Source organism: Streptomyces sp. NPDC048290, from assembly GCF_040652095.1.
Lineage (GTDB): Bacteria > Actinomycetota > Actinomycetes > Streptomycetales > Streptomycetaceae > Streptomyces.
Window position 1 is genome coordinate 1 of sequence record NZ_JBEZLM010000002.1, and the last position, 55,022, is coordinate 55,022.

The 55,022-nt window shown below is 69.4% G+C and carries 57 protein-coding genes, 4 tRNA genes and 1 pseudogene (1 of these 62 running past the window's edge); 41 read left to right on the forward strand and 21 right to left on the reverse strand.

The features are described from left to right. Positions 1 to 113: 113 nt before the first annotated feature. Positions 114 to 1,373 carry an APC family permease gene (locus AB0D49_RS02235; RefSeq protein ID WP_362749346.1) on the reverse strand — a complete coding sequence of 420 codons (1,260 nt, stop codon included), beginning with the start codon at positions 1,371 to 1,373 and terminating at the stop codon, positions 114 to 116. A gap of 232 nt (positions 1,374 to 1,605) precedes the next feature. Here AB0D49_RS02235 and AB0D49_RS02240 point away from each other — a divergent pair, with 232 nt between their 5' ends. Beyond that, positions 1,606 to 1,872: a GlsB/YeaQ/YmgE family stress response membrane protein gene (locus AB0D49_RS02240; RefSeq protein WP_362749349.1), complete on the forward strand. Its 267-nt coding sequence runs from the start codon at positions 1,606 to 1,608 to the stop codon at positions 1,870 to 1,872. 251 nt (positions 1,873 to 2,123) lie between these two features. Here AB0D49_RS02240 and AB0D49_RS02245 read toward each other — a convergent pair whose 3' ends face one another. Then, positions 2,124 to 2,612, reverse strand: a complete 489-nt coding sequence (locus tag AB0D49_RS02245) for a YajQ family cyclic di-GMP-binding protein (RefSeq protein ID WP_362749352.1) — start codon at positions 2,610 to 2,612, stop codon at positions 2,124 to 2,126. 228 nt (positions 2,613 to 2,840) lie between these two features. Between AB0D49_RS02245 and AB0D49_RS02250 the strand changes: the two genes are divergently transcribed. Both AB0D49_RS02250 and AB0D49_RS02255 read left to right on the forward strand, forming a co-directional pair. Beyond that, positions 2,841 to 2,922 (forward strand) — tRNA-Tyr (locus AB0D49_RS02250). A 137-nt stretch (positions 2,923 to 3,059) separates the two neighbouring features. Further along, on the forward strand, positions 3,060 to 3,272 hold the full coding sequence (locus tag AB0D49_RS02255) for a hypothetical protein (protein ID WP_362749355.1): 213 nt from the start codon (positions 3,060 to 3,062) through the stop codon (positions 3,270 to 3,272). An 18-nt stretch (positions 3,273 to 3,290) separates the two neighbouring features. Here the strand turns inward: AB0D49_RS02255 and AB0D49_RS02260 are convergent, their stop codons facing one another. Both AB0D49_RS02260 and AB0D49_RS02265 read right to left on the reverse strand, forming a co-directional pair. Continuing rightward, positions 3,291 to 3,947, reverse strand: a complete 657-nt coding sequence (locus AB0D49_RS02260; RefSeq protein ID WP_362749358.1) for an SDR family oxidoreductase — start codon at positions 3,945 to 3,947, stop codon at positions 3,291 to 3,293. Between the two features lie 134 nt (positions 3,948 to 4,081). After that, positions 4,082 to 5,278, reverse strand: a pseudogene (locus AB0D49_RS02265) (amidohydrolase family protein); the annotation flags it as partial. Between the two features lie 612 nt (positions 5,279 to 5,890). Here AB0D49_RS02265 and AB0D49_RS02270 point away from each other — a divergent pair. From AB0D49_RS02270 to AB0D49_RS02310, 9 genes are all read left to right on the forward strand, one after another. Further along, positions 5,891 to 5,963, forward strand: a tRNA-Thr gene (locus AB0D49_RS02270). A gap of 46 nt (positions 5,964 to 6,009) precedes the next feature. Further along, positions 6,010 to 6,082, forward strand: a tRNA-Met gene (locus AB0D49_RS02275). An 89-nt stretch (positions 6,083 to 6,171) separates the two neighbouring features. Further along, positions 6,172 to 6,336 (forward strand): 50S ribosomal protein L33, encoded by a 165-nt coding sequence (rpmG, locus tag AB0D49_RS02280; protein WP_003948671.1) that lies wholly within the window; start codon positions 6,172 to 6,174, stop codon positions 6,334 to 6,336. 85 nt (positions 6,337 to 6,421) lie between these two features. Beyond that, on the forward strand, positions 6,422 to 6,874 hold the full coding sequence (locus AB0D49_RS02285) for a MaoC family dehydratase N-terminal domain-containing protein (protein ID WP_362749361.1): 453 nt from the start codon (positions 6,422 to 6,424) through the stop codon (positions 6,872 to 6,874). Between the two features lie 5 nt (positions 6,875 to 6,879). After that, positions 6,880 to 7,308, forward strand: a complete 429-nt coding sequence (locus AB0D49_RS02290) for a MaoC family dehydratase (protein WP_362749364.1) — start codon at positions 6,880 to 6,882, stop codon at positions 7,306 to 7,308. Between the two features lie 258 nt (positions 7,309 to 7,566). Continuing rightward, positions 7,567 to 8,139 (forward strand): TetR/AcrR family transcriptional regulator, encoded by a 573-nt coding sequence (locus AB0D49_RS02295; RefSeq protein WP_362749367.1) that lies wholly within the window; start codon positions 7,567 to 7,569, stop codon positions 8,137 to 8,139. Positions 8,140 to 8,362: 223 nt separating this feature from the next. Beyond that, positions 8,363 to 9,814 (forward strand): MFS transporter, encoded by a 1,452-nt coding sequence (locus tag AB0D49_RS02300; RefSeq protein ID WP_362750705.1) that lies wholly within the window; start codon positions 8,363 to 8,365, stop codon positions 9,812 to 9,814. Positions 9,815 to 9,863: 49 nt separating this feature from the next. Beyond that, complete coding sequence (locus tag AB0D49_RS02305) at positions 9,864 to 10,256, forward strand: DUF3291 domain-containing protein (RefSeq protein WP_362749370.1); 393 nt, start codon at positions 9,864 to 9,866, stop codon at positions 10,254 to 10,256. Between the two features lie 50 nt (positions 10,257 to 10,306). Continuing rightward, positions 10,307 to 11,362 carry a UDP-N-acetylmuramate dehydrogenase gene (locus AB0D49_RS02310; protein WP_362749373.1) on the forward strand — a complete coding sequence of 352 codons (1,056 nt, stop codon included), beginning with the start codon at positions 10,307 to 10,309 and terminating at the stop codon, positions 11,360 to 11,362. 151 nt (positions 11,363 to 11,513) lie between these two features. Here AB0D49_RS02310 and AB0D49_RS02315 read toward each other — a convergent pair whose 3' ends face one another. The 3 genes from AB0D49_RS02315 to AB0D49_RS02325 all read right to left on the reverse strand — a co-directional run bounded on the left by AB0D49_RS02315 (position 11,514) and on the right by AB0D49_RS02325 (position 14,771). After that, positions 11,514 to 12,146 (reverse strand): NAD(P)H-binding protein, encoded by a 633-nt coding sequence (locus AB0D49_RS02315; protein WP_362749376.1) that lies wholly within the window; start codon positions 12,144 to 12,146, stop codon positions 11,514 to 11,516. A 173-nt stretch (positions 12,147 to 12,319) separates the two neighbouring features. Beyond that, positions 12,320 to 13,357 carry an adenosine deaminase gene (locus AB0D49_RS02320; protein ID WP_362749379.1) on the reverse strand — a complete coding sequence of 346 codons (1,038 nt, stop codon included), beginning with the start codon at positions 13,355 to 13,357 and terminating at the stop codon, positions 12,320 to 12,322. A gap of 187 nt (positions 13,358 to 13,544) precedes the next feature. Further along, complete coding sequence (locus AB0D49_RS02325) at positions 13,545 to 14,771, reverse strand: pyridoxal phosphate-dependent aminotransferase (RefSeq protein WP_362749382.1); 1,227 nt, start codon at positions 14,769 to 14,771, stop codon at positions 13,545 to 13,547. A gap of 283 nt (positions 14,772 to 15,054) precedes the next feature. Between AB0D49_RS02325 and AB0D49_RS02330 the strand changes: the two genes are divergently transcribed. The 11 genes from AB0D49_RS02330 to AB0D49_RS02380 all read left to right on the forward strand — a co-directional run bounded on the left by AB0D49_RS02330 (position 15,055) and on the right by AB0D49_RS02380 (position 29,455). Continuing rightward, positions 15,055 to 15,127: transfer RNA gene (locus AB0D49_RS02330), tRNA-Trp, on the forward strand. Positions 15,128 to 15,230: 103 nt separating this feature from the next. Continuing rightward, entirely contained in the window at positions 15,231 to 15,518 is a 288-nt protein-coding gene (secE, locus tag AB0D49_RS02335) for a preprotein translocase subunit SecE (RefSeq protein WP_362749385.1), read from the forward strand. A 77-nt stretch (positions 15,519 to 15,595) separates the two neighbouring features. Then, the gene (gene nusG, locus AB0D49_RS02340) at positions 15,596 to 16,489 is read left to right on the forward strand and encodes a transcription termination/antitermination protein NusG (RefSeq protein ID WP_362749388.1); all 894 of its coding nucleotides are present in this window, start codon (positions 15,596 to 15,598) and stop codon (positions 16,487 to 16,489) included. 216 nt (positions 16,490 to 16,705) lie between these two features. Beyond that, on the forward strand, positions 16,706 to 17,140 hold the full coding sequence (gene rplK, locus AB0D49_RS02345) for a 50S ribosomal protein L11 (protein WP_355741559.1): 435 nt from the start codon (positions 16,706 to 16,708) through the stop codon (positions 17,138 to 17,140). 73 nt (positions 17,141 to 17,213) lie between these two features. Continuing rightward, a complete protein-coding gene (rplA, locus tag AB0D49_RS02350) occupies positions 17,214 to 17,939 on the forward strand; it encodes a 50S ribosomal protein L1 (protein WP_362749392.1) in 726 nt (241 codons plus the stop codon). Positions 17,940 to 18,112: 173 nt separating this feature from the next. Beyond that, positions 18,113 to 18,985 (forward strand): hypothetical protein, encoded by an 873-nt coding sequence (locus AB0D49_RS02355; protein WP_362749395.1) that lies wholly within the window; start codon positions 18,113 to 18,115, stop codon positions 18,983 to 18,985. A gap of 190 nt (positions 18,986 to 19,175) precedes the next feature. Continuing rightward, positions 19,176 to 20,030 carry a DUF1396 domain-containing protein gene (locus AB0D49_RS02360; protein WP_362749398.1) on the forward strand — a complete coding sequence of 285 codons (855 nt, stop codon included), beginning with the start codon at positions 19,176 to 19,178 and terminating at the stop codon, positions 20,028 to 20,030. Positions 20,031 to 20,354: 324 nt separating this feature from the next. Next, complete coding sequence (gene rplJ, locus AB0D49_RS02365; RefSeq protein WP_362749401.1) at positions 20,355 to 20,885, forward strand: 50S ribosomal protein L10; 531 nt, start codon at positions 20,355 to 20,357, stop codon at positions 20,883 to 20,885. 120 nt (positions 20,886 to 21,005) lie between these two features. Further along, positions 21,006 to 21,392, forward strand: coding sequence for a 50S ribosomal protein L7/L12 (gene rplL, locus AB0D49_RS02370; RefSeq protein WP_362750708.1), 387 nt, complete (start codon positions 21,006 to 21,008; stop codon positions 21,390 to 21,392). A 580-nt stretch (positions 21,393 to 21,972) separates the two neighbouring features. After that, positions 21,973 to 25,458 (forward strand): DNA-directed RNA polymerase subunit beta, encoded by a 3,486-nt coding sequence (gene rpoB / locus AB0D49_RS02375; RefSeq protein ID WP_362749404.1) that lies wholly within the window; start codon positions 21,973 to 21,975, stop codon positions 25,456 to 25,458. Between the two features lie 97 nt (positions 25,459 to 25,555). Then, positions 25,556 to 29,455: a DNA-directed RNA polymerase subunit beta' gene (locus AB0D49_RS02380; protein ID WP_362749407.1), complete on the forward strand. Its 3,900-nt coding sequence runs from the start codon at positions 25,556 to 25,558 to the stop codon at positions 29,453 to 29,455. A 163-nt stretch (positions 29,456 to 29,618) separates the two neighbouring features. On the opposite strand, the gene AB0D49_RS02385 is transcribed toward AB0D49_RS02380, so the two are convergent. From AB0D49_RS02385 to AB0D49_RS02415, 7 genes are all read right to left on the reverse strand, one after another. After that, positions 29,619 to 29,882, reverse strand: coding sequence for a hypothetical protein (locus tag AB0D49_RS02385; protein ID WP_362749410.1), 264 nt, complete (start codon positions 29,880 to 29,882; stop codon positions 29,619 to 29,621). Between the two features lie 35 nt (positions 29,883 to 29,917). Further along, positions 29,918 to 30,799, reverse strand: coding sequence for a peptidoglycan-binding protein (locus tag AB0D49_RS02390; RefSeq protein ID WP_362749413.1), 882 nt, complete (start codon positions 30,797 to 30,799; stop codon positions 29,918 to 29,920). Positions 30,800 to 30,911: 112 nt separating this feature from the next. Further along, a complete protein-coding gene (locus AB0D49_RS02395; RefSeq protein WP_362749416.1) occupies positions 30,912 to 31,268 on the reverse strand; it encodes a hypothetical protein in 357 nt (118 codons plus the stop codon). Next, complete coding sequence (locus tag AB0D49_RS02400) at positions 31,261 to 33,606, reverse strand: hypothetical protein (RefSeq protein WP_362749419.1); 2,346 nt, start codon at positions 33,604 to 33,606, stop codon at positions 31,261 to 31,263. Before AB0D49_RS02400 ends, AB0D49_RS02395 begins: the two co-directional genes overlap by 8 nt. 38 nt (positions 33,607 to 33,644) lie before the next feature. Then, positions 33,645 to 34,481 (reverse strand): hypothetical protein, encoded by an 837-nt coding sequence (locus AB0D49_RS02405; protein ID WP_362749422.1) that lies wholly within the window; start codon positions 34,479 to 34,481, stop codon positions 33,645 to 33,647. A gap of 171 nt (positions 34,482 to 34,652) precedes the next feature. After that, positions 34,653 to 35,711, reverse strand: a complete 1,059-nt coding sequence (locus AB0D49_RS02410) for a hypothetical protein (protein WP_362749425.1) — start codon at positions 35,709 to 35,711, stop codon at positions 34,653 to 34,655. 43 nt (positions 35,712 to 35,754) lie between these two features. Beyond that, a complete protein-coding gene (locus AB0D49_RS02415) occupies positions 35,755 to 36,354 on the reverse strand; it encodes a hypothetical protein (protein WP_362749428.1) in 600 nt (199 codons plus the stop codon). A gap of 72 nt (positions 36,355 to 36,426) precedes the next feature. Here AB0D49_RS02415 and AB0D49_RS02420 point away from each other — a divergent pair, with 72 nt between their 5' ends. Continuing rightward, complete coding sequence (locus AB0D49_RS02420; RefSeq protein ID WP_362749431.1) at positions 36,427 to 36,831, forward strand: DUF3592 domain-containing protein; 405 nt, start codon at positions 36,427 to 36,429, stop codon at positions 36,829 to 36,831. A 432-nt stretch (positions 36,832 to 37,263) separates the two neighbouring features. Here AB0D49_RS02420 and AB0D49_RS02425 read toward each other — a convergent pair whose 3' ends face one another. The 7 genes from AB0D49_RS02425 to AB0D49_RS02455 form a co-directional block, all read right to left on the reverse strand. Next, on the reverse strand, positions 37,264 to 37,578 hold the full coding sequence (locus AB0D49_RS02425) for a hypothetical protein (RefSeq protein WP_362749434.1): 315 nt from the start codon (positions 37,576 to 37,578) through the stop codon (positions 37,264 to 37,266). 134 nt (positions 37,579 to 37,712) lie between these two features. Further along, on the reverse strand, positions 37,713 to 38,363 hold the full coding sequence (locus AB0D49_RS02430; protein ID WP_362749437.1) for a hypothetical protein: 651 nt from the start codon (positions 38,361 to 38,363) through the stop codon (positions 37,713 to 37,715). A gap of 79 nt (positions 38,364 to 38,442) precedes the next feature. Then, positions 38,443 to 38,796, reverse strand: coding sequence for a hypothetical protein (locus AB0D49_RS02435; RefSeq protein ID WP_362749440.1), 354 nt, complete (start codon positions 38,794 to 38,796; stop codon positions 38,443 to 38,445). Between the two features lie 65 nt (positions 38,797 to 38,861). After that, positions 38,862 to 39,152 carry a hypothetical protein gene (locus AB0D49_RS02440; protein WP_362749443.1) on the reverse strand — a complete coding sequence of 97 codons (291 nt, stop codon included), beginning with the start codon at positions 39,150 to 39,152 and terminating at the stop codon, positions 38,862 to 38,864. Positions 39,153 to 39,253: 101 nt separating this feature from the next. After that, a complete protein-coding gene (locus AB0D49_RS02445; RefSeq protein WP_362749446.1) occupies positions 39,254 to 39,835 on the reverse strand; it encodes a phage tail protein in 582 nt (193 codons plus the stop codon). Between the two features lie 101 nt (positions 39,836 to 39,936). After that, entirely contained in the window at positions 39,937 to 40,344 is a 408-nt protein-coding gene (locus AB0D49_RS02450) for a hypothetical protein (protein ID WP_362749449.1), read from the reverse strand. Positions 40,345 to 40,670: 326 nt separating this feature from the next. Beyond that, positions 40,671 to 41,117 (reverse strand): helix-turn-helix transcriptional regulator, encoded by a 447-nt coding sequence (locus tag AB0D49_RS02455; RefSeq protein WP_362749452.1) that lies wholly within the window; start codon positions 41,115 to 41,117, stop codon positions 40,671 to 40,673. A 261-nt stretch (positions 41,118 to 41,378) separates the two neighbouring features. On the opposite strand from AB0D49_RS02455, the gene AB0D49_RS02460 reads away from it, so the two are divergent. From AB0D49_RS02460 to rplP, 17 genes are all read left to right on the forward strand, one after another. Beyond that, positions 41,379 to 42,017, forward strand: a complete 639-nt coding sequence (locus AB0D49_RS02460) for a hypothetical protein (RefSeq protein WP_362749455.1) — start codon at positions 41,379 to 41,381, stop codon at positions 42,015 to 42,017. Between the two features lie 59 nt (positions 42,018 to 42,076). Continuing rightward, entirely contained in the window at positions 42,077 to 42,292 is a 216-nt protein-coding gene (locus tag AB0D49_RS02465; RefSeq protein WP_362750710.1) for a hypothetical protein, read from the forward strand. A gap of 180 nt (positions 42,293 to 42,472) precedes the next feature. Beyond that, the gene (locus AB0D49_RS02470; protein WP_362749458.1) at positions 42,473 to 42,970 is read left to right on the forward strand and encodes a DUF1707 and DUF4190 domain-containing protein; all 498 of its coding nucleotides are present in this window, start codon (positions 42,473 to 42,475) and stop codon (positions 42,968 to 42,970) included. Positions 42,971 to 43,309: 339 nt separating this feature from the next. Next, positions 43,310 to 43,681: a 30S ribosomal protein S12 gene (gene rpsL / locus AB0D49_RS02475; protein WP_007823146.1), complete on the forward strand. Its 372-nt coding sequence runs from the start codon at positions 43,310 to 43,312 to the stop codon at positions 43,679 to 43,681. A gap of 2 nt (positions 43,682 to 43,683) precedes the next feature. Then, positions 43,684 to 44,154 (forward strand): 30S ribosomal protein S7, encoded by a 471-nt coding sequence (gene rpsG, locus AB0D49_RS02480; RefSeq protein WP_362749462.1) that lies wholly within the window; start codon positions 43,684 to 43,686, stop codon positions 44,152 to 44,154. A gap of 39 nt (positions 44,155 to 44,193) precedes the next feature. Next, a complete protein-coding gene (gene fusA, locus AB0D49_RS02485) occupies positions 44,194 to 46,320 on the forward strand; it encodes an elongation factor G (RefSeq protein ID WP_362749465.1) in 2,127 nt (708 codons plus the stop codon). 159 nt (positions 46,321 to 46,479) lie between these two features. Next, positions 46,480 to 47,673 (forward strand): elongation factor Tu, encoded by a 1,194-nt coding sequence (gene tuf, locus AB0D49_RS02490; protein WP_362749468.1) that lies wholly within the window; start codon positions 46,480 to 46,482, stop codon positions 47,671 to 47,673. Between the two features lie 382 nt (positions 47,674 to 48,055). After that, a complete protein-coding gene (locus AB0D49_RS02495) occupies positions 48,056 to 49,177 on the forward strand; it encodes an acyltransferase (protein ID WP_362749471.1) in 1,122 nt (373 codons plus the stop codon). 1,134 nt (positions 49,178 to 50,311) lie between these two features. After that, positions 50,312 to 50,620, forward strand: coding sequence for a 30S ribosomal protein S10 (gene rpsJ, locus AB0D49_RS02500; protein ID WP_003948644.1), 309 nt, complete (start codon positions 50,312 to 50,314; stop codon positions 50,618 to 50,620). 17 nt (positions 50,621 to 50,637) lie between these two features. Next, entirely contained in the window at positions 50,638 to 51,282 is a 645-nt protein-coding gene (rplC, locus tag AB0D49_RS02505) for a 50S ribosomal protein L3 (protein WP_046732368.1), read from the forward strand. Positions 51,283 to 51,290: 8 nt separating this feature from the next. Continuing rightward, complete coding sequence (gene rplD / locus AB0D49_RS02510) at positions 51,291 to 51,950, forward strand: 50S ribosomal protein L4 (protein WP_362749474.1); 660 nt, start codon at positions 51,291 to 51,293, stop codon at positions 51,948 to 51,950. Continuing rightward, positions 51,950 to 52,369, forward strand: coding sequence for a 50S ribosomal protein L23 (rplW, locus tag AB0D49_RS02515; protein WP_355741585.1), 420 nt, complete (start codon positions 51,950 to 51,952; stop codon positions 52,367 to 52,369). Before rplD ends, rplW begins: the two co-directional genes overlap by 1 nt. Before the next feature lie 40 nt (positions 52,370 to 52,409). Continuing rightward, positions 52,410 to 53,246, forward strand: a complete 837-nt coding sequence (rplB, locus tag AB0D49_RS02520; protein WP_362749478.1) for a 50S ribosomal protein L2 — start codon at positions 52,410 to 52,412, stop codon at positions 53,244 to 53,246. A 12-nt stretch (positions 53,247 to 53,258) separates the two neighbouring features. Next, complete coding sequence (rpsS, locus tag AB0D49_RS02525; RefSeq protein ID WP_362749481.1) at positions 53,259 to 53,540, forward strand: 30S ribosomal protein S19; 282 nt, start codon at positions 53,259 to 53,261, stop codon at positions 53,538 to 53,540. 44 nt (positions 53,541 to 53,584) lie between these two features. Continuing rightward, positions 53,585 to 53,932 carry a 50S ribosomal protein L22 gene (gene rplV / locus AB0D49_RS02530; protein ID WP_006604878.1) on the forward strand — a complete coding sequence of 116 codons (348 nt, stop codon included), beginning with the start codon at positions 53,585 to 53,587 and terminating at the stop codon, positions 53,930 to 53,932. Beyond that, positions 53,932 to 54,759, forward strand: a complete 828-nt coding sequence (rpsC, locus tag AB0D49_RS02535; RefSeq protein ID WP_362749486.1) for a 30S ribosomal protein S3 — start codon at positions 53,932 to 53,934, stop codon at positions 54,757 to 54,759. The genes rplV and rpsC overlap by 1 nt, the downstream gene beginning before the upstream one ends. Positions 54,760 to 54,764: 5 nt before the next feature. After that, positions 54,765 to 55,022, forward strand: partial view of a 50S ribosomal protein L16 gene (gene rplP / locus AB0D49_RS02540; RefSeq protein ID WP_030967307.1) — the 5' portion only. It continues 162 nt past the right edge of the window; 258 of the gene's 420 nt are visible here — the first part of the coding sequence; the start codon lies at positions 54,765 to 54,767; its stop codon lies beyond the right edge, outside the window.

Consider the following 55,022-nt stretch of genomic DNA (forward strand, 5'->3'; position numbering starts at 1 on the left):
CCCTAGTAGCTCCGCTACGAGGGCTTCCGCCCGGCACACCGAGAGCACGCACCGAACGCCGCTCCTTCTCCCACGGAGATCCATCAGACACCCCCCAGCCACCGGCGGCCACATCAGCCGCCCTGCCGCGCCCGCATCCACCGCTCCCGCACCCCGTAGGCGACCACACCCACCACCAGCACCCCCGCACCCACCAGCACGGACACCCCCGGCAGGGCGAACGCCAGGACCACACACCCCACGAGCCCCACCACCGGCACCACTCGCGCCCCCGGCGCCGGATCGAGCGTCCAGGCGGAGGCGTTGGCGACCGCGTAGTACGCGAGCACACCGAAGGAGGAGAACCCGATGGCACCCCGCACATCCACCGTCGCCGCCAGCACCGCGACCACCGCGCCGACCGCCAGCTCCGCCCGGTGCGGCGCCTGGAAACGGGGATGCACGGCGGCCAGCGCCCCGGGCAGATACCGGTCGCGGGCCATGGCCAGCGTGGTCCGGGAGACCCCCAGGATCAGTGCGAGCAGCGAGCCCAGCGCGGCCACGGCGGCGCCGACCCGCACCACGGGCGCCAGCCCCGGCATCCCGGCCGCCCGCACGGCGTCCGCGAGCGGCGCCCCCGCCCGGCCAAGACCGTCCGCGCCCAGCACGCTGAGCACGGCGACCGCCACACAGGCGTAGACGGCCAGCGCGATACCGAGAGCCAGCGGAATCGCCCGCGGAATGGTCCGAGCCGGGTCGCGCACCTCCTCACCGAGCGTGGCGATCCGCGCATACCCGGCGAAGGCGAAGAAGAGCAGCCCCGCGGCCTGGAGCACCCCACCGACCCCACCCGACGCCCCGATGTCCAGCCGCCCGGCGTCGGACGCGTCCGACCCCAGACAGACCACCACCACGAGAGCGAGGACAGCCAGCACGACCGCCACGATCACCCGGGTCAGCCACGCGGACTTCTGGACGCCGCCGTAGTTCACCGCGGTCAGCGCCACCACCGCCGCCACCGCCACCGCGTGCGCCTGCTCCGGCCACGCATAGGCGCCCACGGTGAGGGCCATCGCCGCACAGGAGGCTGTCTTGCCGACCACGAACGCCCACCCGGCGAGATACCCCCAGAAAGGACCGAGCCGTTCGCGACCGTACACATAGGTGCCGCCCGACCGTGGATACCGCGCGGCCAGCCGCGCCGACGAGGTGGCGTTGCAGTACGCGACGACGGCGGCGACCGCGAGCCCGAGAAGCAGCCCCGAACCGGCCGTCCGCGCGGCGGGCCCCAGCGCGGCGAAGATCCCGGCACCGATCATCGACCCCAGCCCGATGACGACGGCGTCACCGAGCCCGAGGGTGCGCCGCAACTCCGGACCGGAGGGCTGTGTCATGCGCCGCACCCTACTGATCGCCGCAACCACCACCCACCGGGCCGACGTCCTCCCCACCAACGCGACGCGAACGAACGACGACCCTCCACACGCCCCACCCCGCACCCCCTACTCACCGTTCACGACAGCAAGACCCACACACAGTGCGACGCACGGCCGGAGCACAGCCCGCAGGACGAACGTCACAGGGCGGGGACTGCACAAACACCGTGCGGAAGGGCAGGTTCACGCCATGGGCATCATCAGTTGGATCATTCTGGGACTGTTGGCCGGAGCCATCGCCAAATTCCTGCTGCCGGGCCGTGACCCTGGCGGCTTCATCGGGACGACCGTCATCGGCGTCGTGGGCGCGTTCCTCGGCGGCTGGATCTCGGCCCGCTTCCTGGACCACCCGATCAGCAAGGACTTCTACGACGGCGCCACCTGGCTCTCCGCGATAGGCGGCTCGCTGGTCCTGCTGATCATCTACCGCCTGCTGTTCGGCAACTCACGCAGCTGACACCGCCCGGCGACCAGCAGCCCAGCGAAACGGCAAACACCGGACCGGGGGACCGGCGGACCAGGAACAGGAAAGGGGCAGGGGCGGACCAGGAAAAAGGGCAGGCGCCACAGCGACACCCGCCCTCAACCTCCGCCCGCCCGCCCCGCAACGAACCACACAGCCCCGACCTGGCGGCCCACCCACATGGTGACCGGCCGCCCGACAGCCCGAGCCCGGCCATCGAAACGATTACCAGCGACGCGCAGCGATCACCGGTAGTTCACGAACTGCAACGCGAATTCGAAGTCCTTGCCCTTGAGCAGGGCGATGATGGCCTGGAGGTCGTCGCGGCTCTTGGAGGTGACACGCAGTTCGTCGCCCTGGACCTGGGCCTTCACACCCTTGGGACCCTCGTCACGGATGATCTTCGCGACCTTCTTGGCGTTCTCCTGGGAGATGCCTTCCTCGATCGACGCGAAGATCTTGTACTCCTTGCCCGAGAGCTGGGGCTCACCCGCGTCGAGCGCCTTCAGGGAGATACCGCGCTTGACCAGCTTGGACTGGAAGACGTCCAGGACGGCCTTCACCCGGTCCTCCGAGTTGGCCTCCATGAGGATCTTCTCGCCCGACCAAGCGATGGAGGCGCCGACGCCCTTGAAGTCGTAGCGCTGCGAGATCTCCTTGGCGGCCTGGTTGAGGGCGTTGTCGACCTCCTGCCGCTCGACCTTCGAGACGATGTCGAAACTGGAGTCGGCCATGTCCTGTGGCTCCTTGTATTCAGAGGGCGAAACGGGCGCGTCCCGACGTACCCGCGAACGGGCGCCGAGCCCGGCACGAGACCGGGTCCGCATCCGCACAAGCCTAGCCACCCACCAGGCACGAGGCGCCGATCAATCGGGTGGCGGAGCACCCCTCGGCATCGGGTATTGTTTACGACGTTGCCAGCAAGGACCGCCAAAAAGCGGTACGAGAGGCAGCAACCCCCCGGCGGTGTGCCCGAGCGGCCAAAGGGAGCAGACTGTAAATCTGCCGGCTCAGCCTTCCCAGGTTCGAATCCTGGCGCCGCCACACGGAACAAAGGGCCCGTGATCTGCGATCAACGCAGATCACGGGCCCTTTGCCATGTCCTCCAGACGGCCTCGCGGCAGGCATCCCCTCGTGTCGCCCAGCACGGCGCTGTCAGTGGTGGCGGGCAGACTGGGGGTATGTCGTCGCGTCGTAGAAAGTGCCCCGAGTGCCGTCGCGAGATCGCCGTCGTCGCCGGACGGTTCGCGCGGCACGACCCGCCCGGAGCACGGGAGAGCGGACGGCTCGTCTCGTGTCCGGGATCGCGCAGCCAGGCACAACTGGGGGCCGTGCAAGTGGGCTTGGACGGCTATGTGCTGCCGGAGTTCCCCGGACAGCTACCGCTGTTCTGAAGCCCGGGGAAAGGTCGGTCAGTTGCCCGCCACCGACTTGACCGCCACCGGCACCGGAGTCGAGCCGCCGGTCAGCTCCAGGGTCAGACCGGCCGTCGCCGGGGTCTCCAGAAGCTCCGCCAGGACGCTGGCCACATCGTCACGGGAGACCGAGCCGCGACCGGTGTGCGCCTCAAGCCGGACCAGGCCCGTGCCGGGGTCGTCCGTCAGGAGACCAGGGCGCAGGATCGTCCAGTCCAGCGCCTCCAGACCCTGCACATACACATCGGCCGCGCCCTTGGCGCGCAGATAGACACCGAAGACCTCGTCGCCCCGATAGTCGGCGTCCGCCCCGTACGACGACACCACCACGAAACGGCGGACGCCCGCGCGGACCGCCGCGTCGGCGAAGAGCACCGCCGCGCCCTTGTCCACCGTGTCCTTGCGGGCCGCCCCGCTGCCCGGACCGGCGCCCGCCGCGAAGACCGCCGCGTCCGCGCCCCGCAACTCGGCCGCGACCTCCTCGACCGACGCCGACTCCAGATCCACCAGCACCGGTTCGGCACCGGCTGCCCGCAGAGCCTCGCCCTGCTCGGCACGGCGGATGATGCCCGCCACCTCGTACCCGCGCGCGGCGAGCAGACGCTCCAGCCGCAGCGCGATCTGACCATGACCACCAGCAATCACAATGCGCATGTCTTCGACCGTACGCCCGGACGGCGGCGTGTGCCGCACGACTTCCGGGCGACCCCCGGCCACCGCCCGCGCGGCCCACCCCGGCGCACACCGCAGAGCGCCCCCTGCCGCTCGACGCGTCAGGAGCGCCCGCCTCACGACAACTCGCCCCGCCCCTGCCTCGGCAGCCCCAACTCCGCGGCCACCGCCGAGTTGCAGTACTCGCGCACCGCACTGGTCCGTGCCACCACGCGCCCCCGGTGCACCACGATCCGGCTGTACGCGAGCGAGAGCGCACCGGACAGCCGGTCGCCCCGGACCGCGAGCAGCTCCGCCGGAAAACCGGCCTCCACCCGGACCTCGGGCAGCCCCAGCGCCGCACGGGCGGCGGAGCTGACACAGTCGTAGGCGTCCTCGGGCCGCAGTCCCTCCCTGGAAGCCAGCAGATACGCGGCCTCCAGCGGGTCCCCGCGGCCGACCGGATTGGCCACGTCCCGCAGGGCGCCGCTGCCCACGGCCACCCGGACACCGGCGGCCCGCAGCAGCCGTACCGGAGCCGTCCCCGTACCCCGGCGTTCGACGCCGCCGCAGCCGCCCTGCGGGAGACAGACCACCGTCACACCGGCGGCGGCCAGCTGGTCGGCGGTACGGGAGGCCAGTTCGGAGGGGAGATCGCCAAGGCTGCCGCACGGGCCCAGGGTCACCCCCGGCCGCAGCCCCCCGGCCATCGCGGCCAGCCGGGACAGCCGCGCCGGATCGGCGGCGTCGGTGTGCAGATCGACCGGGACGCCGTGCTCGGAGGCCACCTCCAGGACCGTCTGCGCGTAACCCGTAGGGTCCGGGTCCAGGTCGGGGCAGCCGCCCACCACCGACGCCCCCATCTTCACCGCGTCCCGCAGCATCGCCAGCCCGTCGGCGCCGGCCAGGCCGGTCAGCACGCGGGGCACCGCCACCGTGGTCAGTTCGGCGAGCCCGCGCAGCGAACGCCGGGCCTGCAACACCGCCTCCAGCACGCTCAGCCCCTGTACATCGCCCACCCGCACATGCGCGCGCAGCGCGGTGGCACCGTGCCCGAGCTGGAGCAGCGCCGCCTCCGTGGCACGCCGCTGCACATCCCGGGGGTCGTACGAGACCGGCCCGTCCTCGTCGGCGGTGAGCGCGGTGTCGGCGTGCGCGTGCGGCTCGGCGGGCGCGGGCAGCAGCAGATAGCCGGACAGGTCCACCCGCGCGCCGGACCCCCGTCCGCCCCCCAGACTGCCCGCCGTCCCGACCGCCTCGATCCGGCCCCGGCCGAGCCGTACGTCCACCCGGCGGCCGTCCATCAGCCGTGCACCGCACAGAAGCAGCGTCGCCCCCGAGGCTCCCGGGGAATCCGAGGCCCCGGGGACAGCAGAAACACCGGAGGCATCGGAGGCACCGGAGACTCCCGAGCCACTGACGGCACCCGGCGCGCCCGACCCCGCTCCCGCAGAACCGGAACCCGAACCGGAACCCGAACCCGAACCGGCGGGAGGACCCGACGACGCCCCCGAGGAGGACCCTCTCGACGAGCCTGTGGACGAACCCGAGGCTGACGCCGGCCCGCCGGACGCGGAATCGGACGACGGGGGCGGCTGCGGCTGGCTGTCGGGCATCGCGCTCCAGGGACTCGGACTCGGCGCTCGGGCGGCGGCTGTGGTTGGGCGGCTGACGCGCGGCGTCGCTGGGGCCGCGGGTGCGTGAGACACGTGGCGCCGCCATCGGATGTGGCGCCGCGCATGATCACACAGAGTGAGTCGAGCCTAGGGTGGCGATCAGCGCCCCACGGGGAGGAGCGCAATAGTCGTACCGGTGTGGTTGGCCGGGCGGGAGCGGCCTTCGAGACGCCCGGGACAGGGCCGGAGCGGGGCCCTGACGGGGGCGGACGGGCCCGGCGAAACGGATTTGGGCGAACGGCTGCCGAGCGTGTAATGTCTTCATCGCTCGCCCCAATAGCTCAGTCGGCAGAGCGTCTCCATGGTAAGGAGAAGGTCAACGGTTCGATTCCGTTTTGGGGCTCTGGTGTGTGAGGTTCCCGTCGCGAGACGGGGCCCGACCGCATCACAGCGGTGTAGCTCAGTCGGTAGAGCAAGCGGCTCATAATCGCTGTGTCACCGGTTCAAGTCCGGTCACCGCTACTGACAGTAGCCGATTGCGGGGTCGGTCCTCCGATCGGCTACTCTTTCTTGCGTTAAATCATCCCATCCGTTCGTCAAGGAGCACTCACGTGGCTGCCACCGACGTCCGCCCGAAGATCACGCTGGCCTGCGTGGAGTGCAAGGAGCGGAACTACATCACCAAGAAGAACCGGCGTAACAACCCGGACCGACTGGAGATGAAGAAGCACTGCCCGCGTTGCAACGCGCACACCGCGCACCGCGAGACGCGATAATCCAGGCTCGTTCACGAGGCCGCCCCCACTCAGGGGGCGGCCTCGTGTCGTTTGACCGTACGACGACACCAGGAGGTCCGCAGCCATGGCGCTCGACCAGTCCTTCGTGGGGCGCAGCTACCCGCCCACCGACCCCTACGAGGTGGGCCGGGAGAAGATCCGTGAGTTCGCGGAAGCTGTGGGGGACACCAATCCGGCCTACACGGACCCGGAGGCGGCCAAGGCGCTCGGACACCCGGATGTGATCGCTCCGCCGACCTTTGTGTTCGCGATCACCTTCAAGGCCGCCGGACAGGTCATCGCGGACCCGCAACTGGGCCTGGACTACAGCCGTGTGGTGCACGGCGACCAGAAGTTCGCGTACGTACGCCCCGTCCGCGCGGGGGACCGGCTCACCGTGACCTCCACCATCGAGGCGATCAAGTCGATGGCGGGCAACGACATCCTGGACATCCGTGGCGAGGTCCATGACGAGGCCGGCGCACATGTGGTGACCGCCTACACCAAGCTCGTGGCCCGCGCGGCCGGGGAGGCGTGAGCACCATGACCGCGAAGATCGCGTACGCCGATGTCGAGATCGGCACGGAACTTCCCGCGCAGAGCTTCCCGGTGACGCGCGCCACGCTCGTCCAGTACGCGGGGGCCTCCGGGGACTTCAATCCGATCCACTGGAACGAGAGGTTCGCCAAGGAGGTCGGGCTGCCGGACGTCATCGCGCACGGCATGTTCACCATGGCCGAGGCGATCCGGGTGGTGACCGACTGGATCGGCGATCCGGCGGCGGTCGTCGAGTACGGGGTCCGCTTCACCAAGCCGGTCGTGGTCCCGAACGACGAGACCGGGGCCGTGATCGAGGTGTCCGGCAAGGTCGCCGCCAAGCTGGACGACAACACCGTACGGGTGGACCTGACGGCCACCAGCGGGGGGCAGAAGGTGCTGGGGATGTCTCGGGCGGTTGTTCGGTTGGCGTGAGCCGGAGAAGACGGGGGAAGAGGGGGAGCCGGGCTGGGGACGGGGACGGGGGCGGGGTGTGGGCGCCAGGGGAGTCCCCCGACAGCCCCCGCCCCAACCGCGCTCCACCCACCCAACTCCACCCACCCAACTCCACCCACCCAACTCCACCCACCCAACTCCACCCACCCAACTCCACCCACCCAACTCCACCCCCCTTTCCTCCCACTCTCACCCATCCCCTTGACCAAGTTAGTAATTGAGTACTAACTTACCCTCATGGTCAGGATGAGCGCCGAAGAGCGGCGGGAGAGCGTCATCCGCGCGGCGGCGCAGGAATTCGCCCGGGGTGGCTACTACGGCACCTCCACCGAGGCGATCGCCAAGCAGGTGGGCGTGTCGCAGCCGTATCTCTTCCGGCTCTTCCCGGGGAAGAAGGCCATCTTCCTGGCGACCGTCCAGTGGTGCATGAACGATCTCATCCGGGTTTTCGAAGAGGCGTCCGACGGGCTGCACGGTGAAGAGGCGCTGCGTGCCATGGGGGACGCCTACATCCGGATAGTCACCGAGGACCCCGAGCGGTTGCTCATGCAGATGCAGATGTATGTCACCGTCGCCGCGGCCGAGCAGGCCGGTGATCATGAGTTGGGGGAGGCGGTGCGGGCCGGCTGGATGCGGCTCTGGGACACCGTGCATCGTCCGCTCGGGGGCGACGCCGGTGAGACGACGAATTTCATGGCGTACGGCATGCTCATCAACTCGCTGGTCGCCATGGGGTTTCCGCCCGGTCACCGGGTCTGGGAGGGGTGTTATCCGGCTGCGCGGCCGGAAGGCGGGGCGGCGGGGGAGTAGCGGGCACCCGTGTTCTGGCTCCTGGTGTTCTCACGTCCATCGAAGGTAGTTAGCGATTACTAATTTTTTGCCCAGTCAAATTAGTAATCGATCACTAGGTTTTCTCTGGGTTTTCGCCAGGTCTTCTTGATCCATCCGTCATTCCATTGGGGGAGCGATGTCACAGAACCACTCGCGAGGGACGCAAGGGAAACAGGGGACGCAAGGGGACGGCGTGCCAGGTGTGCGGCGGGGGAGCGTGGTGTGGGCGCTGGCGCTCACCAGCGTCGCCGGGTTCATGGCCGCCCTGGACAACCTCGTCGTCACCACCGCGCTGCCCTCCATCCGGGAGGACCTGGGTGGGGCGCTGCACGACCTGGAGTGGACGGTCAGCGCCTACACGCTCACCTTCGCCGTGCTGCTGATGTTCGGCGCGGCGCTGGGGGACCGGTTCGGGCGGCGGCGGATGTTCATCGGCGGGCTCGCCGTCTTCACCGCCGCCTCCGCCGCAGCGGCGCTCGCACCGGACATCGACGCGCTGATCGCCGCCCGCGCGGTGCAGGGCGTGGGCGCGGCCGTCATGATGCCGCTGACGCTGACCCTGCTCACGGCCGCCGTCCCGGCCGACAGGCGCGGCATGGCATACGGGATATGGGGGGCCGTGAACGGGCTCGCGGTGGCCTCCGGGCCGCTCATCGGCGGGACGCTCACCGAACACGTGTCCTGGCAGTGGATCTTCTGGCTGAACGTTCCGCTGGGCGTCGCGCTGCTGCCGCTGGCCCGGCTGCGGCTCTCCGAGTCCTACGGCACCGGCGCCCCGCTCGACATCCGCGGCACCCTCCTCGCCAGCGGCGGGCTCTTCGGGATCGTGTTCGGGCTGGTGCGCGGGCCCGTCGACGGCTGGACCGGTACGACCGTGCTGGCCGGGCTGATCGGCGGTGGCGCGCTGCTCGCCGGGTTCGTGCTGCACGGCAGCCGCGCGGCCCAGCCGATGCTGCCCATGCGGCTGTTCCGGTCCCGCGCCTTCGCCGGGATCAACGCGGCGAGCATGCTGATGTTCCTCGGTATGTTCGGGTCGATCTTCCTGCTCAGCCAGTACATGCAGGGCGTGCTCGGCTACTCGCCCACCGAGGCGGGGCTCAGGATGCTGCCCTGGACCGGAATGCCCATGCTGGTCGCGCCGATCGCCGGAATCCTCTCCGACCGGATCGGCGGGCGTCCCGTCGTCGCCGCCGGGCTCTTCCTCCAGGCCGCCGGGCTCGGCTATCTCGCGACCGTCGTCACGGCGGACGCCTCCTACGCCAGTCAGCTGCCCGGACTGATCCTCAGCGGCATCGGCATGTCCCTGTTCTTCGCGCCCGCCTCCGCCCTCGTCATGGCCAGCGTCACGGTCAAGGAGCAGGGCATCGCCTCCGGCGCCAACAACGCGCTGCGCGAGGTCGGCGGAGCCCTCGGTATCGCCGTCATGTCCTCGATCTTCGCGGCCCAGGGCGGCTACGAGACCGCGCGGACCTTCGTCGACGGGCTCCAGCCCGCCCTGGTCGTCGGCGCGGCGATGGTCGCCGTCGCGGGTGCGGCGGCCCTGGCGATCCCCGCGCGGCGGCGGAACGCCGGACATGTGCGGGACGCCGCCGAAGCGGGCACCGCGCGGGCGCCGGGCGGCGAACCGCTCGCCGAGGCCGCGTCCAGGACCTGAGCGCCGCCCCCGGCCCCTGCACCTCCCCCGACCCTGACAGGAGTACGCCATGCCGACCCTTCCCTGGAGCACCCCGAACACCCCGTCTCCCGGGGCCGAGGTGCACGTCTTCGCCTCCCGCTTCGAGACCCGCACCCTGGGGGGCGCCCTGGTCTTCCTCGCCCGGACGCCGGGCGTGTGGCGGCAGGTGCTGCGCGCGCCCGGCGCCCACGGGGCCACCCTCAAGGCCGAGGTCTTCAAACGGACCTTCTGGACGCTGTCCGCGTGGGAATCGGCCGAAGCCCTCAAGGAGTTCGCCCGGTCCGGCACCCACGCGCCGACCTCCCGGAAGCTGGCACCCCGGATGCGGGACGCCGCCTACGCCAGCTGGACCACCTCCGCCGACCAGTTGCCGGTCGACTGGGACGAGGCCCGGCGGCGGCTGGCCTCGGCACAGCGGTAGGGGTCGGCGGACGGGCGGGATTGTCAGTGCCGTCTCGTAGTCTTGGGCGCGTGCAGGAAATCCTTGACGCCCCGCTCGCCTCGCTGACCACCTTCCGGCTGGGCGGCCCCGCGACCCGGCTGATCACCGCGACGACCGACGCCGAGGTGATCGACGCCGTGCGCGCGGCCGACGCGTCCGGTACGCCACTGCTGCTGATCGGCGGCGGCTCCAACCTGATCGTGTCCGACAAGGGTTTCGACGGCACGGCCCTGCGCATCGCCACCCACGGCTTCGAACTGTCCGGTACGGAGCTGGAGCTGGCCGCCGGAGAGGTGTGGACCGACGCCGTCGCCCGTGTGGTGGACGCCGGGCTCGCCGGGATCGAGTGCCTGGCCGGCATCCCCGGCTCGGCGGGCGCGACCCCGATCCAGAACGTGGGGGCGTACGGCCAGGAGGTCTCCACCACCCTCACCGAGGTACTCGCCTACGACCGCCGCGCGGGCGCCACCGTCACGCTCACCGCCGCCGAGTGCGCCTTCTCCTACCGGCACAGCCGGTTCAAGGACGACCCCGAGCGCTATGTCGTCCTGCGCGTCCGGTTCCGGCTGGAGGACGCGGGCGGGCTGTCCGCGCCGCTGAGATACGCCGAGACCGCCCGCGCGCTGGGCGTCGAGGCCGGGGAGCGCGTCCCGCTGACCGAGGCGCGCGAGACCGTGCTGAAGCTGCGCGCCGGGAAGGGCATGGTCCTGGACGCCGAGGACCATGACACCTGGTCGGCCGGGTCCTTCTTCACCAACCCGATCCTCACCGAGGCCGACTTCGCCGTCTTCACCGCGCGCGTGCGGGAGCGGCTCGGCGAGGGCGCGGAGCCCCCCGCCTATCCGGCCGGGACGGGCCACACCAAGACCTCCGCGGCCTGGCTGATCGACAAGGCGGGCTTCACCAAGGGCTACGGCAGCGGCCCCGCCCGGATCTCCACCAAGCACACCCTCGCCCTCACCAACCGCGGCGAGGCCACCACCGACGATCTGCTCGCCCTCGCCCGCGAAGTGGTCGCCGGAGTCCAGGACGCCTTCGGCATCACGCTGATCAACGAGCCGGTGACGGTGGGCGTGACCCTCTAGCGGCCCGGCGCCCGGCCCGAACCATCGCCGCGCCCGACCCGACCCTCGCCGTGCCCGCCCCGATCGCGCCCGACCCGATCCGGCCAGCCCGATCACACCGCCGCACCCCGATCCCGGCCGACGCGATCCCGCCCCGCCCCGACCCCGCCCCCTAATACGCCACCCCCACCCCCCGCCCCACCGTCGCCCCGTCCCGCACCGCCGCCAGCATCGCGTGCGCCACGTCCGCGCGGCCGATGAAGCGTCCCTTGCGTGGGAAGCCGCCGATCACCCTGCGGTACACCCCGGTCAGCGGCTTGTCCTGGAGACGCGGTGGGCGGACGACCGTCCAGTCCGTGGCGCTGCGGGCCAGCTCCGCCTCGGTCTCCCGCAGATCGGCGTAGATGTCCTTGAAGACGAGGGAGACGGCCCCGAGCATCAGCCGGTCCAGCGCTCCCTCGCCCTCGGCCGGAGGACCGACCGGGGCCGCGCTGACCACGACCAACCGCCGGACATGCTCGGCCTCCATCGCCTCCAGCACCGTACGGGTCAGCCGGGCCGTCACCCCCGCGTCCTTCCGGCTGCGCGCGCCGAGCCCGGACAGCACGGCGTCCCGTCCGGCGACCGCCGCCCGCACCGCCTGGGGATCGCCGAGGTCCGCCCGGTACACCTCCAGTCCCGCGCCCGTCACCGCCAGCCGGGCGGGGTCCCGTACGACTGCGGTGACCTGGTGCCCGGCGTCCAGGGCCTGGCGGACGATCTCCCGGCCGACACCGCCGGTCGCGCCGAAGACGGTGAGCTTCATGGTGTGCCTCCCGCGATGTCGTCCGCCGTAAGGAACGCCGTCCGCCGTCCATCCGGTAGGTGGAGATCACCCACGCACACGGGCGTCGTCAGCTACCCGTCAGTTGCCTGGCAGCCCCTTCATCGGCCCCCTCATCAGCCCCATCCTTGGCCCCTTCATCAATCCCCCGTACCTCACACAGCCGACGTCAGCCACTCGTCCACCCCCGCCAGCAGCCGCTGCTTCTCCGCCTCCGGTGCCGCCGACGCCCGCAGCGACTGCCGGGCCAGTTCCGCCAGCTCCGCGTCCGAGAACCCGTGGTACTCACGGGCCACCGTGTACTGCGCGGCCAGCCGGGAGCCGAACAGCAGCGGGTCGTCCGCGCCCAGCGCCATAGGGACACCCGCGTCGAACAGCTTGCGCAGCGGGACGTCCTCCGGCTTCTCGTACACCCCGAGTGCCACATTGGACGTCGGGCACACCTCGCAGGTGATCTGCCGGTCCGCCAGCCGCTTCAGCAGCCGCGCGTCCTCCGCCGCCCGCACCCCGTGCCCCACCCGGTCCGCGTGCAGATCGTCCAGACAGTCCCGGACCGACGCTGGACCGGTCAGCTCCCCGCCGTGCGGCGCCGACAGCAGCCCGCCCTCGCGCGCGATGTGGAAGGCCCGGTCGAAGTCGCGGGCCATGCCCCGGCGCTCGTCGTTGGAGAGCCCGAACCCGACCACCCCCCGGTCCGCGTAGCGCACCGCCAGCCGGGCCAGGGTGCGCGCGTCCAGCGGATGCTTCATCCGGTTCGCCGCGACCAGCACCCGCATCCCGAGCCCGGTCTCCCGGCTCGCCGAGTCCACCGCGTCCAGGATGATCTCCAGCGCCGGGATCAGCCCACCCAGCCGGGGCGCGTACGACGTCGGGTCCACCTGGATCTCCAGCCAGCCCGAGCCGTCCTTGACGTCCTCCTCGGCGGCCTCCCGCACCAGCCGCCGGATGTCCTCCGGCTCCCGCAGACACGACCGCGCGGCGTCGTACAGCCGCTGGAAGCGGAACCAGCCGCGCTCGTCCGTGGCCCGCAGCTTCGGCGGCTCGCCGCTGACCAGGGACTCGGTCAGCGCGTCGGGCAGCCGTACCCCGTACTTGTCGGCCAGCTCCAGCAGGGTCGTCTGGCGCATCGAGCCGGTGAAGTGCAGGTGCAGATGGGCCTTAGGAAGAGCGGAGACATCACGTACACGTTCCATCCGAAGATCCTGCCGTACCCTCCGCGCGTGTCGGTAGCACTTTCCCCGTTCGTGGCCTTGCTCGCACGGACACCGTACGAACACACGCCCCCGGCACCACGAAGCGGCACCACGAAGCGGGCAACACAAAGGGGCACCCTCGATCTCTCCAGGGTGCCCCTCGGGCGCGGAACGCGCGCGGTCGACCTCAGTCGCGCGCCTCCGCCAGCAGCTTCTGCATCCGGCTGACGCCCTCGACCAGATCCTCGTCACCGAGCGCGTACGACAGCCGCACATAGCCCGGGGTGCCGAACGCCTCGCCCGGGACGACCGCGACCTCGGCCTCCTCCAGGATCAGCGCGGCCAGCTCCACGCTGCTCTGCGGGCGCTTGCCGCGGATCTCCTTGCCGATCAGCGCCTTCACCGACGGGTACACATAGAACGCGCCCTCCGGCTCCGGGCAGACCACGCCGTCGATCTCGTTCAGCATCCGCACGATGGTCCGGCGGCGCCGGTCGAACGCCTCGCGCATCTTCGCCACGGCGGTCAGATCACCGGAGACGGCGGCCAGCGCGGCGGCCTGGGAGACATTGGCGACATTGGACGTGGCGTGCGACTGGAGGTTCGCCGCGGCCTTGACGACATCCTTCGGGCCGATGATCCACCCGACCCGCCAGCCGGTCATGGCGTACGTCTTGGCCACGCCGTTGACGACGATGCACTTGTCGCGCAGCTCCGGCAGCAGCGCGGGCAGCGAGGTCGTGACCGCGTCGCCGTACACCAGGTGCTCGTAGATCTCGTCGGTCAGCACCCACAGCCCGTGCTCCAGGGCCCAGCGGCCGATGGCCTCGGTGTCCTCACGGGAGTAGACCGCACCGGTCGGGTTGGAGGGCGAGACGAACAGAACGACCTTGGTCCTCTCCGTACGGGCCGCCTCCAGCTGCTCGACGCTGACCCGGTAGCCGGTCGTCTCGTCGGCGACGACCTCGACCGGGACACCGCCCGCCAGCCGGATCGACTCGGGGTACGTCGTCCAGTACGGGGCCGGGACGATCACCTCGTCGCCCGGGTCGAGGATCGCGGCGAACGCCTCGTAGATCGCCTGCTTGCCGCCGTTGGTGACGAGGATCTGGGCGACCTCGGGCTCATAGCCGGAGTCGCGGAGCGTCTTGGCGGCGATGGCCGCCTTCAGCTCGGGCAGACCCCCGGCCGGGGTGTAGCGGTGGTACTTCGGGTTCTTGCACGCCTCGATGGCGGCCTCGACGATGTAGTCCGGCGTCGGGAAGTCGGGCTCGCCCGCGCCGAAGCCGATGACCGGGCGCCCGGCGGCCTTGAGGGCCTTGGCCTTGGCGTCCACGGCGAGGGTGGCGGACTCGGAGATCGCCCCGACGCGGGCGGAGACCCGGCGCTCGGTGGGAGGGGTTGCAGCGCTCATGGGGCCCATGGTTCCAGACCCGAAACGCGCCCGGCACGCGGGTTTCATCTACTGAACAGTGCCGGGGGGACTCCAGAACATCCTTCCGGAACCGCCGCGTGGCCTGGTGATCTTCCGGTGATCTGCACCCGAACCCGTACGGACAGCGCTCCGACGGGCGCATTCTGTTCGACGCCCGGCCCCGGAGCACGTACACTCACACCTCGTTGGCCTTCAGCGAGCCCGCACTCACCCGGTGCACACCGAGCACCCGGGCGGATGCGGTACGTTGGGGGGCACGCGAAGGGTCGTAGCTCAATTGGTAGAGCACTGGTCTCCAAAACCAGCGGTTGGGGGTTCGAGTCCCTCCGGCCCTGCTCCACACTCCACCAGGATGTGTGCGCAGGTACTACAGCATTGCACCGCCGTGCGGCTCGGACCGGGCGCGGCACGGCCAACCCGGGACCAGGTGAGGATGAAGTGACGGACGCCGTGGGCTCCATCGACACGCCTGATGCCCAGGATGAGACGCCGGAGTCGAAGAAGAAGACTCGCAAGGGCGGCAAGCGCGCGAAGAAGGGTCCGCTGAAGCGGCTCGCGCTGTTCTACCGCCAGGTCGTCGCCGAACTCCGCAAGGTCGTCTGGCCGACGCGCAATCAGCTGACCACGTACACGACCGTGGTGATCGTCTTCGTCGTCATCATGATCGGCCTTGTGACCGTGATTGACTATGGGCTCGACAACGCCGCGAAGTACGTCTTCGGCTGAGCCTAGAGCGAAGGGCGCCCTGACCGGCGCCCCTTTCGCGTGTTCCACCCCTATGTATCCAGGAAGAAGCCGCCACCGTGTCTGACGCCAACCTGAACGAGTCCCACGAGTCCCACGAGCCGTACGAGTCCGTGGACGACGAGGTCGAGATCGTTGAGGGCGCGGACGAGGAGCTGGACGAGGCCGAGGCCGCCGACGCCGCAGCGGGCGAGCCCGCCGAGGAGGCCGCCGTCCACGCCGAGGACGAGGCCGACGTCGAGGACGCCGAAGAGACCGACGCCGCCGAGGATGAGGCCGCTGAGGACGAGGCCGCCGAGGATGAGGCCGAGGAGCCCGGCGAGCCCGAGCCCCCGCTCGACCCGGTGACCGCGCTCCGCGAGGAACTGCGGGTGCTGCCCGGCGAGTGGTACGTGATCCACACCTACGCGGGCTACGAGAACCGGGTGAAGACCAACCTCGAGCAGCGTGCCGTCTCGCTGAACGTCGAGGACTACATCTTCCAGGCCGAGGTGCCGCAGGAAGAGGTCGTCCAGATCAAGAACGGCGACCGCAAGACCATCAAGCAGAACAAGCTCCCCGGCTACGTCCTGGTCCGCATGGACCTGACGAACGAGTCCTGGGGCGTCGTCCGCAACACCCCCGGTGTCACCGGCTTCGTGGGCAACGCCTACGACCCGTACCCGCTGACCCTGGACGAGATCGTCAAGATGCTCGCCCCGGAGGCCGAGGAGAAGGCCGCCCGTGAGGCCGCCGAGGCCGAGGGCAAGCCGGTCCCGCAGCGCAAGGTCGAGGTCCAGGTGCTGGACTTCGAGGTCGGCGACTCGGTCACCGTCACCGATGGCCCGTTCGCCACCCTCCAGGCCACGATCAACGAGATCAACGCCGACTCCAAGAAGGTCAAGGGCCTGGTGGAGATCTTCGGCCGGGAGACCCCGGTCGAGCTGTCCTTCGACCAGATCCAGAAGAACTGATCCAGAAGGACTGATCCAGAAGAACTGAGGCAGCCCCTCGGCTCGCGCCCCTTCGGGGGTGCCCACTGGACTTCCGTGTCAGGTCAGGTGCCTCCCGGCCCCTGACCTGCTCGGTTTTTAGCCGCGCATCCATACCCGTTATCGTTGTGCGGTATGCCTGCGTCCGGGTGGTCCTCGGATACAGGCAGGACCCGAACTGAAAGGACCCGGAGAGCAATGCCTCCCAAGAAGAAGAAGGTCACGGGGCTGATCAAGCTCCAGATCCAGGCCGGTGCCGCCAACCCGGCCCCGCCGGTCGGCCCCGCGCTGGGTCAGCACGGCGTCAACATCATGGAGTTCTGCAAGGCGTACAACGCCGCGACCGAGTCGCAGCGCGGGTGGGTCATCCCGGTGGAGATCACGGTCTACGAGGACCGTTCCTTCACCTTCATCACCAAGACGCCGCCGGCCGCCAAGATGATCCTCAAGGCCGCGGGTGTGGACAAGGGCTCCGGCGAGCCGCACAAGACCAAGGTCGCGAAGATCACGCGTGACCAGGTCCGTGAGATCGCCACCACCAAGATGCCCGACCTCAACGCCAACGACCTGGACGCCGCCGAGAAGATCATCGCCGGCACCGCCCGTTCCATGGGCATCACGGTCGAGGGCTGATCCCACCCACCAGCAGAAGTGGTGGGGCCTGCTCGGCCCGTACCACGACTCCTAAGCAAACCCAGGAGCAGTAGTGAGCAAGCGCAGCAAGTCTCTCCGCGCTGCGGACGCCAAGATCGACCGGGAGAAGCTGTACGCCCCGCTCGAAGCCGTGCGTCTCGCCAAGGAGACCTCCACGACCAAGTTCGACGGCACCGTCGAGGTCGCCTTCCGTCTGGGTGTCGACCCGCGCAAGGCCGACCAGATGGTCCGTGGCACCGTGAACCTCCCGCACGGCACCGGCAAGACCGCCCGGGTCCTGGTCTTCGCGACCGGTGACCGTGCCGAGGCCGCGCGTGCCGCGGGCGCCGACATCGTCGGCGCCGACGAACTGATCGACGAGGTGTCGAAGGGGCGGCTGGACTTCGACGCCGTCGTCGCCACCCCGGACCTCATGGGCAAGGTCGGCCGCCTCGGCCGTGTCCTCGGCCCCCGTGGTCTGATGCCGAACCCCAAGACCGGCACCGTCACCCCGGATGTCGTGAAGGCCGTCAACGACATCAAGGGCGGCAAGATCGAGTTCCGCGTCGACAAGCACTCCAACCTGCACTTCATCATCGGCAAGGTGTCCTTCGACGACTCCAAGCTGGTGGAGAACTACGGCGCCGCGCTGGAGGAGATCCTCCGTCTGAAGCCGTCCGCCGCCAAGGGTCGCTACATCAAGAAGGCCGCCATCACCACCACGATGGGCCCCGGCGTTCCGGTCGACCCCAACCGCATCCGCAACCTCCTCACCGAGGAGGACCCGGCCGCCGTCTGATCCGACGGAGACCGTGCATCTCGCAGTGCCCGACGGGCCCCGCAGCCATCCCGGCGCGGGGCCCGTCCCGCGTTCCCGGCCCGGCTCCCCGTCGCCCTCCCCGTCCACGTTCCGGCCCGTACGCCGCTGGCCTGAGTTAACGTGCGTCGACAGGGCCGATACGGGGGGTGCGGATGCAGCGGATCGTGGCCGGGGCCATGGCGGCCCTGATCGGCCTCTCCGGTCTCGGCTGTCTGTCCGGCTGTACGGCCGACGCGACGCCCGCGCCCGCCCCCAGCGAACGCCCCTCCGGGTCCGCGTCCCGTCCGCCCGCCGACCGGGCCGCGCTGCGGGCCGCCGCCACCGCCACGGCGAACGCCCGTTCGGTGCGGGTGGAGGCCGCCACGACCGTCGGCAGCGCCCTCGACCTGACCTCGAAGGGCACCCTGTCCTGGGCCGACGGGCTCACCGGCACCCTGACCATCACCTACACCGGCGGCACCCTCGCCGACACCATGCGGGAGCTGGGCACCACCTCCATGGAGGCCCGCTATCTGCCCGACGCCTACTACGCGCGGATGGGCGACACGTTCGCCGCGAAGGTCGGCGGCAGGCACTGGGTGCGTTATCCCTGGGGCGAGCTGGGCCGGCTGGGCGGGGACTCCGGGGCGTACGTCAGCGAACAGCTGCGCGGGGCCGCGCCGGACCGGTCGGTGGACTTTCTGCTCGCCGCGGACGAGGTGAGCGAGCTGGGGCCCGAGCGGGTGCGCGGCGCCCGGACCGTCCGCTACTCGGCCACCTCCCATGTCGCCGACCTCGACGACCCGGAGCTGCGCGCCCGGCTGGAGCGGGCCGGGGTCACCGTGCAGACCGTCGACATCTGGGTGGACCAGCGGGACCTGGTGGTCAAGAAGGTGGAGAAGGGCCGGGCGGCCTCGGGCGCGCTGACCCAGACCGCCTACTACGACGGCTACGGCACCAAGGTCGCCGTCCGGCCGCCGCCCGCCGCGGACACCCAGGACTTCCAGGAGCTGCTGGCGTCACAGGGCGCCGGGACCGGCCCCTGAGACCGCCGGGGACCCTGAGGGCGCCCGGCAATTCCCGGGCCGCTGTCAGTGGCCTGGGATAGGCTCACGAGCCGGATCACTGTGTACCGGCCATGCAAACGCCATGGACGGCCGACACCGTTCTTTGATCCTTTCTATTTCGTTTCCGTTTCGCTCTTTGATCATTTCCAGTGCTTCCGTGGGGGGAATCATGGGACTTTCCGTACGTACGCGTGGCCGGGCCGCCGGTGTGGGGCTGGTGGCGCTGGCGCTCGCCGGTGGTGTGGCCGGCTGTGGCACCGAGAAGACGGTGGACGTCGACCCGGCCGCCGCGGTCGCCAAGGCGGCGAAGAACGCCGAGGACATCACGTCCCTCAGCTACCGGATGAAGGGCGAGGTCCCCGGCGAGGGGGAGGTCGAGGGCTCCGCCGCCATGAGCATGGACCCGGTGGCCCTGAGCATGAAGATGGAGGTCGCCCCGGGCGGTGTCTCCCTGCCGGAGGGCGGCGAGGTCGAGATCCGCCTCGTCGACAAGGCGATGTTCATCAACGGCGGGGAAGAGGCCGCCAAGGAGATGGACGGCAAGTCCTGGATCAAGTTCGACCTGGCCGCCCTCGGCGCCGGTGACGAGCTGAGCGAGCTGGGCGGCGCGTCCCAGGCCGACAAGAACCCGGCGAGCGAGGCCGGCTTCATGGCGGGCGCCGAGAACGTCGAGGAGGTCGGCACCGAGACCGTCGACGGTGTCGAGACCACCCACTACCGGGGCGACATCACCCTCGCCGACCTGCGCGAATCCTTCAAGGACGAGAACAAGGCGACCCGCGAGGCCCGCGAGAAGAGCCTGGAGCAGTACGAGGACATGGGCATCGACAAGATGACCATGGACATGTGGGTCGACGGCGACGAGCGCACCAAGCAGTTCCAGCTCCGCGGCGACGCCGAGCAGGGCCCGCTGGACGTGACGATCACCTTCTTCGACGTCAACAAGCCCGTCGAGGTCAAGGTCCCGCCGGCCGCCGAGACCATGGACCTGGCCGAGATGATGAACGACCTCCAGGCCGGCTGACCTGCCCGGACGCGTCCCGCCGAGGGCCGCGCACCGATCCCCGTACGAGCGGATTTGCCCGGCGGGGATCGGGTCACGTACTCTCCTTCAGAAGCCAAAGACCGCTGGTTGTTGCCGTGCGCTCGAATGAGAGTGCGGTGGCCGAAGGACCGCTGAACTGCGGGCGACCCGCGCAGGTGACTGTGGAAGAACTCCCGGAGTGCCTACATCCCGTATGTACGCCCGGTCGAGTCCGCCCCGTGCGCCTGCGCCCGGGGCGTTTGTTTTTCCCGTCCTCCTTCGGGTCCGCGCGGTCCGAATCACCCGGAAGGAGGCCGAGGCTCTATGGCGACGCCCGACAAGGCTGCCGCAGTAGCAGAGTTGACCGAGCAGTTCCGCAGCTCCAACGCTGCCGTGCTGACCGAGTACCGCGGTCTCACCGTGGCGCAGCTCAAGACGCTGCGCCGATCGCTCGGTGAGAACGCCCAGTACGCCGTGGTGAAGAACACGCTGACCAAGATTGCGGCCAACGAGGCCGGGATCACGACGCTGGACGACCTGTTCAACGGTCCGACGGCAGTCGCCTTCGTCACCGGTGACCCGGTGGAGTCGGCGAAGGGTCTGCGCGACTTCGCCAAGGACAACCCGAATCTCGTCATCAAGGGCGGTGTCCTTGACGGCAAGGCGCTCTCCGCCGACGAGATCAAGAAGCTCGCGGACCTCGAGTCCCGCGAGGTTCTGCTCGCCAAGCTGGCGGGCGCGCTGAAGGGCAAGCAGACCCAGGCTGCACAGCTCTTCCAGGCGCTCCCGACGAAGCTCGTCCGCACCGTGGACGCGCTCCGTGCCCAGCAGGCCGAGCAGGGCGGTGCCGAGTAATTCGGCTCGCGTCATGATCGCGGCCTGAGGCGCTGAGCCGCAGGTCACGGTCGTAGCGGGCCGAACGTACGCCCGCCAGTCATGTACATCCGGCACCCGCCGATTGAGTGGAAGGAAGCCATCATGGCTCTCACCCAGGAAGAACTGCTCGCCGAGTTCGAGACGATGACCCTGATCCAGCTCTCCGAGTTCGTGAAGGCGTTCGAGGAGAAGTTCGACGTCACGGCCGCCGCCGCTGCCGTCGCCGTCGCCGCCCCGGCCGGTGGTGGCGCCGCCGCCGAGGCCGTCGAGGAGCAGGACGAGTTCGACGTCGTCCTCACCGGTGCCGGCGAGAAGAAGATCCAGGTCATCAAGGTCGTGCGTGAGCTGACCTCGCTGGGCCTGAAGGAGGCCAAGGACCTGGTCGACGGCGCGCCGAAGGCCGTCCTGGAGAAGGTCGCCAAGGACGCCGCGGCGAAGGCCAAGGAGTCCCTTGAGGCCGCCGGTGCCTCCGTCGAGGTCAAGTAGGACCCAGCAGGACCCAGAGCCCGTGCGGGGCGGCCCGAGAGGGCTGTAACGCGGGGGCCGCCGAGAGCGATCATCCATCCGGGTGGTCGCTCTTCGGCTTTCCCGGAGGTCCGACCACGGCTGCCTTGCCCCCCGGTGAACGAGGGGTATGGTGATCTTCGTCGTGTCCTGTGACGGCCCGTGTTCGGGTCGGGGGGCCTTGACGAACCGCACGCAGCGCGCAATTCTCAGGACGCGTCGTCACAAGCATCCGAAAATCCGAGGCATGGATCGGCGACGAAGAGGGCAGTATCAACGTGCGTTGAGGGTGTCGCCTTGTCGCAGGGGTTGAGTACAACGAGGGCAATGAGGGTTCCGCGAAACCCGGACTGGACATCAGTGTGCCAAGTGGCTACACTGACCCTTTGCGCTGCCTGTTAGCTGTCCCCTGCCCGTCACCAGGGGCATGCCCTCGCTGGAGCACCGACGACCGGACCGTCCCTGACCTGGCCTTTTGGCTGAATCCAGGGAACCTGTCGCTGTGTATCGGTGAGGGGCCGGTACGCGCGTAGTGAGTCCGAGCCCTCGGAAGGACCCCCTCTTGGCCGCCTCGCGCAACGCCTCGACCGCGAATACGAACAACGGCGCCAGCACCGCCCCGCTGCGCATTTCCTTTGCAAAGATCAAGGAGCCTCTTGAGGTTCCGAACCTGCTTGCGCTCCAGACCGAGAGCTTTGACTGGCTGCTCGGCAACACCGCCTGGCAGAGTCGGGTCGAGGAGGCTCTGGAGAACGGTCGGGACGTCCCCACCAAGTCCGGTCTGGAGGAGATCTTCGAGGAGATCTCCCCGATCGAGGACTTCTCCGGGTCGATGTCCCTGACCTTCCGGGACCACCGCTTCGAGCCGCCGAAGAACTCCATCGACGAGTGCAAGGAGCGTGACTTCACCTACGCCGCTCCGCTCTTCGTCACCGCCGAGTTCACCAACAACGAGACCGGTGAGATCAAGTCCCAGACCGTCTTCATGGGCGACTTCCCGCTCATGACGAACAAGGGCACCTTCGTCATCAACGGCACCGAGCGTGTCGTGGTCTCGCAGCTGGTCCGCTCGCCCGGTGTCTACTTCGACTCCTCCATCGACAAGACCTCCGACAAGGACATCTTCTCCTCCAAGATCATCCCGTCCCGGGGTGCCTGGCTGGAGATGGAGATCGACAAGCGCGACATGGTCGGTGTGCGCATCGACCGCAAGCGCAAGCAGTCCGTCACCGTCCTGCTCAAGGCGCTCGGCTGGACCACCGAGCAGATCCTCGAGGAGTTCGGCGAGTACGAGTCGATGCGCGCCACCCTGGAGAAGGACCACACCCAGGGCCAGGACGACGCGCTGCTCGACATCTACCGCAAGCTCCGTCCGGGCGAGCCCCCCACGCGTGAGGCCGCGCAGACGCTGCTGGAGAACCTGTACTTCAACCCCAAGCGCTACGACCTCGCCAAGGTCGGCCGCTACAAGGTCAACAAGAAGCTGGGCACCGACACCGGCCTCGACGCCGGTGTGCTGACCGTCGACGACATCCTCGCCACGATCAAGTACCTGGTGCGCCTGCACGCCGGTGAGACCGAGACGGTCGGCGACTCCGGCCGCTCGATCATCGTCGAGACCGACGACATCGACCACTTCGGCAACCGCCGTATCCGTAACGTCGGCGAGCTGATCCAGAACCAGGTCCGTACGGGTCTGGCGCGTATGGAGCGGGTCGTGCGTGAGCGCATGACCACCCAGGACGTCGAGGCGATCACCCCGCAGACGCTGATCAACATCCGGCCGGTCGTCGCCTCCATCAAGGAGTTCTTCGGCACCAGCCAGCTGTCCCAGTTCATGGACCAGAACAACCCGCTGTCGGGGCTGACGCACAAGCGTCGTCTGAACGCCCTCGGCCCGGGTGGTCTCTCCCGTGAGCGGGCCGGCTTCGAGGTCCGTGACGTGCACCCCTCGCACTACGGCCGGATGTGTCCGATCGAGACGCCCGAAGGCCCGAACATCGGTCTGATCGGTTCGCTCGCCTCGTACGGCCGGATCAACCCGTTCGGCTTCATCGAGACGCCGTACCGCAAGGTCGTCGAGGGCCGGGTCAGCGACGAGGTCGACTACCTGACCGCCGACGAAGAGGACCGCTTCGTCATCGCCCAGGCCAACGCGCCGCTCACCGACGACTCCGAGTTCGCCGAGAACCGCGTGCTGGTCCGCCGCCGCGGCGGCGAGGTCGACTACGTCGCCGGCGGCGAGGTCGACTACATGGACGTCTCGCCGCGCCAGATGGTGTCGGTCGCGACCGCCATGATCCCCTTCCTGGAGCACGACGACGCCAACCGTGCCCTCATGGGCGCGAACATGATGCGTCAGGCCGTGCCCCTGATCCGCTCCGAGTCCCCGCTCGTCGGCACCGGCATGGAGTACCGCTCCGCCGTCGACGCCGGTGACGTGGTCAAGGCGGAGAAGGCCGGTGTGGTCCAGGAGGTCTCCGCCGACTACATCACCACCGCCAACGACGACGGCACCTACATCACCTACCGGCTGGCCAAGTTCGCCCGCTCCAACCAGGGCACCTCGGTCAACCAGAAGGTCATCGTCAACGAGGGCGACCGGATCATCGAGGGCCAGGTCCTGGCCGACGGTCCGGCCACCCAGAACGGCGAGATGGCGCTCGGCAAGAACCTGCTGGTCGCGTTCATGCCGTGGGAGGGCCACAACTACGAGGACGCGATCATCCTGTCGCAGCGCCTCGTCCAGGACGACGTCCTCTCCTCGATCCACATCGAGGAGCACGAGGTCGACGCCCGGGACACCAAGCTCGGCCCCGAGGAGATCACCCGGGACATCCCGAACGTCTCCGAGGAGGTCCTCGCCGACCTCGACGAGCGCGGCATCATCCGTATCGGCGCCGAGGTCGTCGCCGGTGACATCCTGGTCGGCAAGGTCACGCCCAAGGGCGAGACCGAGCTGACGCCGGAGGAGCGCCTGCTGCGCGCGATCTTCGGTGAGAAGGCCCGTGAGGTCCGTGACACCTCGCTGAAGGTCCCGCACGGCGAGATCGGCAAGATCATCGGCGTCCGGGTCTTCGACCGCGAGGAGGGCGACGAGCTGCCCCCCGGTGTGAACCAGCTGGTGCGTGTGTACGTGGCGCAGAAGCGGAAGATCACCGACGGTGACAAGCTGGCCGGCCGGCACGGCAACAAGGGCGTCATCTCCAAGATCCTGCCGATCGAGGACATGCCGTTCCTGGAGGACGGCACCCCGGTCGACATCATCCTCAACCCGCTCGGCGTCCCGTCCCGGATGAACCCGGGCCAGGTCCTGGAGATCCACCTCGGCTGGCTCGCCAGCCGCGGCTGGGACGTCTCCGGACTCGCCGACGAGTGGGCCCAGCGGCTCCAGACCATCGGCGCCGACCAGGTCGTCCCCGGCACCAACGTCGCCACCCCGGTGTTCGACGGCGCCCGGGAGGACGAGCTGGCGGGTCTGCTCCAGCACACCATCCCGAACCGCGACGGCGACCGCATGGTCCTCCCGTCCGGCAAGGCGCGGCTGTTCGACGGCCGCAGCGGTGAGCCGTTCCCGGAGCCGATCTCGGTCGGCTACATGTACATCCTCAAGCTCCACCACCTGGTCGACGACAAGCTGCACGCCCGGTCGACCGGTCCGTACTCGATGATCACCCAGCAGCCGCTGGGTGGTAAGGCCCAGTTCGGTGGCCAGCGGTTCGGCGAGATGGAGGTGTGGGCGCTGGAGGCGTACGGCGCCGCTTACGCCCTCCAGGAGCTGCTGACCATCAAGTCCGACGACGTCACCGGCCGCGTGAAGGTCTACGAGGCCATCGTCAAGGGCGAGAACATCCCCGAGCCCGGCATCCCCGAGTCCTTCAAGGTGCTCATCAAGGAGATGCAGTCCCTGTGCCTCAACGTGGAGGTGCTGTCCTCGGACGGTATGTCCATCGAGATGCGCGACACCGACGAGGACGTCTTCCGCGCGGCGGAAGAGCTCGGCATCGACCTGTCCCGGCGCGAGCCGAGCAGCGTCGAAGAGGTCTGACGGGAGTCCGGCGGGAGTCTCGACCCGAGGCCCCCGCCGACCCCCAGGCCCCCGAATCAGACCACAGACTTACAACCCTGAGAGGGATTGACGCATAGTGCTCGACGTCAACTTCTTCGACGAACTCCGGATCGGCCTGGCCACCGCTGACGACATCCGTCAGTGGAGCCACGGCGAGGTCAAGAAGCCGGAGACCATCAACTACCGCACGCTCAAGCCCGAGAAGGACGGCCTCTTCTGCGAGAAGATCTTCGGCCCCACCCGGGACTGGGAGTGCTACTGCGGCAAGTACAAGCGCGTCCGCTTCAAGGGCATCATCTGTGAGCGCTGCGGTGTCGAGGTCACCCGCGCCAAGGTGCGCCGTGAGCGGATGGGCCACATCGAGCTGGCCGCCCCCGTCACCCACATCTGGTACTTCAAGGGCGTCCCGTCGCGCCTCGGCTACCTGCTCGACCTCGCCCCGAAGGACCTGGAGAAGGTCATCTACTTCGCGGCGTACATGATCACGTACGTCGACGACGAGCGCCGTACGCGTGATCTGCCCTCGCTGGAGGCGCATGTCTCCGTCGAGCGCCAGCAGATCGAGCAGCGCCGCGACGCCGACCTGGAAGGCCGGGCCAAGAAGCTCGAGGCCGACCTGGCCGAGCTGGAGGCCGAGGGCGCCAAGGCGGATGTGCGCCGCAAGGTGCGCGAGGGCGCCGAGCGCGAGATGAAGCAGCTGCGCGACCGCGCGCAGCGCGAGATCGACCGTCTGGACGAGGTCTGGTCGCGGTTCAAGAACCTCAAGGTCCAGGACCTGGAGGGCGACGAGCTGCTCTACCGCGAGCTGCGCGACCGCTTCGGCACCTACTTCGACGGCTCGATGGGCGCCGCCGCGCTCCAGAAGCGCCTGGAGTCCTTCGACCTCGACGAGGAGGCCGAGCGCCTCCGCGAGATCATCCGCACCGGCAAGGGCCAGAAGAAGACCCGCGCCCTCAAGCGGCTGAAGGTCGTCTCCGCGTTCCTCCAGACCAGCAACAGCCCCAAGGGCATGGTCCTGGACTGCGTCCCGGTCATCCCGCCGGACCTGCGTCCGATGGTGCAGCTGGACGGTGGCCGCTTCGCGACCTCCGACCTCAACGACCTGTACCGCCGGGTCATCAACCGGAACAACCGCCTGAAGCGGCTTCTCGACCTCGGCGCGCCCGAGATCATCGTCAACAACGAGAAGCGGATGCTCCAGGAGGCCGTCGACGCGCTGTTCGACAACGGCCGCCGCGGCCGTCCGGTCACCGGTCCGGGCAACCGCCCGCTGAAGTCGCTGTCCGACATGCTCAAGGGCAAGCAGGGCCGCTTCCGGCAGAACCTGCTCGGCAAGCGTGTGGACTACTCCGCGCGTTCCGTGATCGTCGTCGGCCCGCAGCTCAAGCTGCACCAGTGCGGTCTGCCGAAGGCGATGGCGCTGGAGCTGTTCAAGCCGTTCGTGATGAAGCGCCTGGTCGACCTGAACCACGCGCAGAACATCAAGAGCGCCAAGCGCATGGTCGAGCGCGGCCGGACCGTGGTCTACGACGTCCTCGAAGAGGTCATCGCCGAGCACCCGGTGCTGCTGAACCGTGCGCCCACCCTGCACCGCCTCGGTATCCAGGCGTTCGAGCCGCAGCTCGTCGAGGGCAAGGCCATCCAGATCCACCCGCTCGTCTGCACCGCGTTCAACGCGGACTTCGACGGTGACCAGATGGCCGTCCACCTGCCGCTCTCCGCGGAGGCGCAGGCCGAGGCCCGCATCCTGATGCTGTCCTCGAACAACATCCTCAAGCCCGCCGACGGCCGCCCGGTGACGATGCCGACCCAGGACATGGTCCTCGGTCTGTACTTCCTCACCACGGACGGCGAGGGCCGGGACGTCAAGGGCACCGACCGTCCGTTCTCCTCCAGCGCCGAGGCGATCATGGCCTTCGACGCCGGGGAACTGTCGCTCCAGGCGCCGGTCGACATCCGCTTCCCGGTGGGCACCATCCCGCCGCGGGGCTGGGAGCCGCCGGTCCGCGAGGAGGGCGAGCCCGAGTGGCAGCAGGGTGACACCTTCACCCTGAAGACCACGCTGGGCCGCGCGCTCTTCAACGAGCTGCTGCCCGAGGACTACCCGTTCGTCGACTACGAGGTCGGCAAGAAGCAGCTCTCCCAGATCGTCAACGACCTGGCCGAGCGCTACCCGAAGGTCATCGTGGCGGCGACGCTCGACAACCTGAAGGCAGCCGGCTTCTTCTGGGCGACCCGCTCCGGTGTCACCGTCGCCATCTCGGACGTCGTCGTCCCCGAGGCGAAGAAGGACATCGTCGCCGGGTACGAGCTCCAGGACGAGAAGGTCCAGAAGCAGTACGAGCGCGGTCTGATCACCAAGGACGAGCGCACTCAGGAGCTCATCACCATCTGGAACAAGGCGACCAACGAGGTCGCCGAGGCGATGAACGCCAACTTCCCGAGGACCAACCCGATCTTCATGATGGTCCACTCGGGCGCGCGCGGAAACATGATGCAGATGCGTCAGATCGCGGGTATGCGTGGCCTGGTGTCGAACGCCAAGAACGAGACGATCCCGCGTCCGATCAAGGCGTCCTTCCGTGAGGGCCTGTCCGTGCTGGAGTACTTCATCTCCACCCACGGTGCCCGTAAGGGTCTGGCCGACACCGCCCTGCGTACCGCCGACTCGGGTTACCTGACCCGTCGTCTGGTGGATGTCTCGCAGGACGTGATCATCCGTGAGGAGGACTGCGGCACCGAACGCGGTCTGCGTCTGGAGATCGCCGAGCGCCAGTCCGACGGCTCGCTGCTCAAGGCGGAGGACGTCGAGACGTCCGTCTACGCCCGCAGCCTCGCCGAGGACATCGTGGTGGACGGCAAGGTGCTGGCCCCGGCCGGGACCGACCTCGGTGACGTCCTGATCGACGAGCTGATCCTGCACGGCGTCGGTGAGGTCAAGACCCGCTCGATCCTGACCTGCGAGTCCGCCGTCGGCACCTGTGCCATGTGCTACGGCCGCTCGCTGGCCACCGGCAAGCTGGTCGACATCGGTGAGGCGGTCGGCATCATCGCCGCCCAGTCCATCGGTGAGCCCGGCACCCAGCTGACGATGCGTACCTTCCACACCGGTGGTGTGGCCGGTGACGACATCACCCAGGGTCTGCCGCGTGTCGTCGAGCTGTTCGAGGCGCGGACCCCGAAGGGTGTCGCCCCGATCTCCGAGGCCGCCGGCCGCGTGCGGATCGAGGAGACCGAGAAGACCAAGAAGATCGTCATCACCCCGGACGACGGCTCGGACGAGACGGCGTTCCCGATCTCCAAGCGCGCGCGCCTGGAGGTCGGCGAGGGCGACCATGTCGAGGTGGGCCAGAAGCTCACCGCGGGTGCCACCAACCCGCACGACGTGCTGCGCATCCTCGGCCAGCGGGCCGTGCAGGTCCACCTGGTCGGCGAGGTGCAGAAGGTCTACAACTCGCAGGGTGTGTCGATCCACGACAAGCACATCGAGATCATCATCCGGCAGATGCTCCGCCGGGTCACGATCATCGAGTCCGGCGACGCCGAGCTGCTGCCCGGTGAGCTGGTCGAGCGCTCCAAGTTCGAGACCGAGAACCGCCGAGTGGTCCAGGAGGGCGGTCACCCCGCCTCCGGCCGTCCGCAGCTGATGGGTATCACCAAGGCTTCGCTGGCGACCGAGTCCTGGCTGTCGGCGGCGTCCTTCCAGGAGACGACGCGAGTCCTCACCGACGCGGCGATCAACGCCAAGTCCGACTCGCTCATCGGCCTCAAGGAGAACGTCATCATCGGCAAGCTCATCCCGGCCGGTACGGGTCTGTCCCGCTACCGCAACATCCGGGTCGAGCCGACCGAGGAGGCCAAGGCCGCGATGTACTCGGCCGTCGGCTACGACGACATCGACTACTCGCCGTTCGGTACGGGCTCCGGTCAGGCCGTGCCGCTGGAGGACTACGACTACGGGCCCTACAACCAGTAGTCGTCAACCAGTAGTCGTCAACTGGTAGTCGGCGATTGGTAGTCGTCAACTGGCCTGAGTGAAGGGCGGTCGCCCCGTTGCGTACGGGGTGGCCGCCCTTCGGCATGTCCAGAGCGTGTCCGGGGCCTGTCGGGGGTCGGTCCGGGGCTGGTCCGGGCCGTGGTCAGCGTGCGCTCAGCTCCCAGACGCCGAGGACGACGGCGGCCACCGCGGTCAGCGCGGCGATGCTGGCCAGCGGCCAGCGGGCGCGTTCCAGGGCGTCCAGCCGCTGCTCATGGTCGGCGAGCTGTCTGTCGCTCTGGTCGCTGCGCTGGACCAGCAGCGCGAGCTGGCCGTCGGCACGGGCGAAGCCGGCCTCCAGGGAGCCGCGCAGGCGTTCCAGTTCCAGGGCGATGGTGAGGGGGTCGTTCGGATCGGGGTCGGTCATGGGCGCCTCGGGGGGGGGATCGGGTTGTACGGGTATTACGGGGTGCTCGGGGTGTACGGGACCTTCAGGGCCGTCCAGGAGGTGGGGCCGGGCCAGCCGTCGGCGTCGGCGCCGGTGTAGCCGAGCTTGCGCTGCCACTGGGCGTAGGAGGCGCGGTCGGCGTCGGTCCAGCGGGGGCCGGGGCCCTGGGCGTAGGCGGAGCAGCCGACGGCGACCAGGCGCCTGCCCATCGCGGTGACGACGGGGGAGGTGGGGGCCTTCCTGAACCAGGCGGTGCCGGGGAAGGGGTGCAGGGCGGGCTTGGCCGGGGTCGGTTCGGGTGTCCTGCCCGTCAGCCGGGCCGTGACGCGGGTGCGGAACGCGGACATGGTGAAGCCGCGTGGGTCGATCTTCGCGCGGGTCCACTCCTTGTGGCCGATCACCGACCGGGCGCTCCAGCCGTGCGCCCGGCACAGTGCCGCCGAGACGCGGACCATCGCCTCCAGCTGGGCTGCGGTCCAGGGGTCCTTGCCGTCGCCGAGGTTGACGCACTCGAAGCCGTAGAAGTGGGTGTTGCCGTCGGTGTCGTTCTCGTCCGGCGCGGGGGCGGCGGTCTGGGCGACGACCGCCCTCAGTACGTCGCCGTCGCCGCTGCCCGCGTGGTTGGCGCGGCCGTTGCCGACCAGGTGGACCGTGCCGTCCTTGGCGATGACGCCGTGGCACAGGGGGCCGGGGAGCGTGGAGTGGCCCTTGAAGCAGAGGGAGACGCTGCCGGTGGTGCCGGAGGTGACGGTGTGGTGGATCATCACGCCGTGCACCGGGCCCCAACGGCCCTTGTGGTTGCGGTTGTTGGCGCGCCAGCCGGGGTGTTCGACGACGGTGACGCCTTCGGCGCGCAGGGCGGTGAGCAGGGCGGTGGGGGTGAGGGGGGCGGGCATGGGATGCCTTTCGGAGCGCGAAGAGGGGGCGGGAGGGGGCGGGACGGGCGGAAAGGGGTGACGGCGGGCAGTCCGGCGTTCACCGGGCTGCCCGCCGTCGGGGGCGTGGGGGTCAGATCTCCTCGGCCGGGGGTTCGGGCTCGGGGGTGGGGGTGGGGATCGGGGCCTCGACGGGTGGGTCGCCGTCCTCCGGCGGGTCCGCCGGTTCCGGTTCCGGGACCGGGTCGGGCACGACCACGCTCACCTCCGCCGGGGTCACCGGCACCGGCGGTGCCGTCAGATACTCGGCGAGCCCGGCGGTGACGGCCGCCGCGAGCTGGGCGAGCTGCTGCTCGTCGAGGGTGACCGGGATCGGGGACTCGGCCGGGGCGACCGGGACGGACTCCGCCAGGGAGACCGGCGTGACCGGGACGGACCCGGCTGGCGTGGCCGAGATGACCGGGCTCGGCTCGGCCGGGGGCTCAGACATGCGCGGACTCCTTGATCGCGCCCCAGGTCAGACCGGAGGCGGTGAGGGCGGCCAGGGTCGGGAACGCGGCGGACACCGAGGCGTACGTGGCGAGGACGACCGGGGCCGGATCGGCGGCGGGGTCGGGGGTGAGCCCGGTGTCCGCCGGGGTGCCGTTGGGCTGGGTGCCGCGCAGGGTGAGGGTCTGGCGTACACCGCCGTCGGCCGCCGCGGAGGTGCTGATGCCGACCACCCAGGCGAGGGTGTTGAGCCGGGTGCCGGTGGTGTCGATCAGCCGGATCACATCGCCGAGCTGCACCCGGGGGTCGTAGAGCACCTCCACGTCCCCGATGACCGGGACCGGATGGACACCGGCCGCGTACAGGGCGTTGGCGATGGCCTGGGCGGAGAGGAGGTCCTGGATCCAGTCGGTGCTCTCGCCGGTGTGCTCCTGGCGGCCGTAGAAGCGTTCGCTGGCGGTGCCGGGCTGGTAGGCGGTGGCGGAGCGTTCGACCGGGTCGGCCTTCGGCTTGAGGTTCTGGAGGTAGACGGACGGGGTGCCGTCCTTCTTGGCGGTGTAGAGGGTCTGGGCGGTGCGGTTGCTGAACCGCATCACCAGATAGCCGTCCTCGCGGCGGGTCAGGACGTCGACCGCGCCCTTGACGGCGGTGGTCCCGGCGCGGCTGGTGGCGAAGCGGACCTGGGAGCCGCCGGTCACCACGGAGTCGTCGTCGGTGGTCGGCGGACCGATGTCGAACTCGTCGTCGGCCATCACGTACGAGACGGTCAGGGTGCCGCCCGCCGGGACCGTGCGGACGACGGTGTCGGTGTAGGTGGCGCCGCTCTCGCCGCCGTAGCGCTCCCAGACCCGGGCGGGCTGGGTGATGTAGTTGCGGCAGGCGTCGATCTCCTCGGTGAGGGTGAGGGAGGCGATGTCCCGCAGGGAGGTGAGGGTGAGGTCGGGGGCGGTCGGCGGGACGCTGAAGCGGGTGTGGTTGCGCCAGCGGAAGACGCCCCGCTCGTCGAATTCGGCGGTCGACATGGCGGCCTTGGCGATCTGCCCGAGCACCTCCCACTGCGAGCCGGAGATCCGGGGCACGGTGTGCAGCGGCAGGATCGCGTCGTCCAGTTCGACGGCCTTGGTCCAGGTGCCGGTCTGGTCGAAGACGGGCGTCGAGGGCATCGCGGACAGGCCGCTGGTGAGCTGGACGCCTTCGACGGCGAGATCGGTGACGAGTTTCAGTTCGCGCAGTTCGGCCGATGTCTGCAGGGAGCCGGCAGCGGTGAACGTGGTCGCCGCGCCGAGCAGTACCGTGCCGTCCGGGCCGGTCAGCCGGGGCTGCACGGTGGGCTGGACACTGGTGCCGGTGGCGGCCAGGTCGAAGAACGCCCCGACGTGCCAGACCCCCTTGAGAGTGCCCAGGTTCCCCCAGTTGTCCCAGACCAGCGCGCCGCCGCTGGAGACCAGGGCGACCCGGCCGGTGGCGAAGTTCACCTCCAGGCGCAGCAGGCCGGTGGCGCCGCCGGTGCGGTCGAGCACCAGGTCCATCTGGAAGAAGTCGCCCGCTCCGGCGCCGCTGTTCACCCATGCCTCGATGAGCAGCCGGCTGCCGGGGACGGTGACCCGGGAGCGCGGGAACCAGCTCGCGGTGAGGCCGGGGCCGCGGGGCAGCAGCGCCATCGCGTGCGGGGCGGCGCCGCGGGTCCAGGTGTAGTCGGCGGGGTGGGGCAGGGTCTCCGGCTGGCCGTAGGGGCTGGCGAAGCCGCCGTGCAGGGAGGCGTGGACGAGGGTGAGCGGCTGTCCGGCGGTGAACTCCGGGTAGCGCGGCGGCGGGGCGGAGTGCAGGCCCGCCTGCCGCAGGAGTTCGTCCACGCACCAGGTGGCGGTGGCGACCGGCCGCCCCCACAGGAATCCGGCGTACGGCTTCGGCAGCTGGGCCGGGCCACGCAGCCGCTCGGCCCCGTCCAGCGCGGTGAGCTGTACGGCGTCGGTGCCGGCCTGCGCGGAGCGGGAGCGGACGGTGCCGCGGAAGGCGGGCAGGGTGGTCGTGCCGACGCCGCCGCGGTGCACGACGGACTGGCCGGGGCGGGCGGCGTCGCCGCTGGTGCGGGCCGCCCAGGGGGCGTACAGCTCGGGTGCGGTGGTGCCGCCGGTACCGGAGATCTGGAGCTGGAGCTGTGCGGCGGAGGAACCGGAGAACGCGCGCATGGCCGGGGGGAGATCGGTGGCGTACGACCGCTCCAGCTGCCAGGACTGCACCTGCGCGGAGCGGTCCTGGCCGCCGAGGCGGGTGGTGTGGGTGACGGTCCGCTCGCCCGCGGCGAGGGCGGTGGCGGTGGGCTCGTCAGCGGACTGCACGGGCACCTCCGGTGGGCCGGGTGGAGGAGTGGGGGGCGTCAGCCGGTCGCACCGGACACCTCCACCAGGTCGAGGCTGATGCTGCGGTAGGGGAGCGGGCGGCCGGGGGTGTCGGTGTACCCGGTCACCGCCATGGGCGGCAGCCCGTCGCCGGGGACGCCGTCGGTGGCGGTGCCGCCGTAGGTGAGACAGGCACCGGCGAGGGCGTAGGTGCCGGGGGTGCCGGGCTTGGCGGTGGGGGTGGCGTAGGCGGCGCCGGACGGGACGGTGCCGGTGACGACGGGGCCGGTGGCGGAGGTGGAGCTGAGGTAGGTGCCGTCGACGCGCTTGAAGTCGAGGCCGACGCTCACCGTGGCGCGGGCGGCGATGGCGGTGGGGGCGCGGAAGGAGATCGGGAGACCGGGGACGACGGGGAAGTTGCCGGAGGTCCCGGTGCAGCGCCAGGCGAGAGCGGCGGTGGTGTCGGTGGTGGTGAGGGAGAAGGTGCCGGGGGCCGTGGTGCTCTCGGTGACGGTTCCGGTGCCCGACGCCAGGAACCACTGGGCGAGCCCGGTGATGGAGGTGGCGCCGGGGACGCCGAGACCGGCGGCCTGGGCGGGGGCGAGGACGTTTCCGGCGGTGGGGTCGATGACGTAGACCGGCCCCGGCCCGTCGATGCGGCGGGCGACGCGGTCGAGGGCGCGGGCGGCGCCGGGCGGGAGCAGGTCCCAGGCCAGCTTGAGGCGGCGTACGGGCGCTTGGTTGCGGGTGACGGTGACCCGGCCGCCGAGCGACTTGAACTCGCTGACGCCGAGGTCCGCGGTGCGGTCGAAGGACTTGGCGGCCTGATCGATCTCGACGAGGGAGCCGGGGCGGCCGATCCAGAGGTTGGGCATGGGGGCTCCTGGGGTGGGGCGGGGTCGTGCGGGGGGGCATGAAAAAAGCCGACGGGGGTCCGTCGGCGTGCGGGTGCGGGTGCGGGTGCGGGTGCGGTGGGCGTTCGGATGTGGATGTGGATGTGGATGTGAGCGTGGGCGTGGCGGCTGCGCCGGGCTCCCGGCTCCCGGCTACCGCCGGGCGAGCTGTCGCTGTCCCAGGAACACGGCGCGGGCGATCTCCTGCGAGTCGACCTGGACGACGACCGGGCGGTCGGCGAGCCGCTCCACGGCGGCGGTGAGGGTACGGAGTCCACCGCCCTGCCCGAGCATCCGGTCCAGCTTGGACAGCGGGACGACGGCCTCGTGCTCGCCCGCCTCGCCGAGCAGGGCGAGGGTGCCGCCGGAGCGGGCCTGGACGACACCGCCGGTGGCGAGGCGGGGGACGGGGACGCTGAGGCGGGGGAAGGAGAAGCCGCGTCCGCCGTACTTGGGCACCCAGTCGGGGACGCTGATGCGGATGCCGGCCAGGATGCCGAACAGGGCGTTCAGGGCGACGGCGAGGCCGGTGAAGGGGCTGAGTATGACGTTGCCGAGGCCCTTGAGTATCGGCACGGCGTTCTTCGACATGGCGCCCACGGCGGTGCCGATGTGCTTCATGGCCAGCTGAACGCCCTTGCGCAGTACGGCGGTGACCTTGTCCATGTTGACGAACTGGCTGATGAGCGGGGCGAGCAGCGTCATGACCAGCCCGAAGGGGCTGGCGGCCATGGCGAGGTTGAGCCCCTTCTGCGCGAGCGAGGCTCCCTTGAGGCCCTTGCCGAGATTGCCCATGGACTTCTCGCCCTTGTCGGCGTTCTTGGCAGCCTGGCCCACGGAGGTCTGGACACCGTCGGCCCCCTTCTTGATGCCGCGCAATTCGCTGCCGAGCGCTTTGGCTGTGCCTCTGAGTTTATCGAAGGCGGACTTGAGCCGGTCGACGCCGCCTTTGGATTTGCCGAGGGAGCTGTCCAGGGTGCGTACCCCGGAATTGAACTGCCGCACTGCGGTGTCCCCGGAGTTCGTGCTGGTGCGGAACTTTCCGAAGGCGGTGCCGGTCTGTGTGGTCGTGTTTCTCAGCTGGGACAGTGGGCCGCCTGCTCCTGAAGCTGCCTTCTGCAGCGCGTTCATGCCGCGGGCCGTGGGGTCGAGCTTTCCCTGAAGGCCGGTCAGGCCGCCGGAGACGTTGAGTATGGCTCGTTTGAGGCTCATGGAGTTTCCTATCCGTGATGGGCGCCGGTACCGGGGCGGTTGGTCAGCCGTCCATCGACCCCCGCAGACGATTGGTGGCCCCGTTCAGCGTGTTCGTCGCGTTGGTGACCTGCCCTGCTCCTGCCACGGCGCTGCGGACGTCACCGGGGGTGGGGGTGGTGCCTGTGGCGGGTGGTCGTGGCGGTGGGGGAGCGGTGGGGCGGGGGCTGCCGACTGGTGGTGTCGTCGTTGCTGTCGGGCGGGGGCTGGGTGTGGGGTCCGTGGCGGGCGGCGGGTCGTCTCTCGGGACCCGGACTAGGCGTTGCAACCAACCGCCGTCCGGCCCTTGGTTGTTGTACGCCAGACTCAGTGTTTTGAGGAGCTTTTCGTCATTGAGTTTTACGAGGGAAGGGATTTCGATCCTTACGACGTCCCAGGCGAATTTAAGGAGGAGCAGCTCGACCGCCATCGCCTTGACGTCGAGGACTAGGCTGCTGATTTCGCTCTTGAACGCGATGAGGTCGGGTCCGAGGACGTATTTCTTCCGCTCAAGGGCGCCGAGCCGGTTCTCTACGGACTTCGCGTTCGTGTTGCCGTTCAGGATGTTTTTGATGGCCTTTATTTCGCCATCTATTCGCTCGATCTCCTGATTCTTTCCCGACATGACTTACCTCTTGTCGAAGTACCTGCTATGGTGGCCGAGTGTCGCACGGTGTACGTGATGGAGGGGGTCGGGATGGTCATCGCAATTGGTGTCTTTGGGCTCCTTTTCTCGGCGATAGGCGTGGTGATTTTCCGCAATGCCGTGGAATTGCGGAAAAATGCGGTCGAATCCACGGCCACGGTTACGGAAAGAATTTTCAAGCTGGAGGCGGGCGCGCGACCGGTCGGCGTCATCGTGAAATTCGATGCGCGGGACGGCAGGACTCGGGAAGCGTCGGTCGGTGTTCCCTCCGGGCGTGACGGTATTCAGGTCGGGGACACGCTGAAGATCATCTACAACTCGACCAATCTGGCGGATGTGTGGAACGCCGAAAGCGTCGACCTGAGGAAGCGGCGGCCTGTCAACGGCTTCATGGTGTGGGGGGCGCTGCTTCTGGTGATCGAGGTCGTCCTGCTGGCTACCGTGGGCTGGATCTGAGCGCCGTATCTGGCCGCGGAGCTCACTGGACTACTCCCTACCAAGCAGGAAGGGTCGCTTTGCTGCCCGACGGTAAGACCTGGTGTGTAGTAATTGATCAGTCAGGTCTCGATGGGAGTGTTACGGGTACATATGTCAGGCATGTGGATGGCGGGTATGAGCGGGCCGTGGAGATAGCACTCGAGGAGGCGAAGACACATTTGGCGAGTCACCGGGAACAGGTTGCCAGGAAGGTGATCCGGCTGCCCGGCGGTGAATTTCTGGTGCACTTCAAAGGGAACGACAGTTTCCGGGTGTCTGTGGGGGAGTTGGTGTGTGTGCAGGAAGGCGCTCCGCCGGAGGACCCCGCACCCAGGGAGACCGGGAGCGCCATCGGGCGGGTGCTCCGGCGGAAGAAGTAGGCGGCGGGCGAGGCCGCCTGATCGGCCGAGGTCAGGTCCGGTCGTCGTCCGGATGCGGTCGGGCCGTCGACGGGGCTGACGCGTGAGGGAACGGCAGCACCTTCGCCTCCCCGTCGCGCGGTGGCGAAGCCCCCTCCGTCCGGCGCCGCTCGTCATGCTCACCCCGGTCCCGCCACCCCTTCCCGTACGCCGTGAACTCCCGCTTCTCGATCTCCGCGCGGGTCGTGATCACCAGGTCGGGCGGCAGGGGGCGGCCCTTGAAGCGGGCGGCGAGCTGTGCGCGTACCTCGGCCGCGGCCTCCACGTACTCCGTGCCGCCCCAGACCCCACCGTTGTCGTCGGTCACCCGGCCCCCATCCCTCGGTAACATCCGAGCCCACCTGTTCGAACGTTTGAGCGATTAACATCCTCAGGATACCGGACGGACCTGTGTCGCCCAGGGGAAAACGGCGCCCTCCGTCGGTTATCGGCCGAGGCGCGTCAGGCGACCTCGTACGTCCCGCTGATCCGGATCGCGCTGGTGCCCGACCACCCCAGACCGAGCACCCCACCACTGCCGATCTGCGAGAGACTCGGCGAGGACGTGGACGTGGAACCCCACACCGTGTACCCCGTCGCCCCGGTCGACGCCGCCGGCTGGCAGGACAGCAGCGCCCGCCCACCGGTCACCGTCGCCACGCCGTGGAACTGCGGCAGCCCGCCCAGCGCCCCCGCGGCCATCGGCAGCCCGAGCGTGTAGCCGCCGCTTCCGTAGGTCGTCGTCGTACTGAAGGTCACCAGCGTCGTGAAGTGGCACACCTTCCCCACCACCGCGTACTTCCCGGTCAGCGTTCCATCGCCGATCGACGGGTTCGTCGTCGCCGCGGTCCAGGTCGGTGTGTACGTGTGCCAGGCGCCGAGCGCGATCCACTGCGTACCCGTGTAGTAGCTGAGGGTCCCGGGCGTCGTCAGCCACGCCACCATCCCGGCGACCGGCGTGGTGACATCCGCGTCACGGTCGTCCGCGTCCGGGTAGCGCAGGACCGTCCGGCCGTCGACGGCGGTCGCGAGGGACTGGAGGTGGAGCGGGAGATTGGCGGTGTCGGTGGGCTGCGGGTACGGGAGCCCGCCGAGCGGGGTGTAGAGCGTCATCCGGGTTCACTCCTGTGTCAGTGGTCCAGTGGTCCAGTGGTCGTCTGGCTGTCTCCGGCCCTGGTGTCATGCCGTGGTGTCATGCCGTGAAGAACTGGGCCAGTTCGGCGGGGGAGGGGAGCGCGGGAGGAGTCGCGGGGGACGCCTCGACCGCGTCCGGGTGCACGCCCGCGCCCGTGTCCACGCCCGGTCGCGGTACCGGCCTCGGGTACTCCAGCGGCTCCGCGTCCTCGTCCCGGTTGACCGTCGCGAACATCCAGTTGGCCTCGGCGAGTTGGTCGACCGCCGAGGCCAGCAGATGGTCGGTGACCGACCAGTCCATGACCTCGCCGTGCAGCTTGCGCAGCGTCGCGCTGTCCCGGGGCAGATGCCGGACCAGCACCGCAAGCCGCCGGGACGACAGCCGGCCGCGGTGCCAGTCGAGCAGGTCCACGCCGTAGTGGCGGAGCAGATCCGCCTCCAGCGCCTCGGCGTGCTCGTCGACGAACTCGCCGAGGCTCAGCCTTCCCCCAGGCCGAGCCCGGACTCCTTGCCGTACGCCTCCAGGATCGCGGCGATGTCCTGCATGGTGACCTCGTGCCGGTCGAAGCGCTCGAACTGCGCCTCGCCCAGCAGCACCCGCAGCAGCCCGTCCACGTCGTTGTCGTCCAGCTCGCGCAGCGCGCGGGCCGTCCTGCGGGTCAGTTCGTTCGGGAGGGTGAAGGTGTCGCCGTCGATCGCGAACGACCAGTTCCGGCCGAGCGCCTCCTGACGCTGGGCACGGGCCGCACCGACATCGAATGTCGCCATGTCTCAACTCCTGGAAGTGAAGAAGGAAAGAGGGCGCGGACGGGGCGGACCGGCGAGGGAGGTGTCGCCGGTCCGCCCCGTCCGCCGGGGGAGGGGATGGATCAGGCGGCCGTGCCCGCGTACGCCGGGTCCTTCATCAGGAAGGTCGCCAGCGGCTTGGTGTTGTCCACGGCCAGCGCGGTGAAGGTGACGCCGAGCTTGATGGAGGCGGTCCGGGTCAGCGACAGCTCCTCGGTCTCGGTGACCTGCCCGCGCGGCACGACGAAGCGGTACGTGATGGTGCCGCCGTCGCTGAACTCGATGCCGAGCGCCTTCTCGTTGAACTTCGGGTCGGCGGCCAGCTCGTACTTGTAGAGCCCGGACCCGGTGGCCGTCTCGGTCACCGCGTCACCGCCCATGAAGAACGGCAGCGTGTCCTCGTTCAGCTGGAGCAGCTGGAACTTCACGGTCAGGTCCCGGTCCGAGTAGATGAAGCGGGCCGGGGAGACCGACTGCCAGGTCTCGACCGGGTCGAGCTTGTCCTTCTTCGCCAGCTTGATGCCGTCCTGCGAGGTGTAGCCGAGGTCCTTCCACTCGGTCGACCAGGCCGCGGTGACATCGCTCGGCGCGGTGGCCCCGAGCGGGGCGACCAGGATGCGCCCGGTACCGGCCACACGGATCTCATTGGCGTTGCTGCCAGCCATGCGGAATTCCTTTCCTAGGGGTGTGACGAAGGGGGTGTGACGAAGGGGGTCGTCGTGACGAGGGGGTTCTCGGCGACGAACGCGTTCTCCGGTACGCGGGGTCACGCCGGCCGGATGTGCAGCCGTACCGTCGCCCAGTAGCGGCTGGCCGCCGCCCGGTTCCAGTCCGGCAGCCAGCGCGGCCCGTCGGCCTCGACGACCTCGGTGACGATCGCCGTGCCGTACGCCGTCCCGCGCAGCCCGAGCAGTGCGGAACGGACCGTCAGGGCCAGGGTGTGCGCGGCGGTCTTGTCGGGGCCGTAGACCTCGAAGTCCACCAGCGGCTGGTCCAGGTGCTGGTCGTCGATCCAGGCCCCGCCCGCGCGGGAGACCAGGACGACCGGCTGGGTGCCGTCGAAACCGGCGGGCGGAACGTTGTCCACGGTGGCGGCGGCGAGTTCGGTGCGGTCGGTCAGGAAGTCGACGACGAGTCGCTCGACGTCGGGGAAGGTGACCGTCGGTTCGGCCACGGGATGGCCTCCCTTCTGATCGGACGGGGGGCTCGGAGGGCCGGGCCCTCGGACAGGACATGCGTGACGGCGGGCCACGACCCGTCGTCCGGGCACAGCTCCGCCGCTGCACCAACTGTGACATGTTGCGAGCGCGAGCGCAACAAATATGCCCAGCGGATGTGCTCCACCGGCACATACGTCGACGTCAGCCCCCATGAACACGAATTGCCCCACCGCAACAAACCGCGGCAGGGCAACAAGGGGCAACAAGGAGGGGGAGAGGGCGGAGAAGGCGGAGAAGGCGGAGAAGGCGGAGGGGAACGGCGCCGGACAGTCCCCGGCGTTCAGTCGGGCAACCGCCCCCCCATCCCCGCCCGCCCCTCATCCGGCAGGAACTGCCCCACCACCCGTACGAACATGTCCCGCCGGTCCGCCGGAACGCCCAGCAGGTCGGCGACCTCCTCCAGGGTCGGCCGCCGTCCGGTCTCCGTGACCGTCCCGAGCCCGGCGGGGCGCGTGCCCGGGTCGGCGAGTTCCTCCGCCGTCAGCCGGCCCGAACGGATCAGCATGTCCCGGACCGGCACGCCCAGCGCGCGGGCCAGTCGCCGGGTGGTCTCCAGGTCCGGCATGCTCTGGCGCTGCAACAGCCGCGTGACGGCGGCGCGGTGGACGCCCGCCTCGTCCGCGATCCGCGACCGGCCGCCGCCGCGCGGGCTGTCGATGTCGTAGCCGCGGTGGCGCATCAGGTCCTCGACCCACCCGGCGAACGCCTCCAGGTCCTGACTGGTCATCTCGCTGCTCGCTTCCGTATGGGGAGGGTCCAGGTCCCTCGGAGACGTCCACCTTAGCTTGCTTGCGCGCACGGAATTAAGTTCGCCCGCGCAAGAGGATGGGCGGAAAGCGTGAGGTCCGGGGCCTGTTCCGGACCTAGTTGGGCGCTCCGTAAGGGAATCGCGGCGGAGAGTGAGGGGATTCTGTTGCGGGCGCGCACGCAATCTGCCAAGGTGAGGCCCCGCTCCCCACCGCCCCGCTCGCACCCCGCAGGGAGACCCATGCGCCCCAAGCACCCCACCCACCCCACCCACCCCACAACCCCTGTCACCCAAGCCGCCCTCTGGCTCCACACCCTCGCCCGCCAGTTCCCCGAACTCACCCAGGAGTTGGCCCCCAGCGCCGGTGCCGCACGCCACCGCGCATGCGCCTCCACCCCGGGCCACGGCCCCGGCGCGGCCCCCGTCCGGCTGCATGTCTCCGACGCCCTGCGGGACATCACCGACGGCGTGATCGAGCTGGAGGAGGCCGTCCGTGACCGGCTCGGCCTGCCCCGTCCGCGCCGCGCCCCCGTCCCGGAGCGGCTCGGCCGGATCGCCGCGCTCCTCACCGACATCGGACGGGACGCCCTGCTCGCCGCCCATGTCCGCGACGAGAGCCGTCGGATGGCCCACCGGTGCGCCCGCGTACTGGGGGACACCGAGACCGTCGTACGGGTCTCCGGGCGCTGCCCCTGGTGTGCCTCCGTCTCGCTGCGCGCCTTTCCCGAGCGCGGCGCCGTGCTCTGCGTCAATCCCGGCTGCCGCTGCACGGACCCGGGGTGCGGCTGCCACGACGATCCGGCGCACCGGCACACCTGGGAGGAGACGGACCAGAAGCCGCTACCGGAGACCGACGAGGAGCGGGAGGCGCGCCGATGACCAGCCGTCAGACACCACCCGCAGCGCACCCCTTACCCGCACGCCCCGCCCCACCCACCCTGTCCGCGCCCCCCGCCCCCCTCCCCACCCTCCTCCCCGCCCCCCTCGCCGCCCGTGAGGCCGGAGTCGCGCCCGCCACCCTGCGCAAGTGGGTCCAGCTCGGGCGGCTCACCGCCGTGGGCCGGGCCGGACGCGCCCATCTCTACCGTCTGGAGGACGTCTTCGCCGCCGAACGCGCGGCCCGCCGGAGGACGGGGACGCGAACCGGAACGTGACGCCGCCGGTTTGTCATTGATGTCCCGATGGGGGAACCGCTGCCGATCCGCGCGCGTTGGAGGATGATGAAGACGTTCTCCGGCTGGGGGAGGTGTGCTGTGTCCGATCCGACACCGTGGCAGAGGCAGCCGCAGTGGTATGGGCAGCCGCAGCCGTGGCAGGCCCAGACAGGAATCTCGATGCTGGCCTCCCACGCCGACCGGGAGCGGGCGGTCGATGTGCTCAGAGCCGGCTTCGGCGAGGGGCGCCTCCAGCAGGACGAGCTGGAGAAGCGGATCGAGCGGGCGTACGCGGCGCGCACGGTGGGGGAGCTGGCGCTGCTGGTCGCCGACCTCCCCCAGGGGCCCGTCCCGATGCAGCCCGCGCCCCCCATGCAGCCGATGCACCTCATGCCGCCCCCGATGATGCAGCACGTGCCGCGTACGTTCCTGGCCGCGCCGGCGCCGCCCACCAACGGCAAGGCGGTGGGGTCGATGGTGCTCGGGGTGCTGACCACCCTGACCTTCGGGGTGACGGGGCTGCCCGCGGTGGTGCTGGGCCACGCGGCCCGGTCCGAGATGCGCCGCACCGGGGAGAGCGGGGAGGGCTTCGCGGTCACCGGCCTGGTGCTGGGGTGGCTGTCGGTGGCCGGGTGGGCGGTGTTCCTGCTCGCCGTGGTCGCGGCGGCGGCCTCCTGAAACCGAGCGGGGCTGCCGGGGCGCGGGAAGAGTTCGCCGGGCGTTGATTCGAAGGCCACCCGTGGTGCATGGCCTTGACATGCACCGCACGGCCAGGCAAGCGCGCCCCGGTTGTTTTGACCGCAGCGAATGAGGTAGGTACGCTCAGACCTTGTGCCTGGGGTGTGCCCTGGCTCTCGTGCGTGCCTTCAAACCGCATAGCGAGCTGTGAGCGGCCACCGTAATCTGCGCCCTTTTCGCCTTGCGGCGGGAGTCTGCGGGATTCGACACACCCGACCGCGTGGGTCGGCGACGTTCCAGGTTAGCTGTACCCATCGGCACACAGAAACCGGAGAAGTAGTGCCTACGATCCAGCAGCTGGTCCGGAAGGGCCGGCAGGACAAGGTCGAGAAGAACAAGACGCCCGCACTGGATGGTTCCCCCCAGCGCCGGGGCGTCTGCACGCGTGTGTTCACGACCACCCCGAAGAAGCCGAACTCGGCCCTGCGTAAGGTCGCGCGTGTGCGTCTGACCAGCGGGATCGAGGTCACCGCTTACATTCCGGGTGAGGGACACAACCTGCAGGAGCACTCCATCGTGCTCGTGCGTGGTGGCCGTGTGAAGGACCTGCCGGGTGTTCGCTACAAGATCATCCGTGGCTCGCTCGACACTCAGGGTGTCAAGAACCGCAAGCAGGCCCGCAGCCGCTACGGCGCCAAGAAGGAGAAGTAAGAATGCCTCGTAAGGGCCCCGCCCCGAAGCGTCCGGTCATCATCGACCCGGTCTACGGCTCCCCTCTGGTGACCTCCCTGATCAACAAGGTGCTGCTGAACGGCAAGCGCTCCACCGCCGAGCGCATCGTCTACGGCGCCATGGAGGGCCTGCGTGACAAGACGGGCAACGACCCGGTCATCACGCTGAAGCGCGCTCTGGAAAACATCAAGCCGACCCTTGAGGTCAAGTCCCGCCGTGTCGGTGGCGCCACCTACCAGGTGCCGGTCGAGGTCAAGCCCGGCCGCGCCAGCACCCTGGCGCTGCGCTGGCTGGTCGGTTACTCCCGCGCCCGTCGCGAGAAGACCATGACCGAGCGTCTGCTCAACGAACTCCTCGACGCGTCCAACGGCCTGGGTGCCGCTGTGAAGAAGCGTGAGGACACGCACAAGATGGCCGAGTCCAACAAGGCCTTCGCGCACTACCGCTGGTAGTCGCAGTCCACATCGAGACCGAGAGAAGACTGAAGCCCTATGGCTACCACTTCACTTGACCTGGCCAGGGTGCGCAATATCGGCATCATGGCCCACATCGACGCGGGCAAGACGACCACCACCGAGCGGATCCTGTTCTACACCGGCGTCTCGTACAAGATCGGTGAGGTCCACGACGGCGCCGCCACCATGGACTGGATGGAGCAGGAGCAGGAGCGTGGCATCACGATCACCTCTGCTGCCACCACCTGTCACTGGCCGCTGGAAGACGTCGACCACACCATCAACATCATCGACACCCCGGGGCACGTCGACTTCACCGTAGAGGTGGAGCGCTCCCTGCGGGTGCTCGACGGTGCCGTGACGGTGTTCGACGGCGTCGCCGGTGTCGAGCCGCAGTCCGAGACGGTGTGGCGTCAGGCGGACCGCTACGGCGTTCCGCGTATCTGCTTCGTCAACAAGCTCGACCGCACCGGTGCCGAGTTCCACCGCTGTGTCGACATGATCAGCGACCGGCTGGGTGCTCAGCCCCTGGTCATGCAGCTGCCGATCGGCGCCGAGGCGGACTTCAAGGGCGTCGTCGACCTGGTGACGATGAAGGCGTTCGTCTGGTCCGCCGAGGCGACCAAGGGCGAGATGTACGACATCGTCGACATCCCGGACACCCACACCGAGGCGGCCGAGGAGTGGCGCGGCAAGCTGCTCGAAGCCGTCGCCGAGAACGACGAAGAGCTGATGGAGCTGTACCTGGAGGGCCAGGAGCCCACCGTGGAGCAGCTGTACGCGGCGATCCGCCGTATCACCATCGCCTCCGGCAAGGGCGACGGCACCACCGTCACCCCCGTGTTCTGCGGCACCGCGTTCAAGAACAAGGGTGTCCAGCCGCTGCTCGACGCGGTCGTGCGCTACCTGCCCTCCCCCCTGGACGTCGAGGCCATCGAAGGCCACGACGTGAAGGACCCGGAGCAGGTCATCAAGCGCAAGCCGTCCGACGACGAGCCGCTGGCCGCGCTGGCGTTCAAGATCATGAGCGACCCGCACCTCGGCAAGCTCACCTTCGTCCGGGTGTACTCCGGCCGCCTGGAGTCCGGCACCGCCGTGCTGAACTCCGTCAAGGGCCGCAAGGAGCGCATCGGCAAGATCTACCGTATGCACGCCAACAAGCGTGAGGAGATCGAGTCGGTGGGCGCCGGTGACATCGTCGCCGTCATGGGCCTGAAGCAGACCACCACCGGTGAGACGCTGTCCGACGACAAGAACCCGGTCATCCTGGAGTCCATGGACTTCCCGGCGCCGGTCATCCAGGTCGCCATCGAGCCCAAGTCGAAGGGCGACCAGGAGAAGCTCGGCATCGCGATCCAGCGCCTGGCCGAGGAGGACCCCTCCTTCCAGGTGCACTCCGACGAGGAGACCGGCCAGACCATCATCGGCGGTATGGGCGAGCTGCACCTCGAGGTGCTGGTCGACCGGATGCGCCGGGAGTTCAAGGTCGAGGCCAACGTCGGCAAGCCGCAGGTCGCGTACCGCGAGACCATCCGCAAGGCGGTCGAGAAGGTCGAGTTCACCCACAAGAAGCAGACGGGTGGCACCGGCCAGTTCGCGCGCGTGATCATCGCGATCGAGCCCATCGAGGGCGGCGACACGTCGTACGAGTTCGTGAACAAGGTCACCGGTGGCCGTATCCCGAAGGAGTACATCCCTTCGGTCGACGCCGGTGCGCAGGAGGCCATGCAGTTCGGCATCCTCGCCGGTTACGAGATGACCGGTGTCCGGATCACCCTGCTCGACGGCGCCTACCACGAGGTCGACTCCTCCGAGCTGGCCTTCAAGATCGCCGGTTCGCAGGCCTTCAAGGAGGCCGCGCGTAAGGCGTCCCCCGTGCTCCTGGAGCCGATGATGGCCGTCGAGGTCACCACGCCCGAGGACTACATGGGCGATGTCATCGGTGACATCAACTCCCGCCGTGGCCAGATCCAGGCCATGGAGGAGCGGGCCGGTGCCCGCGTCGTCAAGGGCCTCGTGCCCCTGTCGGAGATGTTCGGCTACGTCGGCGACCTCCGCAGCAAGACATCGGGTCGCGCGAGCTACTCGATGCAGTTCGACTCCTACGCCGAGGTTCCGCGGAACGTCGCCGAGGAGATCATCGCGAAGGCCAAGGGCGAGTAACGCACCGCGTTAGCACGCCGTAGGCTTGACTCCGGAACCTCACGGGGCATTCCGCCATCATCACGGACGGAATGCCCCCGGGACTCCGGGCCTTTACAGCAAAGATCACCTGGCGCCGATGAAGTAAGGCGTACAGAACCACTCCACAGGAGGACCCCAGTGGCGAAGGCGAAGTTCGAGCGGACTAAGCCGCACGTCAACATCGGCACCATCGGTCACATCGACCACGGTAAGACGACCCTCACGGCCGCCATTACCAAGGTGCTGCACGACGCGTACCCGGACCTGAACGAGGCCACCCCGTTCGACAACATCGACAAGGCGCCCGAGGAGCGCCAGCGCGGTATCACCATCTCCATCGCGCACGTCGAGTACCAGACCGAGGCGCGTCACTACGCCCACGTCGACTGCCCGGGTCACGCGGACTACATCAAGAACATGATCACCGGTGCCGCCCAGATGGACGGCGCGATCCTGGTCGTGGCCGCCACCGACGGCCCGATGCCGCAGACCAAGGAGCACGTGCTCCTGGCCCGCCAGGTCGGCGTGCCGTACATCGTGGTCGCCCTGAACAAGGCCGACATGGTGGACGACGAGGAGATCCTGGAGCTCGTCGAGCTCGAGGTCCGTGAGCTCCTCACCGAGTACGAGTTCCCGGGCGACGACCTGCCGGTCGTCAAGGTCTCCGCGCTCAAGGCCCTCGAGGGCGAGTCGGAGTGGGTCGAGTCCGTCCTCAACCTGATGAAGGCTGTCGACGAGTCCATCCCGCAGCCCGAGCGTGACATCGACAAGCCGTTCCTGATGCCGGTCGAGGACGTCTTCACGATCACCGGTCGCGGTACGGTCGTCACCGGCCGTATCGAGCGTGGTGTCCTGAAGGTCAACGAGACCGTCGACATCATCGGCATCCACACCGAGAAGACCACCACCACGGTCACCGGCATCGAGATGTTCCGCAAGCTGCTCGACGAGGGCCAGGCCGGTGAGAACGTCGGTCTGCTGCTCCGTGGTGTCAAGCGCGAGGACGTCGAGCGCGGCCAGGTCATCATCAAGCCGGGTTCGGTCACGCCGCACACCGAGTTCGAGGCCACGGCCTACATCCTGTCGAAGGACGAGGGTGGTCGTCACACCCCGTTCTTCAACAACTACCGCCCGCAGTTCTACTTCCGTACCACGGACGTGACCGGCGTCGTGCACCTCCCCGAGGGCACCGAGATGGTCATGCCGGGCGACAACACCGACATGCGCGTGGAGCTGATCCAGCCCATCGCCATGGAGGAGGGCCTGAAGTTCGCCATCCGTGAGGGTGGCCGGACCGTCGGCGCCGGCCAGGTCACCAAGATCCTCAAGTAAGTCCCTTGCTTGACGGGTGGTGACCCGGTAGCTCCGAGCGAGCTGTGAAGGGGCCCGTACGACCTCGGTCGTACGGGCCCCTTCCGCGTGTCCGGGGCGCGGGCGGGTGGCCGGTGGGTGTGCGGTTGCGCCAGGGGCGGGTGAAGTCTTGGCGAACGGTGGGCTGCGGGCCCATGAGGGGTCAGGCAATATCCCGCCCCCGACGAGCTAATTGCCCCACTTTGCCGCGAAATGCGGCTGACCTGCGGTCGTAGCGTGTGGGCGGTCGGAGGGCCCTGGACCCCGAGGACGGTCGGGCCCGCAGTGACCTCATGAGGATGGCTTGGCTCTGATGCAGGCTGCGCACGGTGCAACGGCGACATCGATACGTACCCGGGTCGCGGTGGCCGAGCGTCCGGGACGGCTCATCCCCGGGCCCCGCTCCCCGCTCGACCCGCCCCGGCCCCGGCTCCATCTGATCGACGGCATCCGGCTGATCGCCGCGCTGATGGTGGTGGTGCACCACTACGCCGGAACGAACCGGGTGGACCAGCCCGGCAACGCCATCTGGGGCCGCCCCGTCTCCGAGATCATGCCGACCGTGTTCCGGTTCGCGTCCTTCGGCTGGATCGGCGTCGAGATCTTCTTCGTGATCAGCGGCTTTGTGATCTGTATGTCGTGCTGGGGGCGTACCCCGCGGCAGTTCTTCGTCTCCCGGGTGATCCGGCTCTACCCCGCGTACTGGTTCGGGGTCTTCTTCACCACCGCCGTGCTGGTGCTGCTGCCGGGCGTCTGGGAGCGGCTGCCGCTGCGGGACGTGCTGTTCAATCTGACCATGCTCCAGGCCGGCTCGGAGGTCGGCAACGTCGACGCCGTGTACTGGACGCTCTGGGCCGAGCTGCGCTTCTATCTGCTGTTCCTCGTCGTGGTCGCGATGGGGCTGACCTACCGCCGGGTCATCGTCTTCTGCTGTGTCTGGGGCGCCGCCGCCATGCTCGCCCCGGTCGCCGACCTCCGGCTGCTCACCCTGGCCGCCGACCCGTCCGCCACCTGGTACTTCATCGCGGGCCTCGCCCTCTATCTGATGCACCGCTTCGGCCAGGACCTGCTGCTCTGGGGCATCCTCGCGATGAGCTGGCTGATGGGCCAGCGCGAACTGGCCCTGCGGGTGGAGTACGAGGGGGTCTCCAGCTGGCGCGGCGCGGTCCTGATCTTCACCGTGTTCCTGCTGGTCATGGTGGCCATCGCACTCGGCCACACCCACCGCGTCCGGGGAAAGTGGCTGGTCACCGCGGGCTGTCTGACCTACCCCCTATATCTCACGCACTACCTCGCCGGTACGACGGTCATCAGCCGCCTACGCGACGCGATGGACGCCCGGCTGCTGGTCGTCCTGGTCACCGCCGGATTCCTGGCCCTGAGCTGGCTGATCCACCGCTGGGTGGAGCGCCCGGTCTCCCGGCGGCTGAAGCGGGGCCTGGACTCGTCGTTCGCACGACTACGGGGGGCGGGACGGCGGGTCTGAGGGGACGGGGGCCCTCGAGGGCGGGCGCGGGACTGGGTTCAGGGCGAGGCCCTGGGCGTCCATCACGCCCGGCTCTCGGTGGCGCGCGGGGCTGGGGCGGCGGTCGGCCGCAAAGCGCTCGGCCGCACCGGCTCTCGCGGGCGGGCAGCTGACCCCGCCAGGTACGGGGGGCGGACGGGCGCTTGGCCCTGCGGGCGTGAGGCGGACCTCGTGGGGGCGTGACGCGGGTGGCCGCGCCCTCGCCGGGCGCGTGCGCGATGGGCCGGCGGGGCGTGGGGCTGCTGGCAGCGCCGGGCTTCGTGGGCGGACGGGGTGCGGTCCTGGAGGGGAGCGGGGCGGACGGGTGGCGGGGTGGGCGGAGGCGTCGTGGGCGGGGTGTACGGCGGGCGCCGCGCGGGCCGGGCGGATGGTCGGGGGCGGACAGACGGTGGCATCACGGGTGTGCGGCGGAACTCGGCCGACGTGTGAGCGGGCGTGCGGCGGACCTCGTCGGCGCGGGTGGGCGGCGGGCGCGGCGTTTGTGAGCAGCGGTCCTCGTGGGCGTGAGGTGGGGCTCGCGGGGGCGCGGTGGGTCTCGTCGGGGGCGTGGGGCGGGGGCCGGCAGCGGTCCTCGTGGGCCCGAGGCGATCCTCGTGGGTGCGCGCCGGATGCTCTTGACGTGGGTCCGCCAGCGAGGTGTCTGGAAGGGCGCCTGCGGCCGTTCGGGGTCGGGCGGGTGTCCGTCGTGGGGACCCGTGTTTGACCTGGGTCACGCTCGGGGTATTCTCTCCGGCTCGATTGGCGCAGGCCCTGGGCCGTATGGCAGACTGTCCGAGTTGCTCGGTCGAGTGTTGATGCTGCGCGCCTCCCGCCGGGAGGACCGGAAGCGAGTCCCACAGTACTCGTCAACCCCGTGTGGGTTGGACGTACGGGAATCTTCCGGGAAGTGCATCGCAGTACCGGCCAGGCACCCGGTGGGCCGTTCGGTTCCCGGCTCGCGGTTCCGCTTGGGCCGTGCGCAAATCCCGTTGGGATGTTCGAACAAGGGACATCTGTGTCAGTGGGAATGCGACACGCCCGACCGCGTGGGTCGGAGAACGGGGCAGGGGAACACCGGGTTCCAGAGCGTATGAGAGACAGGACTACTGAGTAGCCATGGCGGGACAGAAGATCCGCATCCGGCTCAAGGCCTACGACCACGAGGTCATCGACTCCTCGGCGAAGAAGATCGTCGAGACGGTGACGCGTACTGGTGCGTCGGTCGCGGGCCCGGTGCCGCTGCCCACTGAGAAGAACGTGTACTGCGTCATCAAGTCGCCGCACAAGTACAAGGACTCGCGCGAGCACTTCGAGATGCGCACGCACAAGCGCCTGATCGACATCCTCGACCCGACCCCCAAGACCGTTGACTCTCTGATGCGACTCGACCTCCCGGCCGGTGTCGACATCGAGATCAAGCTCTGAGGCCGGTGATCTGAGAGATGGCTAAGCAGATCAAGGGCATCCTGGGCGAGAAGCTCGGCATGACGCAGGTGTGGGACGAGAACAACCGTGTTGTTCCGGTCACCGTCGTCAAGGCCGGCCCCAATGTCGTCACCCAGGTGCGTACCAACGACGTCGACGGCTACGAGTCCGTCCAGATCGCCTTCGGCGAGATCGACCCGCGCAAGGTGAACAAGCCCCTCAAGGGCCACTTCGCCAAGGCCGACGTCACCCCCCGTCGTCACCTCGTCGAGATCCGGACCGCCGACGCCGCCGAGTACACGCTCGGTCAGGAAGTCACGGCCGAGGTCTTCGAGGCCGGCGTCAAGGTCGACGTGACCGGCAAGAGCAAGGGCAAGGGCTTCGCCGGTGTCATGAAGCGTCACAACTTCAAGGGCCTCGGTGCCGGACACGGTACGCAGCGCAAGCACCGCTCCCCCGGTTCCATCGGTGGCTGCGCCACCCCGGGCCGTGTGTTCAAGGGCCTCCGCATGGCGGGTCGTATGGGCAACGAGCGGGTCACCACCCAGAACCTGACCGTCCACGCCGTTGACGCGGAGAAGGGTCTGCTGCTCATCAAGGGCGCGGTTCCCGGTCCGAACGGCGGCCTCGTCCTGGTCCGCACCGCGGCCAAGGGGGCCTGAGGTAACCGATGAGCACTGTTGACATCCTTTCGCCTGCCGGCGAGAAGACCGGTAGCGTCGAACTCCCCGCGGAGATCTTCGGCGTGGAGCAGGTCAGCATCCCGCTGATCCACCAGGTCGTCGTCGCGCAGAACGCGGCTGCCCGCCAGGGCACGCACAAGACCAAGACCCGCGGTGAAGTCCGTGGTGGCGGCAGGAAGCCGTACCGCCAGAAGGGCACCGGCCGCGCCCGTCAGGGCTCGACCCGCGCCCCGCAGTTCGCCGGTGGTGGCGTCGTCCACGGCCCGCAGCCGCGTGACTACTCGCAGCGCACCCCCAAGAAGATGAAGGCCGCCGCCCTGCGGCACGCCCTCACCGACCGGGCCCGCGCCAACCGCATCCACGTCGTGACCGGCGTGATCGAGGGCGAGACCCCCTCCACCAAGGCCGCCAAGAGCCTGTTCGGCAAGATCTCGGAGCGCAAGAACCTGCTCCTGGTCGTCGAGCGCGCCGACGAGGCCGCGTGGCTGTCCGCCCGCAACCTGCCCCAGGTCCACATCCTGGAGCCGGGCCAGCTGAACACGTACGACGTGATCGTCTCGGACGACGTGGTCTTCACCCAGGCCGCGCTGGAGTCCTTCGTCGCCGGCCCGAACAAGGCCAACGACACCGAAGGGACTGAGGTCTGATGGCTACCCGTCACCCCTCCATCGCCTCGAAGGCGGCCAAGGCCGCCAAGGCCGCGCGCGTCGCCAAGGCGCGCCGCCACGCCGCCGAGGGCAAGAACACCGTCGAGACCCCGCTGAGCAAGTCGTACACGGACCCCCGTGACGTGCTGCTCAAGCCGGTCGTCTCCGAGAAGAGCTACGCGCTCCTGGACGAGAACAAGTACACGTTCATCGTCGACCCGCGCTCCAACAAGACCCAGATCAAGCAGGCCGTGGAAGCGGTCTTCGAGGTCAAGGTCACCGGGGTCAACACGATCAACCGCGTCGGCAAGCGCAAGCGGACCCGCACCGGTTTCGGCCAGCGTGCCGCGACCAAGCGGGCCATCGTGACCCTCGCCGAGGGCGACCGTATCGACATCTTCGGCGGTCCGACCTCCTGACGGAGGTCCGGATCGTCCGGAATCGGACGAGGACTGAGAAATGGGAATCCGCAAGTACAAGCCGACTACGCCGGGCCGTCGTGGCGCCAGCGTCGCCGACTTCGTCGAGGTCACGCGGTCCACGCCGGAGAAGTCGCTGGTTCGCCCCCTGCACAGCAAGGGTGGCCGTAACAACTCCGGTCGTGTGACCGTCCGCCACCAGGGTGGTGGCCACAAGCGCGCCTACCGTGTCATCGACTTCCGTCGCCATGACAAGGACGGCGTGCCGGCGAAGGTCGCGCACATCGAGTACGACCCCAACCGCACCGCGCGTATCGCGCTGCTGCACTACGCCGACGGCGAGAAGCGCTACATCCTCGCGCCGCGCGGGCTGGCCCAGGGCGACCGGGTCGAGAACGGCCCCGCGGCCGACATCAAGCCGGGCAACAACCTGGCCCTGCGCAACATCCCGGTCGGTACCACGCTCCACGCGATCGAGCTGCGCCCCGGTGGCGGAGCCAAGTTCGCCCGCTCCGCCGGTGCCTCCGTGCAGCTGCTGGCGAAGGAGGGCTCGATGGCCCACCTTCGTATGCCGTCCGGTGAGATCCGCCTGGTCGACGTGCGCTGCCGCGCCACCGTCGGCGAGGTCGGCAACGCCGAGCAGTCGAACATCAACTGGGGCAAGGCCGGCCGCAAGCGGTGGCTGGGCGTCCGCCCGACCGTCCGTGGTGTGGTCATGAACCCGGTGGACCACCCGCACGGTGGTGGTGAGGGCCGTACCTCCGGTGGCCGTCACCCCGTGTCCCCGTGGGGCAAGAAGGAAGGCCGTACTCGTTCGCCCAAGAAGGCGTCGAACAAGTACATCGTCCGCCGCCGCAAGACGAACAAGAAGCGCTAAGGACGGGTTGAGATGCCTCGTAGCTTGAAGAAGGGACCCTTCGTCGACGACCACCTGATCAAGAAGGTGGACGCCCAGAACGAAGCCGGTACCAAGACGGTCATCAAGACCTGGTCCCGTCGCTCCATGATCGTGCCGGCCATGCTCGGCCACACGCTCGCGGTGCACAACGGCAAGACCCACATCCCGGTGTTCGTCACCGAGTCGATGGTCGGTCACAAGCTCGGCGAGTTCTCGCCGACCCGTACCTTCCGGGGTCACGTCAAGGACGACCGGAAGTCGAAGCGCCGCTAGCAGCGGATCGCATCAGACACGTAAGTAACTCTGAAGGGACAACCATGGAAGCCAGGGCCCAGGCGCGGTACATCCGCGTCACGCCCATGAAGGCCCGCCGTGTGGTGGACCTCATCCGTGGCATGGACGCCACGGAGGCCCAGGCTGTTCTGCGATTCGCTCCGCAGGCAGCCTCGGTTCCGGTCGGCAAGGTGCTCGACAGCGCCATCGCCAACGCCGCGCACAACTACGACCACACCGACGCCGGCAGCCTCGTCATCTCCGAGGCGTACGTCGACGAGGGTCCGACCCTGAAGCGGTTCCGCCCGCGCGCCCAGGGCCGCGCCTACCGGATTCGCAAGCGGACCAGCCACATCACCGTGGTCGTCAGCAGCAAGGAAGGAACCCGGTAATGGGCCAGAAGGTAAACCCGCATGGGTTCCGGCTCGGTATCACCACCGACTTCAAGTCGCGCTGGTACGCCGACAAGCTGTACAAGGACTACGTCAAGGAAGACGTCGCCATCCGCCGGATGCTGACGTCCGGCATGGAGCGCGCCGGTATCTCCAAGGTGGAGATCGAGCGCACCCGTGACCGCGTCCGCGTCGACATCCACACCGCGCGTCCCGGCATCGTCATCGGCCGCCGCGGTGCGGAGGCCGACAAGATCCGCGGCCAGCTGGAGAAGCTGACCGGCAAGCAGGTCCAGCTCAACATCCTCGAGGTCAAGAACCCGGAGACGGACGCTCAGCTGGTGGCCCAGGCCGTCGCCGAGCAGCTGTCCTCCCGTGTCTCCTTCCGCCGTGCCATGCGCAAGAGCATGCAGTCGGCGATGAAGGCGGGCGCCAAGGGCATCAAGATCCAGTGCGGTGGCCGTCTCGGCGGCGCCGAGATGTCCCGCTCGGAGTTCTACCGCGAGGGCCGTGTGCCCCTGCACACGCTCCGCGCGAACGTGGACTACGGCTTCTTCGAGGCCAAGACGACCTTCGGCCGTATCGGTGTGAAGGTCTGGATCTACAAGGGCGACGTCAAGAACATCGCCGAGGTCCGCGCCGAGAACGCCGCCGCGCGTGCGGGCAACCGCCCGGCCCGCGGTGGCGGCAACGACCGCCCGGCCCGTGGTGGCCGCGGTGGCGAGCGGCGCGGTCGCAAGCCGCAGCAGGCCGGTGGCGCCGAGGCTCCCAAGGCCGAGGCTCCCGCCGCCGCCCCGGCTGCTGAGAGCACCGGAACGGAGGCCTGACCGACATGCTGATCCCCCGTAGGGTCAAGCACCGCAAGCAGCACCACCCCAAGCGCAGCGGCGCTGCCAAGGGTGGCACGACGGTTGCGTTCGGCGAGTACGGCATCCAGGCGCTGACCCCGGCGTACGTCACGAACCGCCAGATCGAAGCGGCTCGTATCGCCATGACCCGTCACATCAAGCGTGGCGGCAAGGTCTGGATCAACATCTACCCGGACCGTCCCCTCACCAAGAAGCCCGCCGAGACCCGCATGGGTTCCGGT

What these genes read in the sequence shown, in the direction of transcription:
- AB0D49_RS02235 (WP_362749346.1), bottom strand. Translation starts at nt 1,373, where the DNA reads ATGACACAGCCCTCCGGTCCGGAGTTGCGGCGCACCCTCGGGCTCGGT.
- AB0D49_RS02240 (WP_362749349.1), top strand. Translation starts at nt 1,606, where the DNA reads ATGGGCATCATCAGTTGGATCATTCTGGGACTGTTGGCCGGAGCCATC.
- AB0D49_RS02245 (WP_362749352.1), bottom strand. Translation starts at nt 2,612, where the DNA reads ATGGCCGACTCCAGTTTCGACATCGTCTCGAAGGTCGAGCGGCAGGAG.
- AB0D49_RS02255 (WP_362749355.1), top strand. Translation starts at nt 3,060, where the DNA reads ATGTCGTCGCGTCGTAGAAAGTGCCCCGAGTGCCGTCGCGAGATCGCC.
- AB0D49_RS02260 (WP_362749358.1), bottom strand. Translation starts at nt 3,947, where the DNA reads ATGCGCATTGTGATTGCTGGTGGTCATGGTCAGATCGCGCTGCGGCTG.
- AB0D49_RS02285 (WP_362749361.1), top strand. Translation starts at nt 6,422, where the DNA reads ATGGCGCTCGACCAGTCCTTCGTGGGGCGCAGCTACCCGCCCACCGAC.
- AB0D49_RS02290 (WP_362749364.1), top strand. Translation starts at nt 6,880, where the DNA reads ATGACCGCGAAGATCGCGTACGCCGATGTCGAGATCGGCACGGAACTT.
- AB0D49_RS02295 (WP_362749367.1), top strand. Translation starts at nt 7,567, where the DNA reads ATGGTCAGGATGAGCGCCGAAGAGCGGCGGGAGAGCGTCATCCGCGCG.
- AB0D49_RS02305 (WP_362749370.1), top strand. Translation starts at nt 9,864, where the DNA reads ATGCCGACCCTTCCCTGGAGCACCCCGAACACCCCGTCTCCCGGGGCC.
- AB0D49_RS02315 (WP_362749376.1), bottom strand. Translation starts at nt 12,146, where the DNA reads ATGAAGCTCACCGTCTTCGGCGCGACCGGCGGTGTCGGCCGGGAGATC.
- AB0D49_RS02320 (WP_362749379.1), bottom strand. Translation starts at nt 13,357, where the DNA reads ATGGAACGTGTACGTGATGTCTCCGCTCTTCCTAAGGCCCATCTGCAC.
- AB0D49_RS02325 (WP_362749382.1), bottom strand. Translation starts at nt 14,771, where the DNA reads ATGAGCGCTGCAACCCCTCCCACCGAGCGCCGGGTCTCCGCCCGCGTC.
- rplK (WP_355741559.1), top strand. Translation starts at nt 16,706, where the DNA reads ATGCCTCCCAAGAAGAAGAAGGTCACGGGGCTGATCAAGCTCCAGATC.
- AB0D49_RS02355 (WP_362749395.1), top strand. Translation starts at nt 18,113, where the DNA reads ATGCAGCGGATCGTGGCCGGGGCCATGGCGGCCCTGATCGGCCTCTCC.
- AB0D49_RS02360 (WP_362749398.1), top strand. Translation starts at nt 19,176, where the DNA reads ATGGGACTTTCCGTACGTACGCGTGGCCGGGCCGCCGGTGTGGGGCTG.
- rplJ (WP_362749401.1), top strand. Translation starts at nt 20,355, where the DNA reads ATGGCGACGCCCGACAAGGCTGCCGCAGTAGCAGAGTTGACCGAGCAG.
- AB0D49_RS02385 (WP_362749410.1), bottom strand. Translation starts at nt 29,882, where the DNA reads ATGACCGACCCCGATCCGAACGACCCCCTCACCATCGCCCTGGAACTG.
- AB0D49_RS02390 (WP_362749413.1), bottom strand. Translation starts at nt 30,799, where the DNA reads ATGCCCGCCCCCCTCACCCCCACCGCCCTGCTCACCGCCCTGCGCGCC.
- AB0D49_RS02395 (WP_362749416.1), bottom strand. Translation starts at nt 31,268, where the DNA reads ATGTCTGAGCCCCCGGCCGAGCCGAGCCCGGTCATCTCGGCCACGCCA.
- AB0D49_RS02405 (WP_362749422.1), bottom strand. Translation starts at nt 34,481, where the DNA reads ATGCCCAACCTCTGGATCGGCCGCCCCGGCTCCCTCGTCGAGATCGAT.
- AB0D49_RS02410 (WP_362749425.1), bottom strand. Translation starts at nt 35,711, where the DNA reads ATGAGCCTCAAACGAGCCATACTCAACGTCTCCGGCGGCCTGACCGGC.
- AB0D49_RS02415 (WP_362749428.1), bottom strand. Translation starts at nt 36,354, where the DNA reads ATGTCGGGAAAGAATCAGGAGATCGAGCGAATAGATGGCGAAATAAAG.
- AB0D49_RS02420 (WP_362749431.1), top strand. Translation starts at nt 36,427, where the DNA reads ATGGTCATCGCAATTGGTGTCTTTGGGCTCCTTTTCTCGGCGATAGGC.
- AB0D49_RS02430 (WP_362749437.1), bottom strand. Translation starts at nt 38,363, where the DNA reads ATGACGCTCTACACCCCGCTCGGCGGGCTCCCGTACCCGCAGCCCACC.
- AB0D49_RS02440 (WP_362749443.1), bottom strand. Translation starts at nt 39,152, where the DNA reads ATGGCGACATTCGATGTCGGTGCGGCCCGTGCCCAGCGTCAGGAGGCG.
- AB0D49_RS02445 (WP_362749446.1), bottom strand. Translation starts at nt 39,835, where the DNA reads ATGGCTGGCAGCAACGCCAATGAGATCCGTGTGGCCGGTACCGGGCGC.
- AB0D49_RS02455 (WP_362749452.1), bottom strand. Translation starts at nt 41,117, where the DNA reads ATGACCAGTCAGGACCTGGAGGCGTTCGCCGGGTGGGTCGAGGACCTG.
- AB0D49_RS02460 (WP_362749455.1), top strand. Translation starts at nt 41,379, where the DNA reads ATGCGCCCCAAGCACCCCACCCACCCCACCCACCCCACAACCCCTGTC.
- AB0D49_RS02470 (WP_362749458.1), top strand. Translation starts at nt 42,473, where the DNA reads ATGCTGGCCTCCCACGCCGACCGGGAGCGGGCGGTCGATGTGCTCAGA.
- rpsG (WP_362749462.1), top strand. Translation starts at nt 43,684, where the DNA reads ATGCCTCGTAAGGGCCCCGCCCCGAAGCGTCCGGTCATCATCGACCCG.
- fusA (WP_362749465.1), top strand. Translation starts at nt 44,194, where the DNA reads ATGGCTACCACTTCACTTGACCTGGCCAGGGTGCGCAATATCGGCATC.
- rpsJ (WP_003948644.1), top strand. Translation starts at nt 50,312, where the DNA reads ATGGCGGGACAGAAGATCCGCATCCGGCTCAAGGCCTACGACCACGAG.
- rplC (WP_046732368.1), top strand. Translation starts at nt 50,638, where the DNA reads ATGGCTAAGCAGATCAAGGGCATCCTGGGCGAGAAGCTCGGCATGACG.
- rplD (WP_362749474.1), top strand. Translation starts at nt 51,291, where the DNA reads ATGAGCACTGTTGACATCCTTTCGCCTGCCGGCGAGAAGACCGGTAGC.
- rplW (WP_355741585.1), top strand. Translation starts at nt 51,950, where the DNA reads ATGGCTACCCGTCACCCCTCCATCGCCTCGAAGGCGGCCAAGGCCGCC.
- rplB (WP_362749478.1), top strand. Translation starts at nt 52,410, where the DNA reads ATGGGAATCCGCAAGTACAAGCCGACTACGCCGGGCCGTCGTGGCGCC.
- rpsS (WP_362749481.1), top strand. Translation starts at nt 53,259, where the DNA reads ATGCCTCGTAGCTTGAAGAAGGGACCCTTCGTCGACGACCACCTGATC.
- rplV (WP_006604878.1), top strand. Translation starts at nt 53,585, where the DNA reads ATGGAAGCCAGGGCCCAGGCGCGGTACATCCGCGTCACGCCCATGAAG.
- rpsC (WP_362749486.1), top strand. Translation starts at nt 53,932, where the DNA reads ATGGGCCAGAAGGTAAACCCGCATGGGTTCCGGCTCGGTATCACCACC.